Genomic DNA, 56,727 nt, shown 5'->3' with positions numbered 1-56,727 from the left:
GAGGTCGTGCCGCGCACGATGGAGTCGTCGACCAGCAGCACGTTGCGGCCCTTGAACTCCATGCCGATGGCATTGAGCTTCTGGCGCACGCTCTTCTTGCGCACCGCCTGGCCCGGCATGATGAAGGTGCGCCCGACGTAGCGGTTCTTGACGAAGCCCTCGCGGTAGGGCTTGCCCAGCTTCTGCGCCAGCTGCATCGCCGACGGGCGGCTGGATTCGGGAATCGGGATGACCACGTCGATCTCCGACGGCGGCATCGTGCTGATGACCCGCTGGGCCAGCGTCTCGCCCATGTTCAGGCGGGCGTGGTAGACCGAGACGCCGTCGATGACCGAGTCGGGACGGGCCAGGTAGACGTACTCGAACACGCAGGGGTTCAGCGACGGCGCGGTGGCGCACTGCTGGCTGTGCAGTTCGCCGTCCATCGTGATGAACAGCGCCTCGCCCGGAGCGATGTCACGCACGAGCTGGTGGCCCGTGCCCTCGAGGGCCACCGATTCGCTGGCCACCATCCACTCGGGCCCGTTGGCGCCTTCCCCCTTGCCCAGGCAGAGCGGGCGGATGCCATGCGGATCGCGGAAGGCCAGCAGGCCGTAGCCGGCGATCAGCGCCACCACGGCATACGAGCCCTTGACGCGGCGGTGCACGGCGCTGACGGCCTTGAACACCTCCACCGGCGTCAGCGGCAGGTCACGCGCGGCCAGCTCGAGCTCGTGGGCCAGGATGTTGATCAGCGCCTCGGTGTCGCTCTCGGTGTTGAGGTGGCGACGGTCGATGCCGAACAGCTCCTTCTTCAACGCGTGCGCGTTGGTGATGTTGCCGTTGTGCACCAGCACCAGGCCGAAGGGGGCGTTGACGTAGAACGGCTGCGCCTCCTCCTCGCTGTAGGCGTTGCCCGCGGTGGGGTAACGCACCTGGCCCAGGCCGATGTTGCCCGGCAGGGAGCGCATGTTGCGCGTGCGGAAGACGTCACGCACCATGCCGCGGGCCTTGTGCATGAAAAACTTGGTCCCCATGCCCGTGACGATGCCTGCGGCATCCTGCCCACGATGCTGCAGCAGCAGCAGGGCGTCATAGATCAACTGATTGACCGGCGTAGCCGAGATCACACCGACGATGCCACACATCGAAATACTCCAAGACTCCAGGTTCCCGCCGCACGCGACGGACCTGCATTTGCATCAAGAACGGACAGCACCTGGACGGGCCTGACACACACCCCATCCAGGCTCAGGATGATTCACGCGGCCGGAACACCGGCCCCACCACGGACAACAGGCCCTTGGACCAGCCCACCGCGACCGATCGACTCCAGCCCTCGCCACGGGCCAGCGGCGTGGCCTCGAGCACCATCACCGCGGCCAGCACGATCAGCAGCCCCCGCACCAGCCCGAAGGCCGCGCCGAACAGGCGATCCAGGCCGGCCAGCGGCGTGGCATGGATCAGCTGCGACACCAGCCACGTCAGCAGGCGCAGCAGCACCAGGGCCAGCACGAAGACCAGCACGAAACCCATCGAGCGCTGCATCACCGACCCGTCCGCCCCCAGCGACAGGCGCTGCGCCACCGGCAGCGCCCACCACTGGGCAGCGATCCAGGCCAGCACCCAGCTGGCCACCGACAGCAGCTCGAACACCAGGCCACGCATCACGCCCCACACCATCGAGCCCAGCAGGACCAGCAGGATGAACCAGTCCGGCCACAACCAGGCGTCGAGCATCATCGGGCCGGGCTCACAGCGCCAGGATGGCCGCGCTCAGACCGCCGGCCCGCAGCTTGGCCGCCGCCCGCTCCGCCTCGGCCCGGCTCGAATAAGGCCCCAGGCGCACCCGCGTGCGCTTGCCGGAGCTGGTGTTGACGTCCTGCTCGACCGACTGCAGACCGAGCCGGTCGATCTTGCGACGGGCTTCGCGCACGGCGGCGTCTTCCGAATAGGCACCGACCTGGATGATGTAGCGGCGCTCGTTCCTGCGGGCCTCGGCCTCCTGGCGCTCCTTGGCCTCGGCCTTCCTGCGCTCTGCCAGGCGCCGCTCGGCGGCCTGCTTCTCACGATCCTTTTCCTTGTCGGCGGCCCGCTTCTCGGCGGCCAGCTTGTCCGCGGCGGCCTTGCGTTCGGCGGCACGCTTGTCGGCCTGCTGGCGGGCCTGGGCGGCCTCGCGCCGTTCGGCGGCAGCCCGGCGCTCGGCCGCCAGCTTGTCGGCGGCCCGGCGATCGGCGGCGGCCTGCTCGGCCTTGCGGCGGTCCTGCTGCTCGCGCAGCGCCAGGGCGGCCGCCGGAGCGGGGCTCACCACCGTCTCGGAATCCGCCAGGCCGAGCGGCTGCGGTGCGGCACGGGCGGCCACGGAGGCCGCCACCTCGGGCGCATCGGCCCGGGCCCGCGCCAGCTTGCCGGTGGCGGGAGCCGCCGCGTCGACCACGGTGCCCGACACCGCCTGCGGAGCACGGGGCTCCTTCTCGAGCATCATGGGCACGGCCACCACCGCGCCGACCACCAGCACCGACAGGCCGATCAGGCGCCGACGGGTGCGCAGGCGCAGCGCCTCGAGCGTGCCGGGGTCCTGCGGGGGAACCACGCGGGCGGCACGTCGGCCTTCGCCGTCGGTGCGCTTGAAAAATGAAAGGAGACCCATCGATGTCAGACGGCGCAGTGCCAGCTCCGGGAGTTTGTGCGGTTCATGACGGGCTGCTCAGCCCGGGCCCACGCCCCCCGTCAGGACGGAAGGTGAGCGGCGCCGAGCCGCGGCAACCCCTGCCGCAACACACCGCCGACGGTGTAGAAGGATCCGAAGGCCAGGATTCTATCAGCGGGGTCGGCGGCGGCCACGGCAGCGGCCAGCGCCTCGCTCGGGTCGGCGTGACAGGAGATGCGCACCGCCGGCAGCGGCGCGGCGCCGGCCGGCCAGGCCGCCACGGCCGCTTCGATCGCCGCGGCCAGCGCAGCCGCGCTGGCCGCCCTCGGCGTCGGCAGATCACAGCAGTACCAGCACTCCACCAGCGGCAGCAGCGGCGTGATCAGGCCGGCGAGGTCCTTGTCGGCCATCGCGCCGAAGACCGCGTGGGTGCGCGGATAGAACGCCATCTGGTCGAGGTTCTGCGCCAGCACCGCCACGGCATGCGGGTTGTGGCCGACGTCGAGCACCAGCGCCGGCTGACCCGGCACGATCTGGAACCGCCCCGGCAGCTGCACCGCCGCCAGTCCCTGGCGCACGGCCTGGGCCGTCACCGGCAGGCGTGAGCGCATCGCCTCGAGCGCGGCGAACGCCCCCGAGGCATTGAGCAGCTGGTTGGCGCCACGCAGCGCCGGATAGGCCAGCGCGTGGTGACGTCGCCCCCGGCCGGCCCAGCTCCACTGCTGACGGTCGCCGCTGTAGTTGAAGTCGCTGCCCTGCAGCCACAGGTCCGCGCCCAGGGCCTGCGCATGTTCGATGACGCTGCGCGGGGGCATCGGATCGGCCACCACCACCGGACGGCCGGCCCGCATGATGCCGGCCTTCTCGCGGCCGATGGACTCGCGGTCGCTGCCGAGGAAGTCCATGTGGTCGAGGTCGATGCTGGTGATGACCGCGCAGTCGGGGTCGATCACGTTGACCGCGTCCAGGCGCCCGCCCAGCCCGACCTCGAGCACGACGGCGTCGAGCGGCTGCAGCGACAGGCAGCGCAGCAGCGCCAGCGTCGTGAACTCGAAATAGGTCAGCGCCACCCCGTCGCGGGCGGCCTCGACCGCCTCGAAATGCGGCACGAGCAGCTCGGCGGCGACCACCTCGCCCTGCACGCGCAGGCGCTCCTCGAAGTGCACCAGGTGGGGCGAGCCGTAGACGCCGACCCGATAGCCGGCCTGGATCAGCACGCTCTCGATGACCGCGCAGGTCGAGCCCTTGCCGTTGGTGCCCGCCACGGTGAACACCGGCACCTCGAAGCGCAGCCCCAGCCGCTCGCGCACGGCCTCCACACGATCGAGGCCCAGCGCGATCCCGGCGGGATGCAGGCGCTCGCAGTGTTCAAGCCAACCGGACAGGGACATGCTCATGATGGACAGGGGGAAACCAGGCTTCGTCAAAGACAAAGGGCGTCTTCACGACGCCCTTCCAGAGGTGGCGGCGAACCGCCCGATCTCAAGCGACCGCGTCGGCGCTCTGTCGCTGCAGCATCGCCAGCAGGCTGGCGACCGTCGAACGCAGCTCGCGCCGGTCGACGATCATGTCCAGCGCGCCGTGCTCGAGCAGGAACTCCGAGCGCTGGAAGCCCTCGGGCAGCTTCTCGCGCACGGTGTTCTCGATCACGCGCGGGCCGGCAAAACCGATCAGCGCCTTCGGCTCGGCGATCACCACGTCACCGACGAACGCAAAACCGGCGGACACCCCGCCCATGGTCGGGTCGGTCAGCACGCTGATGTAGGGCAGCTTCGCCTTGCCCAGACGGGTCAGCGAGGCATTGGTCTTGGCCATCTGCATCAGCGACAGCAGACCTTCCTGCATGCGGGCACCCCCGGTGGAGGTGAAGCAGAGGAAGGGCACCTTCTGCTCGATGGCCATCTCGACGCCGCGCACGAAGCGCTCGCCGACGACCGAGCCCATCGAGCCGCCCATGAAGTCGAACTCGAAGGCCGCGACGACCAGCGGGATGCTCATCACCGAGCCGCCCATGACCACCAGCGCATCGGTCTCGCCGGTGGCTTCCATCGCCTCCTTGATGCGCTCGGGGTACTTCTTGCTGTCCTTGAACTTCAGCGCGTCGACCGGCACGACCTCCTGGCCGATCTCGTAGCGGCCCTCCGCATCGAGGAATCCGTCCAGGCGGGCCCGGGCGTCGATGCGGTGGTGGTGCGAGCACTTCGGGCAGACGTTGAGGTTTTCCTCGAGATCGCTGTTGTAGAGCACCGTCTCGCAGGAGGGGCATTTCACCCACAGCCCTTCCGGCACCGATCGGCGCTCGCTCGGATCGGTCTGCTGGATCTTCGGGGGCAGCAGCTTGTCTAGCCAACTCATGCGGTAACTCCTTGGAGCGTGTCGAGCGCTGCGCGGATCTCGCGCACAAAGCCGGCAGCCACCGGCACCACCCGCTCACGCGGCTCGTTTTCGATCAGCCCGATGATACGGGAGCCGATCACCACCGCGTCGGACACCCGTGCGACGGCCACGGCCGTCTCGGCATCCCGGATGCCGAAACCCACCCCCACGGGCACGTTCACCTGGGCACGGATGCGCGGCACCATGCGGGCCACGGCATCGGTGTCGAGGTGGCCGGCACCGGTCACGCCCTTGAGCGAGACGTAGTAGACGTAGCCCGTGGCGATGCGCCCGACCTCGGCCATGCGGGCATCGGTCGAGGTCGGCGCGAGCAGGAAGATGGCGTCCATGTCGGCCGCCCGCAGCCGGGCGGCGAAGGCCTCGCACTCCTGCGGCGGGTAGTCGACGATCAGCACGCCATCGACACCGGCGGCCTTGGCATCGTCGACGAAACGGTCCGGCCCGTAACACTCGACCGGGTTGGCATAGCCCATCAGCACGACCGGCGTGCGGCCGTCGGTCTCGCGGAAGCGCCGCACCATGGCCAGCACGTCGGACGTGCCGATGCGCTTGAGCAGCGCCCGCTCGCTGGCCCGCTGGATCACCGGGCCGTCGGCCATCGGGTCGGAGAACGGCACGCCCAGCTCGATCACGTCGGCACCGGCCTCGACCAGACCGTGCATCAGCTCGACGGTGATGTCGGCATACGGATCCCCCGCGGTCACGTAGGGGATCAGCGCCTTGCGGCCCTCGGCGGCCAGGCGGGCGAAGGTGGCTTGCGTGCGGCTCATCGTGCGGCTCCCTGGCTGCCCGACAGGCGCAGCTCGACGGCCTGCTCGCCGCCCTTGACACTCAGGCCCCGACAGGAGGGGCGACAGTAGAACTCGGCGCCGGACAGGTCGGCGACGGTGCCGATGTCCTTGTCGCCACGGCCCGACAGGTTGACCAGGATGTGCTGGTCCGGCCGCATCGTCCTGGCCAGCTTCATCGCGTGGGCCACCGCGTGGCTCGACTCGAGCGCCGGGATGATGCCTTCGGTGCGGCACAGGTAGTGGAAGGCCTCGAGCGCTTCCTGGTCGGTGATGCCGACGTATTCGGCCCGACCGATGTCCTTCAGATAGGCATGCTCGGGGCCGACGCCCGGATAGTCCAGCCCGGCGGAGACCGAATGGGTCTCGGTGATCTGGCCGTCGGCATCCTGCAGCACGTAGGTGCGGTTGCCGTGCAGCACGCCCGGCTTGCCCAGCTGCAGCGAGGCCGAGTGGCGATTCGTGTCCATGCCCTCGCCCGCCGCCTCGACGCCGATCAGCCGGGTCGCCTCGTGCGGGATGTAGGGATGGAAGATGCCCATCGCGTTGCTGCCCCCGCCGACGCAGGCGATCACGGCGTCGGGCTGCCGCCCCGCCAGCTCCGGCATCTGCGTCAGGCATTCGGTGCCGATCACGCTCTGGAAGTCACGCACCATCGCCGGGTACGGGTGCGGGCCCGCCACCGTGCCGATGATGTAGAAGGTGTTCTCGACGTTGGTGACCCAGTCGCGCATCGCCTCGTTGAGGGCGTCCTTGAGCGTCTTGCTGCCGGACTCGACCGGCACCACCTTCGCGCCCAGCAGGTGCATGCGGTAGACGTTCGGGCTCTGGCGCTTGACGTCCTCGGACCCCATGTAGACCACGCACTCCAGGCCGTAGCGGGCGCAGATCGTCGCCGTGGCCACGCCGTGCTGGCCGGCACCGGTCTCGGCGATGACACGCGGCTTGCCCATGCGCTTGGCCAGCAATGCCTGGCCGATGGTGTTGTTGACCTTGTGCGCACCGGTGTGGTTGAGGTCCTCGCGCTTGAGGTAGATCTGCGCGCCGCCCATCTCGCGGCTCATGCGATCGGCGTGGTAGATCGGGCTCGGCCGGCCGACGAAGTGCTTGAGCTCGCGCTTGAACTCGGCAATAAACTCCGGGTCGTGGCGGTAGTGCTCGTAGGCCTGGCGCAGCTCGTCGAGCGCGTGGCTGAGGGTCTCGGCGACGAAGCTGCCGCCGTAGATGCCGAAATGCCCGCGGGCATCGGGTTGGTCGTACTGGAACATGTCTTGGCCTCTTGGCTGCAGGGGGTGCCTGCGGCAGGAAATCAGCAGCCGTTCTGCGCCTCGAGCCGACGGGCATCCGCCTCGCGCACGGCTTCGCAGAACTGCTGCATCAGGGCGGCGTCCTTGATGCCCTTGGACACCTCGACGCCGGAACTCACATCAACGGCCCAGGGCCGCACCTGCAGCACCCCATCGATCACGTTTGCAGGACTCAACCCACCAGACAAAACGACCGGAGCGGGCACGTCGGAGGGAATGAGAGACCAATCGAACACCTTTCCGCCTCCCCCGTAACCCTCGACATGCGTGTCGAGCAGCACGGCCTGGGCGCCTGCAAACTGCTGTGCAAAGTTTAACAAATCAAAACCCGGTGCCATGCGGGCCGCCCGCATCCAGGGGCGTGGCACCCGCGCGCAGTCCTCGGGAGACTCGTCGCCGTGGTACTGCAGCAGCAGGCCGGGAATGGCCGAGCAGGCCTGCTCGATCTGCGCGACCGGCGCGTTGACGAACAGCCCCACCGGCGTCACGAAGGGCGGCAGCAGCCGCACCAGCTCGACCGCACGCTGCAGCGACACGTGGCGCGGGCTGCGCTCGTAGAACACCAGACCGATCGCGTCGGCACCGGCCTGCACGGCGTCGAGCACATCCTGCTCGCGGGTCAGTCCGCAGATCTTGATGCGGGTACGGCTCATTCCTGCACTCCTGTGTCACCGGGCAGCCAGCCGAAGGCCGCGGTGCGCTGCGGCAGGCCCAGGTCGGCATCGTAGATCGGCCCGAGGAAGTAGAGCCCGTCGGGGGAGAAGGTCGGCGCGGCCAGCGAGCGGTTGCGCGAGGCCAGCACCTGCTGCAGCCAGGCCACGTCGCGCACGCCGCTGCCCACCATGAGCAGGCAGCCCATCACGTTGCGCACCATGTGGTGCAGGAAGGCGCTGGCCTCGAAGTCGAAGCGCCAGTAGACGCCGTGGCGGGACACGCCGATGCGGCGCAACTCCTTGACCGGGCTGAGCGCCTGGCAGTGGGAGGAGCGGAACGCGGAGAAGTCGTGCTCGCCGATCAGGCACTGCGCGGCCTCGCGCAGGCGCTGCCCGTCGAGCGGGCGGAAGGTCCATCCGGCAGCGGCCTGCTCGATGGCCGGCCGCACCGGCGCCTCGAGCAGGATGTAGGCATAACGCCGTCCGCGGGCCAGGTTGCGGGCATGGAAACGGTCGGGCACCGGCTGGCACCACTGCACCGCGATGTCCGGGGGCAGGAAGGTGTTGGTGCCGCGCACCCACGAATAGCATTCGCGATGCAGGTCGGTGTCGAGGTGCACCACCTGGTTCAGGCCATGCACGCCCGCGTCGGTGCGGCCCGCGCACACAACGTGAATCGGCGCTGCCGCAAACTGCGAGAGCGCCGATTCGAGCTGGTCCTGAACCGTCTGGCCCCCCGGCTGGCTCTGCCAGCCGCGGTAGCCCGAACCGCGATAGGTGACTCCTAGGGCGAGGCGCAAGGCACCTCGCTCCGCAGCTCACTGCGCGTCTGGACGCCCATCGTCATCCCAGCGTGTCCCGCATGGCCTGGGCACGGATCTTCAGCGCACCCTCGGCGTTCTCGATGACCTCGTTGAGCAGGTCACGGGCGCCTTCGACATCACCGATCTGGTTGAACTCCTCGGCCAGCTCCAGCTTGCGTGCCAGGGGGTCGGCGTCGTCATCGTCCATGTCCAGGCCGTTCAGGCCGTCCTGCGGACCGGTATCCGGACCGGGGACGGACACGCCGAAGCTCGGCGCATCCAGATCGAGCGAGATGTCACCCAGGTCCATGCCCGGCGCGGTGGCCCGCGCATCGGCACGGGCCGGTGCCGGCGCCGGCACGTCGTTGAGCTCGAAGTCCAGACCGCCCAGGCCCGTGTCGGGTGCCGTGCGGGTGCTGTCACCCAGCGGCACGTCGAAGCCGGCCCCCGAATTCAGGAAGCCGCCGCGGGTGGAGGTCGCATCATCCATCTCGCCCGGCACGGAAATGTCGAGATCCACGTCCGCCGAGGCGGCCGAGGCATCGACGTCGGGCAGGCTGTTCTCGTAGCGCGAAGGCGACGGCACGATGGACTGGGGCATCGTGCTGGCCCCCAGCAGCTCACCACCCCGCTCGGGCGACAGGCCGGCGGTCGGCTGGCCGCCCGGCTCGTAGAGCGGATTGTCCGGATCGATGCTGCGACCCAGCTCCTGCGCGCGGGCCCAGTCCTCGCCCTGCCCGCCGGTCAGGCCGTACAGCTCGCCGGCCAGCAGTTCGTAGCCCTTGGTGTCGCGGCGCTTGGCGTAGACCTCCAGCAGCTTGGTGCGGATGGCCAGGCGATCCGGATTGGCTCGCATCGCCTCCTTGAGGATCTCCTCGGCCTGCAGGTCGCGGCCGTAGGCCAGGTAGACGTCGGCCTCGGCGACCGGATCGACGTCCCCGATCGCGTCGATCTGGCTGAGCGAGTAGCTCATCGACGACGGCGCACCGGTCGCGTCACGCGTGTCGATGCGCTGGCCACCGCTAGCACCGAAGAACGAATCGGGCTGGAGGCGGCTCTCGAGGAAGGAGGTCACTCCGGCCTCTTCCTTGCCACGCCCCCGCAGGCGGTACAGGCCCAGACCCGCCAGGGCGGCCAGCGCCAGGCCGGCCACGGGCAGCACCAGCGGATTCTCGGCCAGGCTGGAGAAGAACGACGGTTCGTCGTCACCGGTCGGCTCGGGCGCCTTGGCCACCGGCACCGAAGCCGCCGCGGCCACCGACGCCGGAACCTCGGGCGCGGAAGCCTGCGCCATGACCGGCGCCGAAGCCTCGACGGCCGCAGCGGAAGCGGCAGCCGACGCGGCATCGGCCAGCACCGGGGCGGAGGCCACCACGGCGGGCGCCGAAGCGGCCACGACCGCAGCGGACGCCGCCACTGGCACCGACGCGGCACGCGCCACGGCAGGTGCCGCCGGCGCCGAGGCGACCGCCGCCACCTTGGGCGCGGGCGCGGGCACGCTGGCCGGCACGGACAAGGTCGGGGCAGCGGCCGACGCGGCCTTGCCGGCCGCAGCCGACGGGGTTGCGGTGGCCGAGGCGGCCTGCAGCTTCTTCAGGGCTTCCAGGTTGCGGTTGAGCTCCTGGACCCGGCTGGCCGCTTCCTTCTGCGCACGCTCCTTGGCCACCTTGTCCTCGACCGCGGGTGCGGACGACGAGGCCGCCACGCCCTTGTCGATCTTCAGCCGGTCCGGCGACGGTGCGGCCGCCTGCTTGCGGTCATCGACCTCGGCCTGGACCTTGCCGGCGGACTTGCGGGCCGGCTCTTCGGCCACCGGACGCTCCTGCACGGCCTTGGCCAGGCGCTGGCGATAGGCATTGAAGTCGGCGCTGTGCGCCGTCACCACCTGACGCGCCTCTTTCGTCTCGACACCTTGCAGGTCGTCGGCGGAAGGCACGTTGAGCACGACCCCCGAACGCAGGCGGTTCATGTTCTTGCCCATGAACGCCGCCTCGTTGCCGCGGTAGAGGCCCACGAGCATCTGGTCGAGCGAAACGCCCGAACCCTGCAGGCGCGACGCGATCGACGACAGCGTGTCGCCAGGACGGACCTTGTACTGCTGGCCGTCGGCCGCGGCAGCCGGGGCACGCGCCGCCGGAGCCGCAGCAGCCGGCGCGGGGGCCGGACGCACACGCGGCTGGCTGGCCACGGGCGGTGCCGCCGGAGCCGGTGCGGCCTCGGCGACCGGAGCGGGGGCAGGCGCCGGAGCGGGCCGTGCCACCGGCGCGGGCGGCGCGATCGCCAGCGCGCCCGGCGCGGGCGCCGAAGCGGGTGCGCGCGAGGCCGTGGCCGGGGGATCGAACAGCAGGGTGTATTCACGCAGCAGCCGGCCGGTCGACGAATTCACCTCGAGGATGACGTCGACGAACGGCTCCTGCACCGGACGGTCGCTGCTGATGCGCAGGAAGGCGCTGCCATCGGGGCGGCGCTGCAGCAGCACGCTGGTCGCGGGCAGCACCGGGCTGTAGTCGATGCCCGCCACCCGGTAGGACTCGGGCGGCGCGACACGCGCGCGCAGGTTGGCCGCCTCGTCGGGGGTCAGGCTGGTGATGTCGATCTCGGCGCGCAGTGCCTCGCCCAGCGCGGACTGCACCGTCAGGCGACCCAGCCCCAGGGCCCATGCCGAAGACGGCAGCGCGCACAAGGCGGCGCTCACTGCGGCCACGGCCGCGATCTCGTTCAGAGCCGAACGTCCCGCACGTTTCATCTGAGTTTTCAAGGCGTCTCCCACGCTGCGAGGCAAACACCGTTTGCGCTCACCTCAGTCAGGCCGAGCAAACACTGCTCGGAATAAGCGAAAAGACAATAACATCAAGAGGATACAAAGACAAGCTCATGCAGAAACTGACGTTCTGCCCAGCCCGGCCCCGCGTGCACGATGTCCCGAAGGTCGTTGCCGGGTGGCAACGACCTTCGACCGACGGATCAGTCCGCCAGCAGGATGCGCAGCATGCGGCGCAGCGGCTCGGCCGCACCCCACAGCAGCTGGTCACCGATGGTGAACGCGCCGACATACTGCGGACCCATCGCCAGCTTGCGCACGCGGCCCACCGGTATCGTCATCGTACCCGTGACGGCCACCGGCGTCAGGTCGCGGATCGTGGCTTCACGCGTGTTCGGCACGACCTTCACCCAGTCGTTGTCCGCCGCCATCATCGCCTCGAGGTCGGCCACCGGCACGTCCTTCTTCAGCTTGAAGGTCAGCGCCTGGCTGTGGCAGCGCATCGCGCCCACGCGCACGCAGAAACCATCGACCGGGATGGCGGCCGAGCCGAAGCCCTCGCCCAGGCCGAGGATCTTGTTGGTCTCGGCCATGCCCTTCCACTCTTCCTTGGACTGGCCGTTGCCCAGGTCCTTGTCGATCCAGGGGATCAGCGAGCCGCCCAGCGGCACGCCGAAGTTGGCGGTCTGCTCGGGAGTCAGCGCGCGCTGCGTGGCGATGACCTGGCGGTCGATCTCGAGGATCGCGCTCTTCGGGTCGTCCAGCAGGGACTTGACCGAGGCGTTCAGCGTGCCGTACTGCGTCAGCAGTTCGCGCATGTGCTGGGCACCGCCGCCCGAAGCGGCCTGGTAGGTCTGGGTGCTCATCCACTCGACCAGGCCGGCCTTGTACAGCGCGCCCACGCCCATCAGCATGCAGCTGACGGTGCAGTTGCCACCGACCCAGTTCTTGCCACCCTTGGCCAGCGCGTCCTTGATGACCGGCATGTTGACCGGGTCCAGCACGATCACCGCATCGGATTCCATGCGCAGCGTCGAGGCCGCATCGATCCAGTGGCCGTTCCAGCCCGCCGCACGCAGCTTCGGGAACACCTCGGAGGTGTAGTCACCGCCCTGGGCGGTGAGGATGATGTCGCAGCGCTTGAGGGCATCGATGTCGAACGCATCCTGCAGCACGGTCTCGTTCTTCGCCATCGACGGAGCGCGACCGCCCGAGTTCGAGGTCGAGAAGAACAGCGGTTCGATCAGGTCGAAGTCGCCTTCGGCCACCATGCGGTCCATCAGCACGGAGCCGACCATGCCGCGCCATCCGACCAATCCTACGAGTGCCATTTCCAGATTTCCTTGTGTAGCGTTGTCCCGGACCCCTGCTCCCCGGCTCGTGTCGCCGGGGTCCAGAGTGGGGGCGAAACGAGACCGAGCTTCAGCTCTTGGTAATCGTTTTGCCGGTGATGGCCGCAACCACGGCATCACCCATCTCGCGCGTGCCCACCTTGTGGGTGCCTTCGCTCCAGATGTCCGGCGTGCGGTAGCCGGCCGCCAGCACCGACTTGACGGCCGACTCGATGCGGTCGGCAGCCTCGGGCTGTTGGAGTGAGAAGCGGAGCATCATGGCGGCGGACAGAATTGTAGCCAATGGATTGGCCACCCCCTTGCCGGCGATGTCCGGGGCGCTGCCGTGGCTGGGCTCGTACAGGCCCTGGCCCTTGGCGTTCAGCGAGGCCGAGGGCAGCATGCCGATCGAGCCCGTCAGCATCGAGGCCTCGTCGCTCAGGATGTCGCCGAACATGTTGCCGGTGAACAGCACGTCGAACTTCTTCGGCGCCTTCACCAGCTGCATGGCCGCGTTGTCCACGTACATGTGCTCGAGCTCGATGTCCGGATACTCCTTGTGCACCTCGGTGACCACGTCCTTCCAGAACTGGAAGGTCTCCAGCACATTGGCCTTGTCGACCGAGGTGACCTTCCTGCTGCGCTTGCGGGCGGCCTGGAAGGCCACGTGGGCGATGCGCTCGATCTCCGGGCGCGAGTAGCGCATGGTGTCGAAGGCTTCTTCGGCACCCGGGAAATGCCCGTCGGTGGCGATGCGGCGGCCGCGCGGCTGGCCGAAGTAGATGTCGCCGGTCAGCTCACGGATGATCAGGATGTCCAGGCCCGCGATCAGCTCGGGCTTCAGGCTCGATGCACCCACCAGCTGCTCGTAGCAGATGGCCGGGCGGAAGTTGGCGAACAGGCCCAGGTGCTTGCGCAGGCCCAGGATGGCTTGTTCGGGGCGAAGCGGGCGGTCGAGCTTGTCGTACTTCCAGTCGCCGACGGCGCCAAACAAGATCGCGTCCGAGGCCTGGGCCAGCTTCAGCGTGGCTTCGGGCAGCGGGTGGCCGTGGGCCTCGTAGGCGGCGCCGCCCACCTTGGCCTCTTCCATCTCGAAGCTCAGGTCGAGCACGTTCAGCACGCGCACGGCCTCGGCCACGATCTCGGTGCCGATGCCGTCGCCGGGGAGGACTGCGATTTTCATGATGCGTTCTTCAAAGTTCGGAAACGGGAAGCCCGGGCCGGGCCCGGGCACTGAGGATCAGCAGGTGCTCAGGACACCATCGTGTGGGCGAGCCACGGCTTGGTGGCCAGGCGCTCGGCCTCGTAAGCGGCGATCTTGTCCTTGTGGCGCAGCGTCAGGCCGATGTCGTCCAGGCCGTTGAGCAGGCAGTACTTGCGGAAGGCCTGCACGTCGAACGGGATCTCTTCGCCCTGCGGCTTGACGATCACCTGGCGAGCCAGGTCGATGGTCAGCTGGTAACCCGGGAAGGCCAGCACCTCGTTGAACAACTGGTCGACCACGGCCTCGGGCAGCACGATGGGCAAGAGGCCGTTCTTGAAGCAGTTGTTGAAGAAGATGTCGGCGTAGCTGGGCGCGATGATGGCGCGGAAGCCGTACTGGTCGATCGCCCACGGTGCGTGCTCGCGGCTGGAGCCGCAGCCGAAGTTCTTGCGCGCCAGCAGCACCGAGGCGCCCGCGTAACGCGGCTGGTTGAGCACGAAGTCGGGGTTGGGCTGGCGGCTGGCCGGGTCCTGGCCGGGCTCGCCCTTGTCGAGGTAGCGCCATTCATCGAACAGGTTGGGCCCGAAGCCGGTCTTGCGGATCGACTTCAGGAACTGCTTGGGGATGATCGCGTCGGTGTCGACGTTCTCGCGGTCCATCGGGGCCACCAGGCCTTGGTGCAAGGTGAAGGTTTGCATGGTCGTCGGGTGTTCTGGGCTTCAGGCGAGGGTACGGACGTCCACGAAGTGGCCGTGCACGGCGGCGGCAGCGGCCATGGCCGGCGACACCAGGTGGGTGCGGCCGCCGTTGCCCTGGCGGCCTTCGAAGTTGCGGTTGCTGGTGGAGGCGCAGCGCTCGCCCGGCTCCAGCCGGTCGGCGTTCATGGCCAGGCACATCGAGCAGCCCGGCTCACGCCACTCGAAGCCCGCGGCCTTGAAGATCTCGTGCAGACCCTCGGCCTCGGCCTGCGCCTTGACCAGACCCGAACCCGGCACCACCAGCGCCAGCTTGATGTTCTTGGCCACCTTCTGGCCCAGCTGCTTCACCACGGCCGCGGCTTCGCGCATGTCCTCGATGCGGCTGTTGGTGCAGGAGCCGATGAACACCTTGTCGACGAAGATGTCGTTGAGCGCCTTGCCCGGCTGCAGGTCCATGTAGGTCAGCGCGCGCTCGATGGCGCCGCGCTTGTTGGGGTCTTTTTCCTTCTCGGGGTCCGGCACGCGGGCGTCCACGCCCAGCACCATCTCGGGCGAGGTGCCCCAGGTCACCTGCGGCACGATCTGCGTGGCATCCAGCTCGACCACGGTGTCGAAGTGCGCACCGGCATCGCTGTGCAGCGTCTGCCAGTAGGCCACGGCCTGGTCCCACTCGACGCCGGTGGGCGACAGCGGGCGGCCCTTGACGTAGGCGATGGTCTTTTCGTCCACGGCCACCAGGCCGGCGCGCGCGCCACCTTCAATGGCCATGTTGCAGACCGTCATGCGGCCTTCCATGCTCAGGCTGCGGATGGCCGAGCCGCCGAACTCGATGGTGTAGCCCGTGCCGCCGGCCGTGCCGATCTTGCCGATGATGGCCAGCACCACGTCCTTGGCGGTGACACCCGGGGCCAGCGCGCCCTCGACGCGGATCAGCATGTTCCTGGCCTTCTTGGCCAGCAGCGTCTGCGTGGCCATCACGTGCTCGACCTCGCTGGTGCCGATGCCGTGCGCCAGCGCACCGAAGGCGCCGTGCGTGGAGGTGTGCGAGTCGCCGCAGACCACGGTCATGCCGGGCAGCGTGGCGCCGTTTTCCGGGCCGATCACGTGCACGATGCCCTGGCGCTTGGACATGAACGGGAAGAACGCTGCCGAGCCGAACTCCAAGATGTTGCTGTCCAGCGTGGTGATCTGCTCCTTGCTGATCGGGTCGGTGATGCCGTCGTAGCCCAGCTCCCAGCCGGTGGTGGGCGTGTTGTGGTCGGCCGTGGCCACGATGGAGCTGACGCGCCAGACCTTGCGGCCGGCCTGGCGCAGGCCCTCGAAGGCCTGCGGGCTGGTCACCTCGTGCACCAGGTGGCGGTCGATGTAGAGCACCGAGGTGCCGTCTTCTTCGGTGTGGACGACGTGTTCGTCCCAGAGCTTGTCGTACAGGGTACGTGCGGTCATGGCTGAGCCTCTCGAGGTCGATCGGTGCCGCCCGCGACGGGCGGCTGAACGGAAAATTCGCCGGGCACGTTCGCCTCGGCGGAACACAGGAATTCGACAAAACGGCGCACGACCCCGGGCAGCACGTCCTGCCCGCGCACGGCCAGCAGGTAGCGACGCCGGGCCCAGGGTTCGTCGAGCCTCAGGCGATGCAGCGCGAACACCCGCGAAAGCCGCTCGGCCACCGCCGAGGGCATGATCGCGATGCCCAGGCCGGCCTCGACCAGCTGGGCGATGGCATCGAAGCCCCGCACCTGGACACGGGTGCGCAAGGCCCGGCCCTGCTCGGTGGCCTGGGCCAGGATCTGCTGCTGGACCGCCGCGCCACTGTGCAGGCCGACGAAGTCGAAGTCGAGCAGCGCCTCGAAGCGCACGGCATCGAGCACCGACAGCGCATGGTCACGCGGGGTGATCACCGCCAGCGTGCCCTCGCGGTAAGGCCAGGTGGTCAGGCGCGGCTCGATCTGCGGCGGCACGAAGATGCCGACGTCGGCCAGACCCTCGGCCACGGAGCGCTGCACCTCGGCGCTGGTCTGGTCCTCGAGGCTGATGCGGATCTCGCGGTGAGCGCCCGAGAAGGCCGCCAGGTCGGGCGGCAGGCATTCGGAGATGGCCGACGAGTTGGCCACCACGCGCAGATGACCACGCACGCCCCGGCTGTATTCGGCCACCTCGTTCTCGAGGCCGTTCAGGCAGGCATGCAGCGAACGGATGTGGCGCACCATCGCCCGCCCCGCCTCGGTGGTCTCGACTCCCCGGGCGCGGCGCTCGAACAGCTGCACGCCCAGGCGCGACTCCAGGTCGCTCAGGCGCTTGCTGGCCGCCGCGAGCGCGAGGTGCTCACGCTCCGCGCCCGCGGTGATGCTGCGCGATTCAGCGATCGCGAGCACCAGATTGAGTGTGACCAGATCAAAGCGCATGGTGGGTGGCAGCCGGCAGGCCGCCATCTTCAGGGCAAGTCACGCCGCCAGGAATCGGCGTTTGTGCAGCCAGCCTTCGCCACGGAAGAAGGCTACGCCAGAAGAACCCCAGAAACCAGAAAAGCCCCTGAAGCTTTTCAGCTTCAGGGGCTTCAGTCTGGAGGAGACGAAGGGATTCGAACCCTTGATGCGGCTCATCACCACATACTCCCTTAGCAGGGGAGCACCTTCGGCCACTCGGTCACGTCTCCGGAGAAGCGAAATTATATTCGCTTTTTCAAGGCGGTGTCAACTCATTGATCGAGCTCGAACGCGCGGTGCAGCGCACGCACGGCCAGCTCCATGTACTTCTCGTCGATCACGACCGAGGTCTTGATCTCGCTGGTGGTGATCATCTGGATGTTGATGCCCTCTTCGCTCAGGCAGCGGAACATCGTGCTGGCCACGCCGGCGTGCGAGCGCATGCCGATGCCCACGATCGACACCTTGCAGATGCGGGTGTCGCCGATCACGGCGGCAGCGCCCAGCGCCGGCACCACATCGGACTTCAGCAGGTCGACCGTGCGCTGGTAGTCGTTGCGGTGCACGGTGAACGAGAAGTCCGTCTTGCCCTCGTTGGACACGTTCTGGATGATCACGTCCACATCGATGTTCGCCTCGGCGACCTTGCCCAGGATGCCATAGGCGATGCCCGGCTTGTCCGGCACGCCCAGGACAGTGATCTTGGCCTCGTCGCGATTGAACGCGATGCCCGACACAACGGCTTGTTCCATCTTCTCGTCTTCCTCGAAAGTGATCAGCGTGCCCGACTTGGCCTCTTCCTCGATGGGGATGTCCCACGAGGTGAAGCTCGAGAGCACGCGCATCGGCACCCGGTACTTGCCGGCGAATTCCACCGAACGGATCTGCAGCACCTTGGAGCCCAGGCTGGCCATCTCCAGCATCTCCTCGAAGGAGATGGTGTGCAGACGCCGGGCCTCGGGCACCACGCGCGGGTCGGTGGTGTAGACCCCGTCGACGTCGGTGTAGATCAGGCACTCGTCGGCCTTCATCGCCGCGGCCACCGCCACGGCGGAGGTGTCCGAGCCGCCCCGGCCGAGCGTGGTGATGTTGTTGCCCTCGTCCACCCCCTGGAAGCCGGTGATCACCACCACCTTGCCAGCGGCCAGATCGGCCCGCACGCGGGCATCGTCGATGCTCTCGATGCGCGCCTTGGTGTAGGACGAGTCGGTCTTGATGGGCACCTGCCAGCCGGAGTAGCTGACGGCCTCCAGGCCTTCGGCCTGGATGGCCAGCGCCAGCAGGCCCACGGAGACCTGCTCGCCCGTGCAGGCGATCATGTCGAGCTCGCGGGCGACCGCCGGCGAGTGCACCGCCGGCGACACGTCCTTGGCCAGGCCGAGCAGGCGGTTGGTCTCGCCGCTCATGGCCGAAGGAACCACCACCATCTGGTGTCCGGCGCGGGCCCACTTGGCCACGCGCTTGGCCACGTTGCGGATGCGCTCGGTCGAGCCCATCGATGTGCCGCCGTATTTGTGAACGATCAGAGCCATGGGTGAGACATTGGCAGATTGAAATGCTGGCGCGTTGCGCCGGACCCGCGGCACAGGAACCGCAGCGGAAAAACCCGGTATTTTACCCGTTCGTGACGGAGTGCCAAGCCAGCGTCACCACAGAAGCGGCGCCGGGTGGTGCGTGGCAGCGTGCATCCAGGCCCAGGCCGGGCACCCACAGCAGCTGTGCACCCCGCCAGACCAGCGGCCCGCCGCGCGCCCAGACGGGCACGGCCAGGAACTGGAACTGCTTCTTCAGCGCGCGCGGCGGTGTCTGCGGCGCCCGCTGGAACTGCTCCCCGCCAGCCCGGGGCTTGAGCGTCAGCACCTCGCCAGGGCACAGCACCAGGCCCGGCTCACCCTCGGCCACCGGACACACCGACAGCACGCCCGCCCATGCCGGCACGGCATGTTCACCCAAGCCGGTGATCTGCAGCGCCAGCGCCTCCGGCCGATCCTCCGCCCCCCCCGTGCCGGCCGGGACCGGATCGACCGGGCCGGGTCGCCATGCCAGCACCCCGCGGTGGTGGTGCAGCCAGCCGGCCTCCCCCACGGACCAACGCCCCTCGGGCGCATGGGCCAGCTCCTCGGCCAGACGCTGCAGCAGCCGGGTCGACACCGCCACCCCCAGCTCGTCGCGCAGCCAGTGCAGCAAGGCGTTGCGCGCCCGGGACGGGCCGAGCACCAGCAGCGCCGGTGTGGCCAGGCCCGCGTCGACCCGGACCCGATCCAGGTCGATGCCGGCCAGCGCCTCGAGGCAGACCCGGGCATCCTGGAGGCGCGAGACCGTCTCGCCAAGCACGGCCGGCGCCTGCGCGAAGGCCTCGCGCAGCACCGGCATCACCTGCAGGCGCAGGCGGTTGCGAGCCAGGCGAAGGTCGGTGTTGCTGTCATCGTCGACGGGGCACAGGTGATGCCGGCCCACGTAGGCCTCGATCGCCGCCCGCGGCCGGGCCAGCCAGGGCCGCAGCCAGCGCAGGCCACCCCGATGCGCCGAAGCGGGCATCGCCGCCAGCCCGGCCACGCCCGCGCCCCGCAGCGCCTGGAGCAGGAAGGTCTCGGCCTGATCGTCCCGGTGGTGGGCCAGCAGCACGGTCGAGCAGGCACTCTCGAGCGCCATCCGCGTCAGCGCCTGGTAACGGGCGCTGCGGGCCATCGCCTCGACGCTCTCGCCACGGGCCGGCCGCAGGGCCAGGCGCCGCACGTGGTGGACCACCACGGCACCCGCGGCACGCAGGTCGGCGCAGCAGGCGGCCACCACCTCGGCCCATTCGTCGGCATGCGGACTCAGACCGTGGTGCACATGCAGGGCATGGACCTCGATGCCGCGTGGCCGCGCCCAGCACGTGGCTGCGTGCAGCAGCGCCATGGAGTCGCGCCCCCCGCTGCAGGCCACCGCCAGCCGGCCGCACGCATCGCCCTCGCCCTCGCCCAGGGCAAGGTCCAGCGCATGCGGCAGCACGGACCAGGCGTCGTCGGGATCGGTCATCGGCATCAAGAACGACGACGCCTGCCACGGGGCAGGCGTCGCACCGGGGGCAAGGCGGAGATCAGCCGCCCTTGGTGTCGCTGAAGCGACCGTAGCTGCGCAGGCGGTCGTAGCGCTGGTTCAGCAGGTCCTTGACCGACAGGTCGACCACCTGGCGCAGGCTGTCGTTGAGCGCACGCTTGAGGTAGACCGCCATCTGCTTGCGGTCGCGGTGGGCGCCACCGACGGGCTCGCTGATGATCTTGTCGATCAGGCCCAGCGCCTTCAGGCGGTGGGCGGTGATGCCCAGCGCCTCGGCGGCGTCGCTGGCACGCTCGGACGTCTTCCACAGGATGGATGCACAGCCTTCGGGCGAGATGACCGAATAGACCGAGTACTGCAGCATCAGCACCTGGTCGGCCACGCTGATGGCCAGCGCGCCGCCGGAGCCGCCTTCGCCGATGATGGTCGTGACGATCGGCACCTCGAGCTGCGCCATCTCGAAGATGTTGCGGCCGATGGCCTCGGACTGGCCACGCTCCTCGGCGCCGATGCCCGGATAGGCACCGGGCGTGTCGACGAAGGTGAACACCGGCAGGCCGAACTTCTCGGCCAGCTTCATCAGGCGCAGCGCCTTGCGGTAACCCTCGGGGCGCGACATGCCGAAGTTGCGGGCCGCACGCTCCTTGGTGTCACGGCCCTTCTGGTGGCCCAGCACCATGCAGGCGCGGCCATTGAAGCGCGCCAGCCCGCCCACGATCGACTGGTCGTCGGCGAACGCACGGTCGCCGTGCAGCTCCTGGTAGTCGGTGAAGATCTCGCTGACGTAGTCCAGCGTGTAGGGACGCTGCGGATGGCGGGCGATCAGCGTGACCTGCCAGGGACTCAGCGTCGAATAGATGTCCTTGGCGAGCTGCAGGCTCTTCTTGGACAGTCGGTCGATCTCCTCGGAGATGTCGACCGAGGACTCGTTCTGCACGTAGCGCAGTTCCTCGATCTTGGTTTCGAGCTCGGCAATGGGCTGCTCGAATTCGAGGAAATGTCGTTTGCTCATCTGTAAAACTCCTCAACTGGAGCCGTGTGACGGCGACCAGTTTAGTCTAGCGGTCGGCCGGCAGCGGGTCGAGACTGCGCCACAGGTACCACGTGGCCACGGTCCGGTACGGCGCCCAGGCGTCGCCGACCTCGCGGGCCTCGGCCCGCGACACCGGCTCGCCACTGAAATAGTTCAGGCTGATGCCCTTGATCAGGCCGACATCGTCGAGCGGCAGCACGTTCGGGCGCATCAGGTGGAAGATCAGGAACATCTCGGCCGTCCAGCGGCCGATGCCACGGATCGCCACCAGCTCGTCGATGATGGCCTCGTCGTCCATGTCGGCCCAGCTGGTCTCGTGCACCGCCCCGTCGACGAAATGCTGGGCCAGGTCGCGCAGGTAATCGACCTTGCGCAGCGACAGGCCGGCCGTGCGCATGGTGTCGATGGTCAGCGCCAGCACGGCCGGCGGGGTCACCACCGGATCGGCACCGGGCTGCAGCAGCGCGACGAAGCGGCCCCAGACCGACTGGGCCGACTTGACCGAGATCTGCTGGCCGATGATCGAGCGGGCCAGCGTCGTGAAGGCGTCGCCGCGGGTCTGCAGCCGCGCCTCGCCGAAACGCGGGATGAGCTTCTTCATCACCCGGTCGCGGCGGACCAGGTGCTTGCAGGCCTCATCCCAGTAGTCGGGCATGACCAGCGAGGTCGAAGGGCTGGGAATCATCACGGCGGACTCAGGCACGAACCCAGGTGGTGCCCTGCGGGCCGTCCTTGAGCTCGACGCCCTGCCCGGCCAGCTCCGCGCGGATGCCGTCGGCCTGCTTGAAGTCACGCGCCTTCTTGGCCTGCGCACGCGCCTCGATGCGCTCGAGGATCCAGGCCTCGTCCACCGCGGCGGCGCCCTGCCCGCCCTGCAGGTGCTCCAGCGGCGGCTGTTGCAGCAGGCCCAGCACCTCGCCCAGGCGCCTCAGCAGTCCGGCCGAGCGGGTCGAGCCGGTGCGGTTGACGTCCGAGGCCAGCTCGAAGAGCACGGCCACGGCCAGCGGCGTGTTGAAATCCTCGTCCATCGCCTGGCGGAAACGTGCGGCGACCGGATCGGCCCAGTCGAGCTCGACCTCGTCGGGCGTGACGCTGGCCAGGGCGGTGTAGAGGCGGCGCAGCGCGTTGCGCGCGTCGTCCAGCCCGGCATCGCTGAAGTTGAACGGGCTGCGGTAGTGCACGCGCAGCATGAAGAAGCGCACCGTCTCGCCGTCGTAGCTCCTGAGCACGTCGCGGATGGTGAAGAAGTTGCCCAGGGACTTGGACATCTTCTCGTTGTCGACGTTCAGGAAGCCGTTGTGGATCCAGTAACGGGCGAAGGGCTGGCCATTGGCGCCCTCGCTCTGCGCGATCTCGTTCTCATGGTGCGGGAACTGCAGGTCCAGACCACCGCCATGGATGTCGAAGGTCTCGCCCAGCAGCGCGCAGCTCATGGCCGAGCACTCGATGTGCCAGCCGGGCCGCCCGGCACCGAACTCGGAGTCGTACTTCGCGTCCACCGGCTCCTCGGGCTTGGCCGCCTTCCAGAGCACGAAGTCGAGCGGGTCGTCCTTGCCATCGGCCACGGCCACGCGCTCGCCGGCACGCAGCTGGTCCAGCGACTTGCCCGACAGGCGGCCGTAGCCGGGGAAACGGCGCACGGCGTAGTTCACGTCGCCACCGGCAGCCCGATAGGCCAGGCCCCGGGACTCCAGGCGCGAGATCATCGACAGCATCTGCGGCACGTACTCGGTGGCCCGCGGCTCGTGGGTCGGCCGCTCGATGCCCAGCGCGCCGATGTCCTGGTGCATCGCCGCGGTCATCTCGTCGGTCAGCTGGCGGATCGTGATGCCACGCTCGAGCGCACGACGGATGATCTTGTCGTCGATGTCGGTGATGTTGCGCACGTAGGTCACCTGCCAGCCGCTGGCCCGCAGCCAGCGGTAGACCACGTCGAAGGCCATCATCATGCGTGCATGGCCGACGTGACACAGGTCATAGATCGTCATGCCGCAGACGTACATGCGGGCGTGGCCAGGCTCGATCGATTGAAACGGCTCCAGCGCTCGGGTCAGGCTGTTGTGGATTCGTAGAGTCATGAGGAAAAGCGGAAGACCGACCGTCGGCCAGGACGATCGGGGGCACTGCAGCAGGGACGTCGGCGAACGGTTCACCCGGCCACAGGCATCGGACCCCGCCAGGTGGCCGGTCGTGGCCAGGCCGCGGGACCCGGCGAGGTGAGGCCCCCGCAGGGGCGTCCGCCAGTATAGCGGGCGGCTCGCTGCGGCTTACATCTGAAACAGCGGCGCACGCCCGGGCGCCGGCACCGCCACAATGGCGGCCTGTCGCAGCTTTCCCATCCGTCCCATGCAAAGAACCAAACGACACGCCCTGATCCTGGCCGCCACGCTGGGCCTGAGCCTGAGCCTGAGTGCGCCGCTCCAGGCTCAGACCCCGGAGAGCCGGGTCCGCCTGAGCACCACCGCCGGCGACATCGTCATCGATCTGGATCCGGCCAAGGCCCCGGGCACCGTCGCCAACTTCATCGAGTACGTGAAGGCCGGCCACTACGACGGCACCGTCTTCCACCGCGTCATCCCGAACTTCATGGTCCAGGGCGGCGGCATGGACGCCCAGCTGCGCGAAAAGCCCACGCGTGCCCCGATCAAGCTCGAGAGCCGCAGCGGACTGCTCAACAAGCGCGGCACAATCGCGATGGCGCGCACTGGTTTTCCGCACTCGGCCACCTCGCAGTTCTTCATCAACGTGAAGGACAACGCATTCCTCGATGCTGCCAACTCGTCCGACGGCAACGGCTACGCGGTCTTCGGCCAGGTGGTCAGCGGCATGGAGACGGTGGACCGGATCACCACCGTGCGCACGGGCGCGCAGGGCCAACACCGCGACGTCCCGACCGAACCCATCCTCATCAAAAAAGCCAGCCTGGAGAAGTGACATGGCCAATCCTCAAGTCGACCTCAACACCAACCACGGCGTGATCCGCATCGAGCTGGATCAAGCCAACGCGCCGATCTCCACCGAGAACTTCCTGGCCTACGTCAAGAGCGGGCATTACGCCGGCACGATCTTCCACCGCGTCATCAAGGGCTTCATGGTCCAAGGCGGCGGCTTCGAGGTCGGCATGGGCCAGAAGCCCACGCTGGCGCAGATCCAGAACGAGGCCAACAACGGCCTGAAGAACAACAAGTACACCCTGGCGATGGCACGCACCAACGTGCCGCACTCGGCCACGGCGCAGTTCTTCATCAACACGGTCGACAACGACTTCCTGAACTTCCGCTCCGAGACGCCGCAGGGCTGGGGCTACGCGGTGTTCGGCAAGGTCATCGCCGGCACGGACGTGGTCGACAAGATCGAGAAGGTCCGCACCGCCACGAAGGGCTTCCACGAGAACGTGCCGGTCGAGGACGTGGTCATCACCAGCGCCAGCGTCGTCGAGTGAGCCTGGCCCCGCTCCCGGTCGAGGCCGAAGCGGGCTGGCTCAGCCGGATCGATGCCGCCCCGCACTGGGGCTGCATCGATCTCCTCAGCGATCTGCACCTGAGTCCGGACACCCCCCGGACCACCCGCGCCCTGCTCGACCACCTGAGTCGCACCCCGGCCTCGGCCGTGCTGCTGCTGGGTGACATCTTCGAGGCCTGGGTCGGTGACGATGTGCTGGACACCCCGTCACGGGCGGGTTTCGAGCTCGACACCCTGACCGCGTTGCGGGCCGCCGGCCAGCAGCGCTGGCTGGGTTTCATGCAGGGCAACCGCGACTTCCTGTTCGGCAACGACGCGCTGGCCGCGGGCGGCCTGCACGGGCTGCACGACCCCTGCGTGCTGCAGGCCTTCGGGCGGCGCCTCGTGCTCAGCCACGGGGATGCACTCTGCCTCGATGACCAGGACTACCAGCGCTTTCGCCGGCAGGTGCGCCACGCCGACTGGCAGCGGGCCGTGCTGGCCCGTCCGCTGGCCGAGCGCCGGGCGCTGGCCAGCCAGCTGCGCCAGGCCAGCGACCAGCGCCGCGATGCCGCAGGCGCCACCGACTACGGCGACCTCGACGCCCAGGCGGTGAGCCAGCTGCTGCAGGCCCGCGACAGCGAGATCCTGGTGCACGGCCACACCCACCGCCCGACCGTCCATGCGCACGCAGGGGGATGCAGCCGCTGGGTCCTGTCCGACTGGGACCTCGACCACCCGGATGCCGGTCACCCCGCACGCGCCGAGGTCCTGCGCCTGAGCCCCCAGGGCCTGGTTCGCATCGACCTGTGCGCACCGCCGCCGTGAACTGGGCGCAGCGCCTGCTGGGTCGCCTGCGGCGGCCCGCACCGGAGATCCCCGACACGCTCTGGCTGCAGGCGCTGCACGACTGTCCGATGCTGTCGCGCCGGCCGCTGGCCGACGTCTGGCGGCTGCGCCAGCTCAGCGCCCGGTTCCTGCAGGACAAGGAATTCAGCGTGGCCGGCGACCTGGAGCTGGACGACCGCATGGCACTGGCCATCGCCGCCCAGGCCTGCGTGCCGGTGATCCACCTCGACCTGTCGCTCTACGACGGCTTCGTGGGCATCGTCATCCAGCCGGGCGAGGTGGACGTGCAGCGCACCTGGTCCGACGAGATCGGGCTGGTGCACAGCCGCCGCGACACGCTCAGCGGCGAGATCGTGCCGGGCGGGCCGGTGATGCTGTCCTGGCCCGACGTGCAGCAGGGCCGGCATGCGATGGAGACCGGCTACAACGTGGTGATCCACGAGTTCGCCCACGTCATCGACGCGGCCGACGGCCATGTCGACGGCCTGCCGCCGATGCCCGACCGGGCCACGCAGGAGCGCTGGCTGCGGGTGCGTGACGCCGCCTTCGAACGGCTGGTGCAGCAGGCCGACGAGGATCGCCCCGGCGTGCTGGACCCCTACGGCGCCGAAAGCCTGGAGGAGTTCTTCCCCGTGGCCTGCGAGAGCTACTTCTCGCAGGGACGACGCCTGCGCCGCGCCGAGCCCGAGCTCTACCAGCTGCTGAGCGACTACTTCCGGCAGGACAGCGCCGCCTTCCTCTGACACGGCCATGAACGCGGCCATGAAAAAGGGGCTCCGCGGAGCCCCTCTGGTGGTCGGACGTGCGGGCCTCAGGAGGCCGCGGCCGCCGGTTCGGCCTTCGACTTGTCGTTCTTGCGCGGCTCGATGTCGAGCTTGACCTGACCGTCGGCATCGATGTCCACCGTGAGGCGGCCACCGTCGCTGAGGCGACCGAACAGCAGCTCGTCGGCCAGCGCACGCCGGATCGTGTCCTGGATCAGGCGCTGCATCGGACGTGCGCCCATCAGCGGATCGAAGCCACGCTTGCCCAGGTGCTTGCGCAGCGCATCGGTGAAGGTGACCTCGACCTTCTTCTCCGACAGCTGGCCTTCGAGCTGCAGCAGGAACTTGTCGACCACCCGCAGGATGATCTCCTCGTCGAGCGGACGGAAGCTGACGATCGCGTCCAGCCGGTTGCGGAACTCCGGCGTGAACATGCGCTTGATGTCGCCCATCTCGTCGCCGCTCTCGCGGGCTGTCGTGAAGCCGATCGTCGCCTTGTTCATCGTCTCGGCCCCCGCATTGGTCGTCATCACGATGATGACGTTGCGGAAGTCGGACTTGCGGCCGTTGTTGTCGGTCAGCGTGCCGTGGTCCATCACCTGCAGCAGCACGTTGAAGACGTCCGGGTGCGCCTTCTCGATCTCGTCGAGCAGCAGCACGCAGTGCGGCTTCTTCGTCACGGCCTCGGTCAGCAGGCCACCCTGGTCGAAGCCGACATAACCCGGAGGCGCACCGATCAGGCGGCTGACGGCGTGGCGTTCCATGTACTCCGACATGTCGAAGCGGATCAGGTCGATGCCCAGGATGTAGGCCAGCTGCTTGGCGACCTCGGTCTTGCCCACGCCGGTCGGGCCGCTGAACAGGAAGGAGCCGATCGGCTTGTCCGGCTTGCCCAGGCCCGAGCGCGCCATCTTGATCGCGCCGGTCAGCGCCTCGATGGCGGCATCCTGTCCGAACACGACGCTCTTGAGGTCACGATCCAGGCTCTTGAGCTTGCCGCGGTCGTCGGTGGACACGTTCGCGGGCGGGATGCGCGCGATCTTGGCCACGATCTCCTCGACCTCAGTGCGGGTGATCTTCTTCTTCTGCTTGCTCTTGGGCAGCACACGCTGGGCCGCACCGGCCTCGTCGATCACGTCGATCGCCTTGTCCGGCAGGTGACGGTCGTTGATGTACTTGGCCGACAGCTCTGCAGCAGCCTGCAGCGCACCGACGTCGTACTTGACGCTGTGGTGCTCCTCGAAGCGCGACTTCAGGCCCTTCAGGATCTCGACGGTCTGCTCGACCGACGGCTCGACCACGTCGACCTTCTGGAAACGGCGCGACAGGGCCGCGTCCTTCTCGAAGATGCCGCGGTACTCGGTGAAGGTGGTCGCCCCGATGCACTTGATCTGGCCCGAGCTCAACGCCGGCTTGAGCAGGTTGCTCGCGTCCAGCGTGCCGCCGCTGGCCGCACCGGCGCCGATCAGCGTGTGGATCTCGTCGATGAACAGCACCGCGTGGGCGTGTTCCTTCAGTTGCTTGAGCACGCCCTTGAGGCGCTGCTCGAAGTCGCCGCGGTACTTCGTGCCGGCCAGCAGCGCGCCCATGTCGAGCGAGTACACCGTGGCCTCGGCCAGCACGTCGGGCACGTCGCCCTGCACGATGCGCCAAGCCAGGCCCTCGGCGATCGCGGTCTTGCCCACGCCGGCCTCGCCCACGAGCAGCGGGTTGTTCTTGCGGCGCCGGCACAGGATCTGGATCACCCGCTCGACCTCGTGCTCGCGCCCGATCAGCGGATCGATGCGCCCGTCACGGGCGGCCTGGTTCAGGTTCTGCGTGTACTGGTCCAGCGGCGTGCCCTTGGCCTCGCCCTCTTCCTTGTCCACCTCGGCCGGGCTCGGCTCGCTGGACTTGCTGGGCTCGGGCGGGTCGGACTTCTTGATGCCGTGGGCGATGTAGTTCACCACGTCCAGGCGGGTCACGCCCTGCTGGTGCAGGTAGTAGACGGCGTGCGAGTCCTTCTCGCCGAAGATCGCCACCAGCACGTTGGCACCGGTGACTTCCTTCTTGCCGTTGCCGGTGGACTGCACATGCATGATGGCGCGCTGGATCACGCGCTGGAAACCCAGCGTCGGCTGGGTATCCACCTCGTCGGTGCCCCCGACGGTGGGCGTGTTTTCCTTGATGAACTGCGCCAGGTTCTTGCGCAGGTCATCGATATTGGCAGCGCATGCTTTGAGGACTTCAGAGGCCGACGGGTTGTCCAGCAAGGCCAGGAGCAGGTGCTCGACCGTGATGAACTCGTGCCGCTGCTGGCGCGCCTCGACAAACGCCATGTGCAGACTGACTTCCAACTCTTGCGCGATCATGCGACCTCCATAATGCACTGGAGCGGGTGACCCGCCCTCCGTGCGGCTGCCAGAACCATCTCGACCTTGGTGGCCGCTACGTCCTTGATGTAGACACCACAAACAGCGTGCCCATCATGGTGAATCTTCAACATGATGTGGGTAGCCGCCTCGATGTCGTGATGGAAATGCTGCTGCAGCACCATCACGACAAACTCCATGGGCGTGTAGTCGTCGTTGAGCAGCACGACCTGATAGACGGGTGGAGGCTCCACCCGCTGCTCCTGCCGCTCGGCGACGACATCGCCCTGCCCGTCGTCAGGCTTCACGGGCTGGATGGGCGACTGCGGATTATTGCTGGCCATGAATACCATTCTATAGAGCGTCACGCCGACCTGCAGGACGGCACGGGCTTGGGCGTGGCAGACATCGGGCTTCCTTTCCTGCTGCGCGTTGATTGTTGCACCGCGCCACAAAGCCCGAACGGCCGAGTTGCAGATTCTTGACACGCTTGCTTGGCCTACCGAAAATGAAAGTTACAAATTCAAAATCAAGGAGAAAACAATGGCCCATGCCCATGGCACGGTCAAATGGTTCAATGACGTCAAGGGTTTCGGCTTCATCGAGCCAGAGGAAGGCGGCGAGGACATCTTCGCGCACTTCTCGGCCATCCAGATGGAAGGCTTCCGCACCCTCAAGCAGGGGTCGCGGGTGCGGTTCGAGGTCGTCGACGGCCCGAAGGGCAAGCTCGCCCAGAACATCCTGGCCCCCGAATCCGGTGACGCCCCCGCCTGAGGCGGTGGCTCAGCAGGCGTCGCAACGGGTGGCCGACGCCCCCTCGCAGGCGCTGCCCTGGCAGCAGTGCGCCGTCAGATAGGCCAGCAGCGCATTCATGTGGCCGATGGCCGGCCGGTAGATCAGGTGGCGCCCGTCACGCTCCTGGGTCACCAGGTCGGCGTGGGTCAGCTCCTTCAGGTGGAAGGACAGCGTCGAGGCCGGCACATCCAGCGTCGCCGACAGGGCTCCGGGCGTCATGCCCTGCGGACCGGCACCGACCAGCGCACGGAATATGCGCAGGCGCATGCCCTGAGCCAGCGCGGCCAGCGCGCTGACGGCGTCCTTCTCTTCCATCGAGCAATCTCCAGCGGATGATCAAACCGGACACCAGCCCCTGCCGGCGTCCACCGTTCCATTCTGCTGGAATCATGCGCCCGAAGCCAGCGCATGGCGTGCACGGACGCCATGCGCATGCGTCACATGTGATCGATCATCACCTGCCCGAAGCCCGAGCACGACACCTGCACCGCCCCTTCCATCAGGCGGGCGAAGTCGTAGGTGACCTTCTTGGAGGCGATCGCACGCTCCATCGACGCCAGGATCAGGTCGGCCGCCTCGGTCCAGCCCATGTGGCGCAGCATCATCTCGGCCGACAGGATCTCGGAGCCCGGGTTGACGTAGTCCTTGCCGGCGTACTTCGGCGCGGTGCCATGGGTGGCCTCGAAGCAGGCCACGGAGTCGCTCAGGTTGGCCCCCGGGGCGATGCCGATGCCACCGACCTGGGCGGCCAGCGCATCGGAGATGTAGTCGCCGTTGAGGTTGAGCGTCGCGATCACCGAGTATTCGGCCGGGCGCAGCAGGATCTGCTGCAGGAAGGCATCGGCGATCGAGTCCTTGATCGTGATGGTCCGGCCGGTCTTCGGATTCGTGAAGCCGCACCACGGGCCGCCATCGATCAGCTGGGCACCGAACTCACGCTGCGCCAGTGCGTAGGCCCAGTCACGGAAGCCACCTTCGGTGAACTTCATGATGTTGCCCTTGTGCACGATGGTCACGCTGGGACGGTCGTTGTCGATCGCGTACTGGATCGCCTTGCGCATCAGGCGCTCGGTGCCTTCGACCGAGACCGGCTTGATGCCCAGGCCCGAGGTCTCGGGGAAGCGGATCTTCCTGACGCCCATCTCTTCCTGCAGGAACCGGATGAGCTTCCTGGCCTTCTCGCTGCCGGCCTCGTATTCGATGCCGGCGTAGATGTCCTCCGAGTTCTCGCGGAAGATCACCATGTCGATCTTGTGGGGCTCCTTCACGGGCGAAGGCACGCCCTTGAAGTACTGCACCGGACGCAGGCAGACATACAGGTCCAGCTCCTGGCGCAGCGCCACGTTCAGCGAACGGATGCCACCGCCGACCGGCGTCGTCAGCGGGCCCTTGATCGAGACCACGTACTCGCGCAGCACGTCGAGCGTCTCGGCCGGCAGCCACACGTCGGGGCCGTAGATCCGGGTCGACTTCTCGCCAGCGTAGATCTCCATCCAGTGGATCTTGCGGTCGCCGCCATAGGCCTTGGCCACCGCGGCGTCCACGACCTTGATCATCACCGGGGTGATGTCCAGGCCGATGCCGTCACCCTCGATGAACGGGATGATCGGCTGATTCGGGACATTCAGGGAAAAGTCCGCGTTGACGGTGATCTTCTCGCCTCCGGCGGGCACCTGGATGTGCTGGTACATGTAGCTGGCTCCGTTCTGCAGATGGGGAATCGATGGGCGATGTCCCGAACCGGGAATCTTAAGGGAAGCGCATGGGCCCGCGCGGGTGACGGCACCGCGCTGGCGCAGCGTGACGGCCGGCCGGAAGTCGGGCCCGCCCGGGCCTCACAGGCACCAGGCGGCCTGCTCGGTCAGGCCCATGCCATGCAGCAGGGTCCAGCCGGCGGTGATGGCCAGCATCACGCCGCTGAGCCGCAGGCCCAGCGCGCCACCGTCATCGGCGGGGCCGCGCCCCAGCGCACGCGGCACCCAGCGCGTCCAGATCAACGGGCCCAGCAGCAGGCCGGCGGTGCTGGTCAGAGCGAAGACCAGCATCACCAGCGCGCCCTCCAGCGGGCTCGAGGCCAGTGCGGCCAGCAGCAAGGCGGCATGCAGCAGCCCGCAGGGCAGCAGCGGCCAGAGCATGCCCAGCCCGACACCACGGGCTTCGGCGGGCATGCGGATGCGGGCCCAGCCCCCGGGCGCGGGGCGCACCGGCGGGCGCCCCAGCATCCGCTCGGCCCAGGCTTCGATGGATGCCGGCAGGCGACCCCGCAGCAGCAGCCACAGACCCAGGCCGAGGGTGAAGAACTGCAACAGGTTCCAGAGCGGCCGCAGCCAGTCGGTGCCCAGGGACAGCCACCGGACCGCACCGACCACCGAGGCGGCGAGCGCACCGGCCAGCACATAGGCGATCACGCGGCCGGCCAGCACCGCCGCCACGCCGCGGGCGGTGGAGCGGGCACCGCAGGCCCGTCCGGCCGCCGCGCAGCCCGAGCCGCACATGCCCGCACAGTGGGGCAGGCCCGCCAGGCCCATCAGCAGGGCGGAGAGAAGCAGCGCGCCGGTCATCGTGTCCCGTCAGATCACCTTGGAAAAACGCTCCCTCGCCTGATCGGTCGTGGCGTAACGGTCGAAGACCATCGCCACCGCACGGACAAAGTACCAGCCAAGCGCAGTGAGCTCGAACCCGTCATTGTCCCGGATCAGCAGGCCGTCGGCCTCGAGGCCCGCCAAGGCCTCGAGCTCGTGCCTGAAATACGTGTGCACGTCGATCAGGTGCGCCAGGCTGACGGACTCGTAGCTCAGGCGGCCATGGCACATGATCGACATGATCACCGCGCGCCGCACCAGATCGTCACGCGACAGCACCAGGCCGCGCACCACCGGCAGCAGGCCGCGCCGCAGGCCGTCGTAGTACTCGTCGAGCGTCTTGGCGTTCTGGCTGTAGGTCACGCCGATGCGGCTGATGGCCGACACGCCGAGCGCCACCAGGTCGCAGTCGGGCTGGGTGCTGTAGCCCTGGAAGTTGCGGTGCAGCCGACCCTGGCGCTTGGCCTGAGCCAGCGGGTCGTCCGGCAGCGCGAAGTGGTCCATGCCGATGTACTGGTAGCCGTGGCTGATGAAGCCGCTGATCGCCTGGGACAGCATGCCGATGCGCTGACCGCCGCTGGGCAGCTGCTCGTTGACGATGCGGCGCTGCGGCTTGAAGCGCTGCGGCAGGTGGGCATAGCCGTACAGCGCGATGCGGTCCGGCCGCAGGCCGGCCACCTGGCGCACCGTGCGGGAAAAGCTCTCGGTCGTCTGCAGCGGCAGGCCGTAGATCAGGTCGACGTTGATCGAGTCGAAGCCGAGCTCGCGGGCATCGGACATCAGCGCCTGCACCTGCTCGAAAGGCTGCAGGCGATGCACCGCACGCTGCACCGCCTCGTCGAAGTCCTGGACACCGAAGGACACGCGGTTGAAGCCCAGCTCGCGCAGGTGCTGCAGGCGATCGCGCGTCACGGTGCGGGGGTCGATCTCGATGGAGTATTCACCCCGCTCGGCGAACTTCAGCCGTGCCCGCAGGCCCTGCATCAGGCGATCGAGCTCGGCATCGCTGAGGAAGGTCGGCGTGCCGCCGCCGAAATGCAGCTGCGTGGTGTGCACGCCGCGCCCCATGACGTCGCAGACCAGATCGAGCTCGTGCAGCACCGCATCGATGTACGGCGCCGAGCGGTCATGGTCACGCGTGACCACCTTGTTGCAGGCGCAGTAGTAGCAGACCGACTCACAGAACGGCAGGTGCACATAGACCGACAACGGACCGCCCGCCCCGCCGACCGCCCCCAGCTGACGCTGCGACAGCGCCTGCTGCAGGTCGCGTTCGGTGAAGGCCTCGACAAAACGGTCGGCCGTCGGATAAGACGTGTAGCGCGGACCCGACCGGTCCATGCGCGACAGCAGGTCGTCACTCAGCGTGGGCGTGGGCGTGGGCATGTCGATCAGCATTCGTTCCATGGCAGCGACTGTGCCGCCTGCCCCGCCTCCCTCACCTTGACATGGCTCAAGCAACATTCAGCGTCGGCCTTCAAGAATGCGATCCGTTGACGTCGTCACCCCTTCCGGAGCCCGGCTCGGAGGACGAAAATCGACTCGGCCCCACCCTGGCACCTTCATAATCGATGCCCATGACGAACGCGACCCTCCCCACTCCCCGACTCGATGCCCTGAAGGTGGCCTGCTCCGCCTGCAACCTGCGGGAGCTGTGCCTGCCGGTGGGTCTGTCCGACGACGAGATGCAATCGCTCGACGACATGGTCAGCACCCGACGCATCGTCAAGCGCGGTGACAGCCTGTTCCACGCCGGCGAGCCGTTCGCGGCGCTGTACGCGGTGCGCACCGGCTTCTTCAAGACGGTGATCTCCGCCTCCGACGGACGGGAGCAGGTCACCGGCTTCCAGATGGCCGGCGAGCTGATCGGCCTGGACGGCATCAGCACCGACAAGCATTCCTGCGATGCCATCGCGCTCGAGGATTCGCAGGTCTGCCTGATCCCCTACAGCCAGCTCGAGTCGCTGTCGCGCGAGTTCACGCTGCTGCAGCACCAGTTCCACAAGATCATGAGCCGCGAGATCGTGCGCGATCATGGCGTGATGCTGCTGCTGGGCAGCATGCGCGCCGAGGAGCGGCTGGCCGCTTTCCTGCTGAACCTGACGCAGCGCCTGCAGGCGCGCGGCTTCTCCGCCTCGGCGCTGGTGCTGCGCATGACCCGCGAGGAGATCGGCAGCTACCTGGGCCTGAAGCTCGAGACGGTCAGCCGCACGTTCTCGAAGTTCCAGGAAGAAGGCATCCTGGAGGTCAAGCAGCGCGACATCCGCATCCTCGACCAGGATGCGCTGCAGCGGGTCGTCAACGGCGCCCACTGCTGAAGCCGGCACCACCCGGCTTCCCGGATGACAAAGGGCCCCGCGGGGCCCTTTGTCATGTGCGCTTCAGCGGTGCAGCACCTCGAGGTGAGGGTCCTGGCTGAGCAGCTGGGTCACCCCGCCGGCCAGCGAGATGATCCACCAGAACAGCAGGAAGGCCAGCGTGTAGACGGCACTGCTGCCGATCGCCAGCTCGGATCCGCCCAGCCAGCGCAGGTCGGCAGGATCGACGAAGGCAAACACCAGCATCTCCAGGACCCCGGCCATCAGGAACGAGGGCCAGAGCACTGCGGCAGCGCGCTGCCAGAACGGATTGAGCGTGACCAGATCCGGGTCGGGTGGATAGTTGCCTTCGACGTTGCCCATGGCTATTTGCCTCCTGTGGCTGCGTGGTTGCGTCCCTGGATGGCCGGCAGGTGGGCCGCGTCCTTCGCCGACGACTGGGTCGACGACACCGTGGATCCACCGGCCTGCGTCGGCTCGAGCACCGGGTCGGGATGGGTGATGGCCAGGCCCAGGGTGATGAAGGACGCCACCACCACCACCAGGGGACCGGCGATGACCAGCCACACCGTGCCGACACGCCACCAGGGCTCGGCGGCAGGCGATGGGCTGGAGAGGCTGTTCACGGCTTGATTCATCAGTTTTCCAATCGATGGCTTGGTGTATGGGATCCGCGCTCGCTCGGCGAGTTCAGCGCGGAATCATGAACGTGGATTTCTCTCGCACCAGGGCGGGCAACGAGCCATCACCCTGCACCTGCTGCACGTCGAAGAAGATCGGATGCACCCCGGCACCGGCCTGCTGCGCCCGCTCGAACGGGATCTGCACGCTGACGGTGATCCAGCGGGCCTCGGCCGGGCCGAGCACCACGTCGGAGAACTCGGGCACGGAGGCATCGGCCAGTCCTTCGACGGCCACGCGGTAGGTCTGGCTGGCTTCGGTCGCATTCATGATCTGCAGGCGGTAGACGTTCTCGATGCGACCGTCCTCGACCTGGCGCGCCAGCGAGGCCCGGTCTCGCACGATGTCCACCTTGAACGGTGAGCGTTGCCAGATGCTCAGGCCCACGGCGCCGACGATCAACAGGAGTATCCCGGTGTAGACCAGCACGCGCGGGCGCAGCGCACGGCGCATCATCTGCGCGCGGGTCCAGCCGTTGGCCAGTCCGTTCTGGGTGGCGTAGCGGATCAGGCCCTTCTCGTAGCCCATCTTGTCCATCACGCCATCGCAGACGTCGATGCACGCGGCGCAGCCGATGCACTCGTACTGCAGCCCCTGGCGGATGTCGATGCCGGTCGGGCAGACCTGCACGCACAGACCGCAGTCGACGCACGAACCCAGGCCGACCTTGGCCGGATCGGCCTTGCGGCTGCGGGAACCGCGCGGCTCGCCGCGGGCGGTGTCGTAGCTGATGACCAGCGTGTCCTTGTCGAACATCACGCTCTGGAAGCGGGCGTACGGACACATGTACTTGCAGACCTGCTCACGCATGTGACCGGCATTGCCATAGGTCGCGAAGGCGTAGAACAGCACCCAGAACCACTCCCAGGGCCCGAAGCCCAGGCTCATCGCCTCGGCGACCAGCGTGTGGATGGGCGTGAAGTAGCCGACGAAGGTGAAGCCAGTCCAGAGCGAGAACAGCGTCCAGGCCAGCTGCTTGCCGCCCTTGCGGGCCCACTTCTCGGCCGTCCACGGACCTTCGTCCAGCTTCATGCGCTTGATGCGGTTGCCTTCGATCTTCTCCTCGATCCACAGGAAGATCTCGGTGTAGACCGTCTGGGGGCAGGCATAGCCGCACCAGACCCGACCGGCCACCGCCGTGAAGAGGAACAGCAGATAGGCGCTGATGATCAGCAGCCCCGTCAGGTAGATGAAGTCCTGCGGGTGCAGCACCAGGCCGAAGATGTAGAAACGCCGCGTGCCCAGGTCGAACAGCACCGCCTGGCGGTCGTTCCAGAGCAGCCACGGCGTCGCGTAGTAGACGATCTGCGTCAACCAGACGAACACCCAGCGCCAGGACGCGAACCACCCGGTCACGGATCGAGGGTAGATCTTCTTGGTCTTGGCGTAGAGAGAGACGACCTCGACGGAGTCATCCGTCGAAGCCGATCGAGCTGGCGTGCTGCTGTTGTCCATGACCTACTTTGCAAATAAAAAACACGGCGTTCGACTGCTCGGACGCCGTGTCGTGCAGAGGCGCAAGCCTTACTGCGCGGTCGTCACCATCGCGGTCTTCGCGCCCGGCTTGTTGGACAAGCTCCAGACGTAGGCTGCCAGCACGCGGATCTGCTCCGGCGACAGGCGGCTGGCGTGCTGCGGCATCATGTTGGTCTTGCCGTTCGTGACCATGGACACGATCGCCGACTCACCCCAGCCGTGCAGCCAGACCTTGTCGGTCAGGTTCGGAGCGCCAAGGGCTTGGTTGCCCTTGCCATCCGGACCGTGACAAGCCGCGCACACACCGAACTTCGACTTGCCCAGCTGGGCAGCGATGCTGTTGTGGGCGCTGCCGGACAGGCTCAGCACGTAGTTGGCAACGTTGCGCACATCTTCGGGGCTTCCCACCGCGGGCGCCATGACGGGCATCATGCCCTGCCGGCCCTTGGTGATGGTCTCGATGATGGTTTCGTGGGCACCACCATACAGCCAGTCCTTGTCGGTCAGGTTCGGAAAGCCCTTGCTGCCGCGGGCATCCGAGCCGTGGCAACCGGCGCAGTTGTTGGCGAACAGGCGCTCGCCGATGCCCATGGCCTGCGCGTCACCCGCGAGGGCTTCCACCGGCATGTTGTCGAAACGGGCATAGACCGGCTTCAGGGCTTCCAGCGCCTTTTCCTTCTCGGCGACGTACTGGCCCTTGCTGCTCCACTTGAGCTGACCGCTGACATTGCCGAAGCCCGGATAGAGCGTCAGGTAGAGCACCGCGAAGACGATGGTGATCACGAACAGGCCCATCCACCAGCGCGGCAGCGGGTTGTTCAGTTCCTGAAGGTTCTCGTCCCAGACGTGGCCTGTCGTGTTGTCATTGGCCATGACCTTGCGCTTGCTGGCCACGGCCAGCACGAACACGCAGAACAGCAGGCCGCCACCGACGACGGCCATGATGAAGAGAGACCATCCGTTGTTGAAGAAGTCACTCACGAGCGCCTCCGATCGTTGCGGACGCGGTGTCGTCGGCCTGGAAAGGCAGCGCCGCCGCGTCGTCAAAGTCCTGACGGTTCTTCTTCGAATAGGCCCAGGCGATGATGCCCAGGAATGCGGCGAAGAAGCCGACCGTCACCATGCTGCGCAGGAAATTCACATCCATGTCAGCCTCACTTGTTGTTGGCCGTGCCGAGCACCTGCAGGTAGGCGATCACCGCCTCCATTTCGGTCTTGCCCTTGACGTCTTCGGCCGCCTTGGCGATCTCGTCGTCGGTGTAGGGCACGCCGACCTTGCGCAGCGCCGCCATCTTCGGGCCCACGTCGGCAGGCACGATCATCCCGGTGTTCAGCCAGGAGTAGGCGGGCATGTTCGACTCGGGCACCAGATCACGCGGGTTGTTCAGGTGGATGCGATGCCATTCGTCGCTGTACTTGCCGCCCACGCGATGCAGGTCGGGACCGGTGCGCTTGGAGCCCCACTGGAAGGGGTGGTCGTAGACGAACTCACCGGCCAGCGAGATGTTGCCGTAGCGCAGCGTCTCGGCACGGAAGGGACGGATCATCTGCGAGTGGCAGTTGTAGCAGCCCTCGCGCAGGTAGACGTCACGACCGGCCAGCTGCAGCGCGGTGTAGGGCTTGAGGCCTTCGACCGCTTCGGTGGTGGAGCGCTGGAAAAACAGCGGAACGATTTCGGTGATGCCGCCCCAGATGACCGTCAGCAGCGTGAGCACGATCATCAGGAAGTTGGAGGTCTCGATGCGCTCGTGACCGCCGACGGCGTGGTTCTTGTCAGCCATGTTGTTTTCTCCAGGTCCGTTCAGGCGTGGGCGACAGCCAGGGGGATGGGCGTCGATTCAACCTTGCCCGAGCGCACCGTCATGACCGAGTTCCAGGCCATCAGCAGCATGCCCGTGAGGTACAGGACACCACCGGCGACGCGGATCACGTAGAACGGATAGGTGGCCTTGACGCTCTCGACGAAGCTGTAGACCAGCGTGCCGTCCGGGTTGACCGCACGCCACATCAGGCCCTGCATGACGCCGGCGATCCACATCGCGGCGATGTAGAGCACGATGCCGATGGTGGCGACCCAGAAGTGCAGCTCGACCGCACGCATGCTGTACATCGTCTTGCGACCGAACATGCGCGGGATCAGGTAGTACAGCGAGCCGATCGACACCATGCCCACCCAGCCCAGGGCGCCGGAGTGCACGTGGCCGACGGTCCAGTCGGTGTAGTGCGACAGCGCGTTGACGGTCTTGATGGACATCATCGGACCTTCGAAGGTCGACATGCCGTAGAACGACAGCGAGACGATCAGGAACTTCAGGATCGGGTCGTCACGCAGCTTGTGCCACGCACCCGACAGGGTCATGATGCCGTTGATCATGCCGCCCCAGGAGGGAGCCAGCAGCACCAGCGAGAAGATCATGCCCACCGACTGCGTCCAGTCCGGCAGCGCCGTGTAGTGCAGATGGTGCGGGCCCGCCCACATGTAGGTGAAGATCAGCGCCCAGAAGTGCACGATCGACAGGCGATAGGAGTACACCGGACGCTCGGCCTGCTTGGGGATGTAGTAGTACATCATGCCCAGGAAGCCGGCGGTCAGGAAGAAGCCGACCGCATTGTGGCCGTACCACCATTGCACCATCGCGTCCTGCACGCCGGCGTAGACCGAGTAGCTCTTGGTCAGCGACACCGGGATCACGGCGCTGTTGACGATGTGCAGCAGGGCCACGGCGATGATGAAGGCACCGAAGAACCAGTTCGCCACGTAGATGTGACGGACCTTGCGGATGCCCACCGTGCCGAAGAACACGACGGCGTAGGAGACCCACACCACGGCGATCAGGATGTCGATCGGCCATTCGAGTTCAGCGTATTCCTTGCCCTGGGTGTAGCCCAGCGGCAGGGAGATGGCCGCCAGCACGATGACCAGCTGCCAGCCCCAGAAGGTGAACTGGGCCAGTCCGGGCATGAACAGGCGGGTCTGGCAGGTGCGTTGCACCACGTGATAGCTGGTGGCGAACAGCGCGCAGCCACCGAACGCGAAGATCACCGCGTTGGTGTGCAACGGCCGCAAGCGACCGTAGCTGAGCCACGGAATACCGAAGTTGAGTTCAGGCCATGCCAGCTGGGAGGCGATGATCACCCCCACCAGCATGCCCACCACGCCCCACAGCACCGAAGCCAGGGCAAATAGCCTGACGGTCGAGTCCGTGTATACCGGGCGAGCCGTTTGTGAAGTTATAGACATTGGTTGTGCTCCTTGGAGTCTGCTCCGTCCTTGCGAATGAGATTTTTTGTCACGGGTTGCTCAGGGTGCTTGACCGCGATCAACCTGTCGGCCATCGGTCTTCAAGATCCGCTGCCCCTCGCTTTCGATGTCGTCGAATTGCCCACTCTTCAAGGCCCAGGCGAACAGGACCATGATCAGCAGCACGAGCACGATCGACACGGGGATCAGCAGAAAGAGGATGTCCATGCGGGGGCCTGTCGGATTCAAGCGGTTCGGGGTGAGGCGGGCAGGACCTCGAGGTCCGCGGGGCGCTCGTTGCCGCGCATCAGCCTCAGGGCGTTGAGCACCACCAGCAGCGAGCTGGCCGCCATCCCGATGCCGGCCAGCCAGGGCGGCAGCCAGCCCACCAGCGCCAGCGGCAGGCTGACGACGTTGTACCCCAGCGCCCATACGAGGTTCTGACGCACGATGCGCACGGTGCGGCGCGCCATGCGCTGCAGCATCAGCAGGTCGTCGAGCCGGTCGGACAGCACGATCACGTCGGCCCGGGCCTGCGTCAGCGCGGCCGCGCTGCCCAGCGCGATGGACACGTCGGCACGGGCCAGCACCGGGGCGTCGTTGATGCCGTCACCGACCATGGTCACCACCGCGGCGCGGGCCTGCAGGTCGGCCACGACCGCCAGCTTGTCGTCGGGCGCACATTGCGCATGCACATGGGCGATGCCCAGGCGCTGCGACATCGCCTCGACGCTGGCCGCACGGTCCCCCGACAGCAGGTGCACCTGCAGGCCACCGGCACACAGGGTCTGCACGGCTTGGCGCGCGTGCGGGCGCAGCAGTTCGTCGAGCTCGAAGCGCAGCAGCGGCGTCCAGCGCCCGCCATCGAGCACGGCCAGGCTCACGACCGGACGCTGCACCGACTGACCCTCGGCGTCGCCACACCAGGCCGGCGCACCCAGGCGGCACGACCAGGCCACGCCGCCCAGGTCGATCCGGGCCTCGACGCCGCGGCCGGACCACTCGTTCACCTCGTCGACGCCACCCGCCCAGGGCGCATCGGCCTGCGCCTGCCGCGCCACGGCACGGGCCAGCGGATGGGCCGACCGGGCCGCCAGCGCAGCGGCCACGCCACGCCAGTCGGCCGAGCGGGCCGCGGCAGGCGCGGCGGCCAGCGGCACGACCTCGGCGACCACCAGCCGGTCCTGGGTCAGCGTTCCGGTCTTGTCGAACACCCAGTCGGTGCTGCGGGTCAGGCCCTCGAGCACGTCGAGGCGCTGCACCAGGATGCCGCGCCGGGCGAGTTCGCCGGCCGCGGCCAGCATCGCCACCGGCGCCCCCAGCGACAGCGCGCAGGGACAGGTCACGACCAGCACCGCCACCGCCACCCAGACGGCCCGGGACGGATCGATCTGCCACCACACCAGGAAGGCCACCAGGGCCAGCAGCAGCACGCCCCACAGGAACGGTCCGGCGATGCGGTCGGCGCTCAGCAGCAGCGCGGGGCGCTCGGTCAGCGCGCGCTCGACCAGCGCGACGATGCGCTGGTAGCGCGTCTGCGCGCCCAGCCGGAGCACCTCGACCACCACCGGCGCGCCCAGGTTGATGCAGCCGGCGGCCACCTCCTCGCCGACGTCGCGGTCGACCGGGCGGGACTCGCCCGTCAGCATGGCCTCGTCGACCTGCGTGCGCCCTTCGGTGACCCGGCCATCGGCCGCGAAGGCCTGCCCGACCTGGACCCGCAGCCGGTCGCCCACCCGCAGCTCGCCGGGCACGACCAGCTCGACCCCCCCGTCCGCGCGCAGGCGCTCGACCGCGTCGGGCAGGCGCCGCATCACGCTGTCGAGCGACTGCGCCGCCAGGCGCCGCGCGCGCATCTCCAGCATGCGAGCGCCCAGCAGGAAGGCGGCGAACATCGTCATCGAATCGAAATAGACCTCGTTGGCGAACACGCCGCGGGCATCGAAGGTCGCCACGGAGCTGGCCACGAAGGTCACGGCGATGCCCAGCGCCACCGGCACGTCCATGCCGATGCGGCGCTCCCTGAGCGCCGACCAGGCCCCCCGGAAGAACGGCCCGGCCGCGAACACCAGCACCGGGATGCTGAGCACCCAGGAGGCCAGGCGCATCAGCTGAGCCATGTCGGCGGTGATCTGGCCCGGGCCGGCGATGTAGGACGGCGTCGCATACATCATCACCTGCATCATGCAGAAACCGGCCACGAACAGGCGCCACATCGCCTGGCGGGACTCGCGGGCCGCCAGGTCGACGGCCTGGGTGCCGGTGTCGGGGAAAGCGCCATAACCCGCACCCTGCACCGACTCGATCAGCGCCGAGACCCGGGTGACGGACGGATCCCACAGCACCACCGCCCGCTGGGCGGCCGCGCTGACCTCGGCGCTCAGCACGCCCGGGCGGCGCAACAGCGCGTCCTCGATCAGGCCGGAGCAGGCGGCGCAGTACATGCCGCTGAGCAACAATCGGGACTGCCCCAGCGTCCTGCCCTGCTCGTCCTCGGTCCAGCGGGTGTAGGCCTCCACGGAGGCCGGCGCGTCGATGGCCGCCACCTGGGTCGCCGTCAGCGGTGCCGTCGATGGCCGTGCAACGGCCACGGACGACGGGTCCTCTGGGATCGGCTGGGGGGAAGTCATGGGCAAGCGCGCAGGGCTGAAGAGCGCGGAACTACGTCGTCCGCGCACCATTCTGGGAAGTCATCGGGCAGGGGATCATGATCCTAATCAAGTCAGACACGTTGCATTCATTTCATCGCACTCGCCATGGGTACTCGGTGTTTACCCAACGTTTCAAAAAAACAACATTGCAGTGGGTGATGCCGGCGCTGCTGCTCCTGTGTGGAGCGGCAAGCGCACAGGAGGCCCGCCCGCAGCGCCTGGCCACCGTCACGCTGACCGCCGGCATGCACCTGATCAGCGCCGAGGTGGCCGCCAGCCCGCGCGAGCGCGAGATCGGCCTGATGCACCGCCCGAACATGCCCGCCAACGCCGGCATGCTCTTCGTCTTCGAGGAGAAGAGCGTGCAGTGCTTCTGGATGAAGAACACCCTGCTGCCGCTGTCGATCGCCTTCCTGGGCGACGACGGCCGCATCGTCAACATCGCCGACATGCAGCCGATGACGGAGACCTCGCACTGCTCGAAGTCGCCGGTGCGCTACACCCTGGAGATGAACCAGGGCTGGTTCGCCAAGCGGGGCCTGGCCACCGGCAGCCGCATCGGCGGCGCGCCATTCTCCCCGCCCTGAGCGCGGCTGGCGAGCGCGCGATCAGCGTGTCTTCGCGGCGATGCGGGCCTTGATGTCGGCCACCATCGCCTGGGCGATCTCGCGGCCCGCGGCGATGGCCCGCTTGCGGGCCGTGAAATCCGCGCTCGACACCCCGACCAGCCGGGGCCGCAGCACGATGTCCGCATCCCGCAGCTCCAGCGTGTTGATGCTGCGCCCCATGATCGAGAAGGTCTGCAGCAGCATGCGCATCGCGTCCCCGGTGGCCGCGCCATCGGGCGGCGACGAGATGTCGACGGCGATGATCAGCTCGGCGCCCATCTGGCGCGCGAACCGCACCGGCACCGGCGACACCAGGCCACCGTCCACGTACTCACGCTCGCCGATCTTCACCGGCTGGAACACCGCGGGCACCGAGCTCGACGCCCGCACCGCGGTGCCGGTGTCGCCGCGCCGGAACAGGATCGGGTCGCCGTTGGCCAGGTCGGTCGCGACGATGCCCAGCGGCAGCTTCATCTGCTCGATCGGCCGGTTGCCGGTGTTCTGGCGCACGTAACGCGCCAGCGCCTCGCCGCGGATCACGCCGCGCAGCGGGAACGACCAGTCGGTGATCGCCGACTCGTCCATCGTCTCGGCCAGCCGCCCCATCGCCTTGCCATCGAGCCCGCTGGCGTAGAGCGCCGCCACCAGGCTGCCGGCGGAGGTGCCGACCACCAGGTCGGGCTGGATGCCGTTTTCCTCGAGCACCTCGATGATGCCGATGTGGGCGAACCCGCGCGCCGCGCCGCCGCCCAGCGCCAGGCCGATCCGCGGCGGGCGGGGCGCCGGCTTCACGGCCGCCGGCGTCGCGGGCGCAACCGCCCCACCACCCGGCACGGCCGCACACCCCCCCAGCAAGGCCAGCACCATCAGCGTGCACAGCCCCCACCAGCCACCGCCTCGCGGCATCGGGCGCCGACCCGCGCAGCCCGCTTCAGTCATGGAACAGAACTTCATCGGGCCCGATTGTAGGAGGCCGGTCCCGCGGCGATCCACCCCGTGGCGGCGCCTTCATATGCCTTGTGACCTATAAGCTTCATTCGAATATGTAGTTTCCTTATAAGGGAGCCCTCCTTACAGTGCGTGTTTTCCGCAGCTTGCCTGCCGGACCCTGGACGCTTCTCGAATCGATCGACACTTCATCATGCTGGGCATACATCTGGATTGGCTGGCCATCGCCAGCGGCTTCGGCATCGGGCTGATCGTCGGCATCACCGGCGTCGGCGGCGGCTCGCTGATGACCCCGCTGCTGATCTCCGTCTTCCACCTGGACAAGGCGGTCGCCATCGGCACCGACCTGTGGTTTGCCGGCCTGACCAAGGTGTCGGGCTCGATCGCCCACCACCGCCACGGCCACGTCGACTACCGCATCACCACGCTGCTGCTGGCCGGCAGCATCCCGGCCACCATCGGCACCACCGCCTGGATGCATCTGGTCGGCCTGACCAAGCAGGCCGACAGCATGCTGAGCTTCGCGCTGGGCATCGCCCTGGTGCTGACGGCCATCACGATCATGCTGCGCCCGGTCTGGCACCGGGTGGGCCTCTACCTCGAGCGCTGGATCACGCCGTCGCGCCAGCCCTGGCTGACCGTGCTGTGCGGCCTGATCCTGGGGGTGCTGGTGTCGCTGAGCTCGATCGGCGCGGGCGCCCTGGGGGCCACGCTGATCCTGCTGCTCTATCCGCGCCTGTCGACCGCCCGCCTGGTGGGCACCGACATCGCCCATGCTGTGCCGCTGACCCTGGTGGCCGGCATCGGCCACGCCACGCTGGGCAACGTGCACTGGATGCTGCTGATCGAGCTGCTGATCGGCTCGGTTCCGGCCATCTGGCTGGGCGCGCGGCTCACCAAGCTGCTGCCCGACATGTGGACCCGCCTGGCGCTGTGCGCCTCGCTGCTGCTCGCCGCCCGCAAGATCCTGATGATCGCCTGAGCGATCCTGCGCCCCACGTCTGTATTAGAGTTCGGGCCCTCGCCCGCCTGCTGCCAGCCATGTATCAATACTCCGAATTCGACCGCCAGTTCGTCCGTGCCCGTGCGGCCCAGTTCCGCGACCAGCTCGACCGCCACCTCGCGGGCGTGCTGCCGGAAGACGACTTCCGCGCGCTGCGCCTGCAGAACGGCTGGTACGTCCAGCGCCACGCGCCGATGCTGCGGGTGGCCGTGCCCTACGGCGAGATCAACAGCCGCCAGGTGCGTGCGCTGGCCGAGATCGCCCGCACCAACGACCGCGGCTACGTGCACTTCACCACGCGCCAGAACGTCCAGTACAACTGGATCCCGCTGACGCAGGCGGCCGACGTGATGGACAAGCTGGCCGCCGTGGACATGCACGGCATCCAGACCAGCGGCAACTGCATCCGCAACATCACGGCCGACGGCCTGGCCGGCGTGGCCGCCGACGAGCAGATCGACCCGCGCCCCTACTGCGAGGTGATGCGCCAGTGGAGCACGCTGCACCCCGAGTTCGCCTTCCTGCCGCGCAAGTTCAAGATCGCCGTCTCCGGCGCGACCGAAGACCGCGCCGCGATCGGCTGGCACGACGTGGGCCTGCAGCTGCTGCGCAACGAGGCCGGCGAGGTGGGCTTCCGCGTCCAGGTCGGCGGCGGCATGGGCCGCACGCCCATCGTCGGCACGGTGATCAACGCCTTCGTACCCTGGCAGCAGATCCTCGTCTACCTCGAGGCGATCGTGCGGGTCTACAACCGCTACGGCCGCCGCGACAACGCCTACAAGGCGCGCATCAAGATCCTGGTCAAGGCCGAGGGCCAGAAGTACTTCGACGCGGTCAACGCCGAGTTCCGCAACATCCTCGAGCGTGACGTCGACGGTGGCGCCCACCTGATCCCGCAGGCCGAGTTCGACCGCGTGGCCGCCGGCTTCGCGCGCCCGGCCACGGTGGCTCCGGCGGCCGAGGCCGCGCCGGTGACCGAGGACACGCCGCAGGCCTATCGCCGCTGGCTCGAGCGCAACGTGCACGCCCACCAGGTGGCGGGCTGGCGCGGCGTGACGCTGTCGGTCAAGCGGGCCGGCCAGGCGCCGGGCGACGCGACCGACGCCCAGCTGGAGGCCGCGGCCGACCTGGCCGACCGCTTCAGCTGCGGCGAGCTGCGCGTGACGCACGACCAGAACCTGCTGCTGCCCTGGGTGAAGGCCGCCGAACTGCCGCAGCTGTACGAAGCGGCCCGTGAGGCCGGCTACGCCACGCCCAACATCGGCCTGCTGACCGACATGATCGCCTGCCCGGGCGGTGACTTCTGCGCGCTGGCCAACGCCCGCTCGCTGCCGCTGGCCGCCGAGCTGACCGAGCGTTACGCCGACCTCGACGAGGTCTTCGACCTGGGCGACATCGACCTGCACATCAGCGGCTGCATCAACAGCTGCGGCCACCACCACACCGGCCACATCGGCGTGCTGGGCGTCGACAAGGACGGCACCGAGTGGTATCAGGTCACGCTGGGCGGCTCGGACGGCTCCAGCCACGCGCCCACGGCCGTGCCCGGCAAGGTGATCGGCCCGTCGTTCGCCGCCGGTGAAGTCGCCGACGCGATCGAGGCCATCCTCGACACCTACCTCGAACAGCGCAGCGCCGGCGAGAAGTTCATCGACGCGGTCAAGCGCCTGGGGCTGGAGCCGTTCAAGGCGGCCGCCAACGCGCGCCGCACCTCGACCGCCCGCGACACCAGCGCCGCCTGAGCCCCGACGTGGAGAAGACCATGAAGTTCATCGATACCCATCACGACCTGTGGCACACCGTCGGCGGCGAGGACGGCCCGTCCCCGCACCCGATCGCCCGCGACCACCAGCTGCTGACGCTGGAACAGTGGCACGCCGTGCGCGACACCTGGCCCGCGGGCCTGGCCACCGGCCTGCTGCTGAGCAACACCGCCGACGTCGAGCTGCTCGAGGCCGATCTGCCGCGCCTGGCGCTGATCGTGCTGCACTTCCCGAAGTGGGTCGACGGCCGGGCCTACAGCCAGGCCCACCTGCTGCGCTCGCGCTACCGCTTCCAGGGCGAGGTGCGCGCCACCGGCGACGTGCTGGTCGACATGCTGCCGCTGCTCAAGCGCACTGGCTTCGATGCGGTGGCCATGCGCCACGACCAGAACCGGGAAGCCGCCGAACGTGCGCTGGGCTTCTTCGGCGGCCACTACCAGGGCGACGTGGCGGTGTCCAAGCCGCTGTTCGCCCGTCCGGCCACCGAAGCCTGGGTCGACCAGGGCGCGCTCAGCCAGGGAGCCGCGATATGAGCGACGACCTCGCCAGCGGCACGGTGTCGGCCCTCGGCGGCGTCAGCATGCTGGGCGGCGCGCCGGAGGCCCGGGCCTCGGCCATCGAGCTCTATGCCCGCCACACGGCCGGCCACGAAGAGCGCCTGGCCGCCACGCTGCAGATCCTGCGCGAGGCCGCCGCCGCCCATCCCGGCACCATCATCCAGGCCACCAGCCTGGGCGCCGAGGACATGGTGGTCAGCGACCTGATCGCCCGCCACCAGCTGCCGATCGCCATCGGCACGCTCGAGACCGGCGTGCTGCACGCCGAGACCGTCGCGCTGATCGGCCAGCTCGAAGCACGCTACGGCCTGCAGGTCGACGTCTACCGCCCGGTGCAGGAAGCGGTGATCGAGTTCGTGCGGAAGAACGGCGAGCGGGCGATGTACGAGAGCATCGCGCTGCGCAAGGGCTGCTGCGGCATCCGCAAGCTCGAGCCGCTGTCGCGCATGCTCGCCGGGCGCAGCGCCTGGGTGACCGGGCTGCGCCGCGAGCAGTCCAACGCCCGGGGCGAAGCCCGTGCCGTCGAGGCCGACGACCAGGGCCGCGCCAAGATCAACCCGCTGGTGGACTGGAGCTGGAACGACGTGTGGCACTACATCGCCACCCACGACGTGCCCTTCAATCCGCTGCACGACCAGTTCATGCCCAGCATCGGCTGCGCGCCCTGCACCCGCGCCATCGCGGTGGGCGAGGACTTCCGCGCCGGGCGCTGGTGGTGGGAAGACGAGAAGGCCAAGGAATGCGGCCTGCACGTCTCCCAGGCCAAGGCCTGAACCCTCTGAACACAACGTCCCCAAGACCATGACCCACACGCTCCCCGACGTGGACCACCGCCACCTCGATGCGCTGGAAGAAGAAGCGATCTTCATCCTGCGCGAAGTCGCCGGCGCCTTCGAGCGCCCCGGCCTGCTGTTCTCCAGCGGCAAGGATTCCTGCGTCGTCCTGCACCTGGCCGAAAAGGCCTTCAAGCAGAAGCTGTCCCAGCCCGGCGAGCGCCCGGTGTTCGCCGGCAAGCTGCCCTTCCCGCTGGTGCACGTGGACACCGGCCACAACTTCCCCGAAGTCATCGAGTTCCGTGACGCGCGCGTGGCCGAGATGGGCGAGCGCCTGATCGTCGGGCACCTCGAGGACTCGATGAAGCGCGGCACGATCCGCCTGGCCCACCCGCTGGAGTCGCGCAACGGCCACCAGACGGTGACGCTGCTGGAGACCATCGAGGAGCACCGCTTCGACTGCATGATCGGTGGCGCCCGCCGCGACGAGGAGAAGGCGCGCGCCAAGGAGCGCATCTTCAGTCACCGCGACAGCTTCGGCCAGTGGCAGCCCAAGGAGCAGCGCCCCGAGCTGTGGAACCTGTTCAACACCCGCATCAAGCCGGGCGAGCACTTCCGCGCCTTCCCGATCAGCAACTGGACCGAACTCGACGTGTGGCTCTACATCGCCCGCGAGAACATCCCGCTGCCGAGCATCTACTACACCCACCAGCGCGAGATCTACCGCCGCAAGGGCCTGCTGGTGCCGGTGACCGACGTGACGCCGCCGGACGCCGACGACGTGGTCGAGACGGTGGACGTGCGCTTCCGCACCGTGGGCGACATGACCTGCACCTGCCCGGTCGAGTCCGATGCCCGCACCACCGCCGACATCGTCGCCGAGACGCTGCAGGTGACCGTCTCCGAGCGGGGCGCGACCCGCATGGACGACCGCACCTCCGAAGCCTCCATGGAACGCCGTAAAAAAGAGGGGTACTTCTGATGACCGCCCAACACATTGACGCTGGCGAAGAACTCGCCCACAAGGCCCTGCGCTTCCTGACCGCCGGCAGCGTGGACGACGGCAAGAGCACGCTGATCGGCCGCCTGCTGTTCGACAGCCGCGGCATCCTGGCCGACAAGCTCGACGCGCTGGAAAAGCGTGCCGCCGGCGCCCCGATCGACCTGTCGCTGCTGACCGACGGCCTGGAAGCCGAGCGCGAGCAAGGCATCACCATCGACGTGGCATACCAGTACTTCGCGACCAGGACGCGCAAGTTCATCATCGCCGACGCCCCCGGCCACGAGCAGTACACCCGCAACATGGTGACGGCCGCCGCCGGCTCCGACGCCGCGGTCGTGCTGGTGGACATCACCAAGCTCGACACCTCGGTGGACGACGTCGTGCTGCTGCCGCAGACGCGCCGCCACAGCCTGCTGGCCCGCCTGCTGCGCGTCCCCAGCATCGTGTTCGCGATCAACAAGCTCGACGCCATCGAAGTCGGCACGCAAGCCGCCTTTGACGCCGTGTCGAAGGCGCTGACCAAGTTCGCCGAAGAAGCCGGCATCACCGTGCGTGGCATCGTGCCGGTCTCCGCGCTGCGCGGCGACAACGTGGCCACGCCGTCGGCGAACTGGGACTGGTACACCGGCCCGACGCTGCTGCAGCTGCTCGAGACCCTGCCGGTCGCCGACGAGGCGCACGACGGCAACCTGCTCGTGCCGGTCCAGTACGTCGCCCGCGACGAAGGCCAGGGCACCGGCCACCAGCACCGCGTCATGTGGGGCCGCATCGCCCACGGCTCGGTGAAGGCCGGCGACACCGTGCAGATCTTCCCGAGCGGCGAGACCGCCATCGTCGCGTCGGTGCGCCACGCCGGCAGCGTGGTGGACGCCTGCACCGCCGGTCAATCGGCCGGCATCGTGCTGGACCGCCAGGTCGACGTCTCGCGCGGCGACTGGGTCTTCACGCCCGGCAGCGCCCCGACGCAGCAGGCCTTCAGCGGCACGCTCGCCTGGCTGGACACCGAACCCGCCGTGCTCGGCCGCAAGTACTGGGTGCGCCACGGCAACCGCTGGGTGCAGGCGCGCATCACCGCGATCGATCACCGCCTGGACATCAACACGCTGGAACAGGTGGATGCGCACGAACTGGGCGTCAACGAGATCGGCCGCGTGCAGATCCAGACCCAGCAGGCGCTGCCGGTCGAGGCCTATGCCGACAACCGCGTCGGCGGGGCGCTGATCGTGGTCGACCCGACCACCAACCGCACCAGCGGCGCGCTGCTGGTCCAGGCCTGACGTGTCCATGCCGAGCGACGCCCCCAGCCCCCGGCCCGGCCGGGTGGTCTTCATCGGTGCCGGCCCTGGCGTGGCCGACCTGATCACCGTGCGGGGCGCCGCCCGGCTGCGCGAGGCCGATGTCGTGCTCTACGACGCACTGACGGATCCGGCCCTGCGTGAACTGGCGCCCGACGCCCAATGGATCGACGTGGGCAAGCGCGGCTTCGACCACGCCGTCAGCCAGGGCCAGATCAACCAGCTGCTGCTCGAGCAGGCTGGCAGGCATGCGCTGGTCGTGCGGCTCAAGGGCGGCGATCCGAGCCTGTTCGGCCGGCTCGAGGAAGAGCTCGTCACGCTGCAGGCCGCAGGCATCGCCTGCGAGGTGGTGCCGGGCGTGACGTCGGCGGTGGCCGCCGCCGCCAGCGCGCAGCGGCCGCTGACGCGGCGCGGCACCGGCCGCAGCGTCAGCTTCGCCACCGCGATGACCCGCACGCTCGATCCGCACGCCTGCCGCAGCGCCGACACCGAAGTGTTCTACATGGCCGGTCGCCAGCTCGGCAGCCTGGGCGCGCAGCTGATGGCCGCGGGCTGGGGGGCCGACGACCCGGTGCTGGTGGTCTCGCAGGCCGGCTGGCCCGACCAGCTGCAGACCAGCCACACCATCACCACGCTGGCCGACGCCGCCGCGACCCATGAAGGCCGCCCCACGGTGGTCATCGTGGGCGCCGGTGCCGCCGAGATCCAGCCCCTGCCCTGATCCCCGGATACGGCCTAAAATCAGCCGATTCTGTCCCTGATGTTTCAACTACCCGAGTCCGAGTCATGACCCACGTCGTCACCGAAGCCTGCATCCGCTGCAAGTACACCGACTGTGTGGACGTTTGTCCCGTCGATTGCTTCCGCGAAGGCCCCAATTTCCTGGTGATCGACCCCGATGAGTGCATCGACTGCGCGGTCTGCATTCCGGAGTGCCCGGTCAACGCCATCCTCCCCGAAGAAGACGTGCCCGGCGACCAGCAGCACTACATCGCCCTGAACGCCGAGCTGTCGCCCAAGTGGCCCAGCATCACCAAGCGCAAGGATCCGCTGCCTGACGCCAACGACTGGAAGGACCGCAAGGACAAGCTGGGCGAGCTGATCCGCTGAGTCCGCGGCTGGCGGCCGGTCATGACGGACCTCTCCCCCCAGGACCGCTCCGGCTCGCTCCCCGGCACGATCGTCACCGACGTGGTCATCGTCGGTGCCGGTCCGGCCGGGCTTTACCAGGTCTTCCAGCTCGGCCTGCTCGAGCTGCGCGCCGAACTGGTCGATGCACTGCCCGGCCCGGGCGGGCAGGTCCGCGAGCTCTACGCGGACAAGCCGATCTACGACATCCCCGCCCTGCCCCTGTGCACCGGCCACGGCCTGGTCGAGGCGCTGGTGCGCCAGATGCAGCCGTTCCGGCCCGGGCAGCACTGGAACCAGCAGGTCACCGAGGTGCAGCCGCTCGACGAGGGCGGCTTCCTCGTGCTCACGTCGGCCGGCACCCGGCTGCAGGCCCGCGCGGTGGTCATCGCCGCCGGGGTCGGCGCCTTCCTGCCCCGCCGCCTGGCGGTGGCCGCGCTGATGCCCCATGAGCACACCCAGGTCTTCCACCTCGAGCTGCCCGACGGTCTGACGCTCGCCGGGCGCCACCTCGTCATCGCCGGCGGCGACGAGATGGCGCTGCAGCAGGCGCTGCAGCTCAGCCGCAGCGACGCGGCCAGCGTCACGCTGCTGCACCGCCGCAGCGTCTACACCGCCAGCGACACGCAGGTCGCCCAGGTGCAGGCCGCGGCCGCCGCCGGTCGCCTGCGCCTGCTCGCGGGCCAGATCACCGGGGTGCGCACCAGCGGCGAATCGGACGGCAGCACCTCGGAGGTGGGCACGCTGACGGCCGTCAGCGTGCTCGATGCGCAGGGCGAGGACGTGCACCTGCCGCTCGACCTGCTGCTGGTCTGCCAGGGCCTGCACGCCCGGCTCGGCCCGCTGGCCGACTGGGGCCTGGCCCTGGAGCGCAAGCACCTGCCGGTCGACCCCGCCACGATGGCCACCAACGTGCCCGGCATCCATGCCATCGGCGACGTGGTCAGCTATCCGGGCAAGAAGAAGCTGATCCTCTGCGGTTTCCACGAGGCCACGATGGCCGCCTTCGCCATCGCCACGCACTGCCGCGGCGGGCAGGCACCGCTGCTGCAGTACACCTCGAGCAGCTCGCGCCTGCAGCAGCTGCTGGGCGTTACCCCGACGGCCTGAACACTGTCGCGGAACCGCGACAAGTCAGAACGTTCGTGAGGTCAAGTCACAACAATCCACACGGCCGACACGCTCGGACATAATGCCGACCGGGCTGCAGACGCGGCCCGACACGCTGGGGGTGTTGCAACGTCACGACTGACGCTGCGACTGAGACAGTCCCTTTGAACCTGATCTGAGGTAATCCTCGCGCAGGGAAGCAGGCTTGGCAGGGTGCGGACCATCGAGGATCGATCGCCGCCGCCGTCCGGCCGGTGCCTCGTGCGCAGGATCCACCTGACACCGACCGCTGCACCAGGCCATGCCCGATTTCCTGCCCTCCTCCTTGCCGACGGCGTCCGCGCGCCGCCACCTCGTCGCCCAGGCGACCGCGCTCTGCTGCGCCACCGGGGCCCTCGGCCTCGTGCTGCCCGCCCGGGCCCAGTCCGACACCCGCACGCTCGAGCCAGTCGTGGTCAGCGGCAGCGGCAGCACCGCCGCGTCGGTGTCGGGCTTCGGCCTGGCGCCGGCCGCCCGCACGCCGATCCAGACCACCACCGTCACCCAGGCCCAGCTGCAGGACCAGGGCAGCACCAGCCTGAACGGCCTGACGCGCGCCGATGCAGCCGTCAGCGACGCCTACAACGCCGCCGGCTACTGGAGCATCCTGAAGGTGCGCGGCTACACGCTGGACAACCGCAGCAACTACCGCCGCGATGGCCTGCCGATCAACGCCGAGACCACGCTGGGCCTGGACAACAAGGCCGCCGTCGAGATCCTCAAGGGCACCAGCGGCATCCAGGCCGGTGCCAGCGCACCGGGCGGCCTGGTCAACCTGTTGGTCAAGCGCCCGCAGGCCAGCCAACGCACCGCCACGCTGAGCTGGGAAGAGCGGGGCACGGTCGGCGCCAGCGTCGACCTCGCCGAACGTTTCGGCACCGATGCGCGCCACGGCCTGCGCGTCAACGCCGCCTGGCAGGAACTGGCGCCCAAGACCGCCTCAGCCCGCGGCCGCTACCAGCTGCTGTCGGTCGCCGGCGACTGGCGCATCAGCCCCGACCACCTGCTCGAGGCCGAGATCGAGACCAGCCACCGCTCGCAGGCCAGCGCCCCCGGCTTCAGCCTGCTCGGCAACCGGCTGCCCGACGCCGCCAGCATCGACCCGAACACCAACCTGAACAACCAGACCTGGTCGCTGCCGGTGGTCACCGACGGCACCACCGCCTCGCTGCGCTGGCTGTCGCAGCTGGGCGGCGGCTGGAGCTTCCAGGCTCACGGCATGAGCCAGCAGCTGATCAGCCAGGACCGCCTGGCCTACGCCTACGGCTGCTCGGCCGAAGGCAACTGGGACCGCTACTGCAGCGACGGCAGCTTCGACCTCTACGACTTCCGCAGCGAGAACGAACGTCGCGACACCGCCGCGCTCGACCTGTCGGTGCGGGGCGGCGCCCGCACCGGCGCCATCGGCCACCAGCTCGAGCTGGGCGTGCTGAGCACGCGCACCAGCGTGCGCCTGCAGGGCCAGGCCTACAACTACGTCGGCACCGGCACCATCGACGCCAGCAGCCGCACCGCCGCCGACCCGACGCTGAGCTACAACAACACCGACCGCACCGAGCGCAGCACCGAGTTCTACGCCCGCGACACGATGGACCTGGGTGCCGACTGGCGCCTGTGGGCCGGCCTGCGCCACACCCGCCTGCAGCGCGAGAGCGTACAGACCGACGGCAGCGAGGCCACCGCCTACCGGCAGGGTGTCACCACGCCGTGGCTGGCCCTGTCGCGGCAGCTCACGCCGCAGACCCTGGCCTACGTCAGCTGGGGCCAGGGCATCGAGTCCGAGGTGGTCGCCAACCGGCCGCACTACAGCAACGCCGGCACCGCCCTGCCCGCGCTGCGCAGCCGCCAGACCGAGATCGGCCTGAAGTACGCCCGCACCGGGCTGACCGGCTCGCTGTCGCTGTTCGACATCCGCCGCCCCCGCGCCGCCGACAGCGGCATCTGCGACTCCAGCATCGACGACAGCTGCACCCGCGTCATCGACGGCCGCCAGCGCCACCTCGGCATCGAGGCCAGCGGCGCCGTCACCCGGGGCGCCTGGACGCTGCAGGCCAGCGCGATGGCGCTGCGCGCCCGCATCGAGGACAGCCAGGAGGCCACGCTCGACGACAGCCGCCCGGACGACGTGCCCTCGCGCACCCTGAAGATGCAGCTGTCCTGGCGCGTGCCCCAGGTCGCCGGCCTGACGCTGCACGGCACGGTGGCACACGAATCCGAGCGGGTCGTGCTGCCGCAGGACAACAGCGTGCGCATCCCCGGCTGGACCACGCTGGGCCTGGGCACCCGCTGGAACCTGGCCACCGCCGCCGGCCAGCTCACCTGGCGCGTCGGCGTCGACAACCTCACCAACCGCCGCGCCTGGCGCGAATCGCCCTACCAGTACGGCCACGCCTACCTCTTCCCGCTGGCCGAGCGCACCTGGCGCACCAGCGTGCAGATGGACTTCTGAGTCCGGCGATGCAGAAACCGCTTGCGCATCACCAAAAGCACGGCATATAATTTCGCTCTCGGCAAATAGCTGATCCCTGATAGCTCAGTTGGTAGAGCGACGGACTGTTAATCCGCAGGTCCCTGGTTCGAGTCCAGGTCGGGGAGCCAAACAAAGCCAGAAAGGGCACCGCATGCGGTGCCCTTTTTCATTTCCGACGGCGCCTGGGCAGGATGCGTGCATGGCGGGCACGCAGCGTGGCCGCAGACCGCCCCCACGGCATCCCGGCCCCCGAACCTGAGCGACAGGAAGCTCCGGGGCGACTCGCCCGTGACGCTGCCATCCGGTCGACTCCGGAAACCGAAGCGGCCGCAGCACGCTGAATCAACGCCGCGCCCTTCCCCACCCCTGAAAGCATGAATCCGCCGCTGCGTGAGGTGCTGCGGGACAGCGACTCGAGCCTCGGCCACGCCCTCGGGTCACACGGCCCACGCTGTTCTACGACGCGAAGGGGCGACTGGTGGATGCGCACTTCGGCGTGCTCAACGCCCCTGCGCTGGAGATCAAGTTGCGGGCCCTGCGTGCCGTGAACTGACCCGGTCCACCGGTCCTCCAGATCCTCGGGTGCACGGCACCCATTGAAATTCACCCGCGCTCACACCACGCAGAAGCCTCGACCGCACGCATCCCGGCCCAGGCCCTGCACAGCCTCCGAGGACCAGCACCCGCATGCCACGCCGGTCGGGGAGAGAAGAATCCTCAAGTCATTCCAACATCAGGCGCATTCCCTGTCCAGATCGTGTGCGTGCCGCCTGGGCAGACGCGAATCGTGAGGTCGATCGCCTTTGATCACCGACGGCTGAGCAACCCGATCAGCGGGTGATTCAAACCCCATCTCCTTCGCCCGCCAAACTCGGTTTGAATCGTCGGATTCATTCAATCCCAACCAACCACCATGGGTTTCCACGGTCGACAGGGCAAATCCCATGGCCGGCCCAATGCATCAAGGCCCGACCTGGATCGCAGAAAAACCCGGCACCCGACTCGGTCGGGTCAATCATGCGACCAGATACCCGGATCAATGCCGCTCCCAGCCACCAATGCGTCACGTCTTGTCGCACCCATGCGCACACTGGAGTCTTCAGGGATCGTGATGACGGCCAGTACCAGCCGAGCCGTGCACAACACCCCCAAAAAATTCGTCCGGGAATGCATTTCCCCATCAATGAAAGTCTTGGGGTGCCGATAGAACCCGAAGAGCGAAAAAGACATCGGAGAGGAAAACAGCAATGAAGATGTTCCGCCTGGATCGCACCGACGCACACCTCGGCAACCCCTGCCAGCACCGCGACACCCGTCGTGCGCCGAGCAATGTGCCCTACCTCGTCGACAACCTGTGGGAATGGTGCCGCCCCATGCCGATGCCAAGCAGGCGCCACAGCGTCTTTGCCTGCCCGACCCCGGAGCTGGCCCGGGAGGCGGGCAATGCCACCGCAGGCTCAGTGTTTTCGGTGGAAACCACCGAAGCACGCGTCGTGCAGATCGCCGTGAAAGATGCGAAGTTCCATCCCGAAGCCGATCCGGCCAACAGGAACAATCTGAGTCGCGTCGTCGCACGGATGTTTGATCAGAAGTGGTTTGACCTGCCGATCGCGGAGCGTGGGCAGGAAGCGCTGCTGTGGAGCCCTTGCCTGGAGCGGGGCGAGATCGACCGGATCATCGGCCTGTCCAGACACCTCAGGCCCAGGCGTGAAGAACTCAGGAATGCCGTCCGTTTCTGGCAGGACGCCACCCTCGTCAAGAAACGGACGGTCTGGCCGCATGCCGAGGGCGAGATCTTCTTCACGGCCC

General features: G+C 68.4%; 55 protein-coding genes and 2 tRNA genes (1 of these 57 only partly in view). 19 read left to right on the top strand and 38 right to left on the bottom strand.

The window, feature by feature from the left end:
• The 22 genes from purF to cysS all read right to left on the bottom strand — a co-directional run.
• Positions 1-1,127, bottom strand: the 5' portion of a protein-coding gene (purF, locus tag C7444_RS03255) for an amidophosphoribosyltransferase (protein WP_110399389.1). The gene continues 397 nt to the left of window position 1, outside the view; 1,127 of the gene's 1,524 nt are visible here — the first part of the coding sequence; the start codon lies at positions 1,125-1,127; its stop codon lies beyond the left edge, outside the window.
• Between the two features lie 103 nt (positions 1,128-1,230).
• Complete coding sequence (locus C7444_RS03250) at positions 1,231-1,722, bottom strand: CvpA family protein (RefSeq protein ID WP_110399388.1); 492 nt, start codon at positions 1,720-1,722, stop codon at positions 1,231-1,233.
• 10 nt (positions 1,723-1,732) lie between these two features.
• A complete protein-coding gene (locus C7444_RS03245) occupies positions 1,733-2,629 on the bottom strand; it encodes an SPOR domain-containing protein (RefSeq protein ID WP_110399387.1) in 897 nt (298 codons plus the stop codon).
• Between the two features lie 80 nt (positions 2,630-2,709).
• Positions 2,710-4,026, bottom strand: a complete 1,317-nt coding sequence (gene folC, locus C7444_RS03240; protein WP_110399386.1) for a bifunctional tetrahydrofolate synthase/dihydrofolate synthase — start codon at positions 4,024-4,026, stop codon at positions 2,710-2,712.
• 85 nt (positions 4,027-4,111) lie between these two features.
• Entirely contained in the window at positions 4,112-4,984 is an 873-nt protein-coding gene (gene accD, locus C7444_RS03235; protein WP_110399385.1) for an acetyl-CoA carboxylase, carboxyltransferase subunit beta, read from the bottom strand.
• Positions 4,981-5,796, bottom strand: a complete 816-nt coding sequence (gene trpA, locus C7444_RS03230) for a tryptophan synthase subunit alpha (protein WP_110399384.1) — start codon at positions 5,794-5,796, stop codon at positions 4,981-4,983. The genes accD and trpA overlap by 4 nt, the downstream gene beginning before the upstream one ends.
• Entirely contained in the window at positions 5,793-7,082 is a 1,290-nt protein-coding gene (gene trpB / locus C7444_RS03225) for a tryptophan synthase subunit beta (protein ID WP_110399383.1), read from the bottom strand. Before trpB ends, trpA begins: the two co-directional genes overlap by 4 nt.
• A gap of 41 nt (positions 7,083-7,123) precedes the next feature.
• A complete protein-coding gene (locus tag C7444_RS03220) occupies positions 7,124-7,774 on the bottom strand; it encodes a phosphoribosylanthranilate isomerase (RefSeq protein ID WP_110399382.1) in 651 nt (216 codons plus the stop codon).
• Positions 7,771-8,574, bottom strand: a complete 804-nt coding sequence (truA, locus tag C7444_RS03215) for a tRNA pseudouridine(38-40) synthase TruA (RefSeq protein ID WP_110399381.1) — start codon at positions 8,572-8,574, stop codon at positions 7,771-7,773. The genes C7444_RS03220 and truA overlap by 4 nt, the downstream gene beginning before the upstream one ends.
• Positions 8,575-8,617: 43 nt before the next feature.
• Entirely contained in the window at positions 8,618-11,281 is a 2,664-nt protein-coding gene (locus tag C7444_RS03210) for a FimV/HubP family polar landmark protein (protein WP_245909387.1), read from the bottom strand.
• Between the two features lie 260 nt (positions 11,282-11,541).
• Positions 11,542-12,669 carry an aspartate-semialdehyde dehydrogenase gene (gene asd, locus C7444_RS03205; protein ID WP_110399379.1) on the bottom strand — a complete coding sequence of 376 codons (1,128 nt, stop codon included), beginning with the start codon at positions 12,667-12,669 and terminating at the stop codon, positions 11,542-11,544.
• A 91-nt stretch (positions 12,670-12,760) separates the two neighbouring features.
• Positions 12,761-13,852 (bottom strand): 3-isopropylmalate dehydrogenase, encoded by a 1,092-nt coding sequence (gene leuB / locus C7444_RS03200; RefSeq protein ID WP_110399378.1) that lies wholly within the window; start codon positions 13,850-13,852, stop codon positions 12,761-12,763.
• Between the two features lie 68 nt (positions 13,853-13,920).
• The gene (leuD, locus tag C7444_RS03195) at positions 13,921-14,571 is read right to left on the bottom strand and encodes a 3-isopropylmalate dehydratase small subunit (protein ID WP_110399377.1); all 651 of its coding nucleotides are present in this window, start codon (positions 14,569-14,571) and stop codon (positions 13,921-13,923) included.
• Between the two features lie 21 nt (positions 14,572-14,592).
• Entirely contained in the window at positions 14,593-16,017 is a 1,425-nt protein-coding gene (gene leuC, locus C7444_RS03190; protein ID WP_110399376.1) for a 3-isopropylmalate dehydratase large subunit, read from the bottom strand.
• Positions 16,014-16,946 (bottom strand): LysR family transcriptional regulator, encoded by a 933-nt coding sequence (locus C7444_RS03185; protein WP_245909386.1) that lies wholly within the window; start codon positions 16,944-16,946, stop codon positions 16,014-16,016. Before C7444_RS03185 ends, leuC begins: the two co-directional genes overlap by 4 nt.
• A 69-nt stretch (positions 16,947-17,015) precedes the next feature.
• A complete protein-coding gene (locus tag C7444_RS20170; protein WP_170130609.1) occupies positions 17,016-17,174 on the bottom strand; it encodes a hypothetical protein in 159 nt (52 codons plus the stop codon).
• A tRNA-Ser gene (locus C7444_RS03180) sits at positions 17,135-17,227 on the bottom strand. The genes C7444_RS20170 and C7444_RS03180 overlap by 40 nt, the downstream gene beginning before the upstream one ends.
• A gap of 42 nt (positions 17,228-17,269) precedes the next feature.
• Positions 17,270-18,529, bottom strand: coding sequence for an aspartate kinase (locus tag C7444_RS03175; protein ID WP_110399375.1), 1,260 nt, complete (start codon positions 18,527-18,529; stop codon positions 17,270-17,272).
• An 82-nt stretch (positions 18,530-18,611) separates the two neighbouring features.
• Positions 18,612-20,018, bottom strand: a complete 1,407-nt coding sequence (gene tilS, locus C7444_RS03170) for a tRNA lysidine(34) synthetase TilS (RefSeq protein ID WP_110399374.1) — start codon at positions 20,016-20,018, stop codon at positions 18,612-18,614.
• Between the two features lie 61 nt (positions 20,019-20,079).
• Positions 20,080-21,051, bottom strand: coding sequence for an acetyl-CoA carboxylase carboxyltransferase subunit alpha (locus C7444_RS03165; protein ID WP_110399373.1), 972 nt, complete (start codon positions 21,049-21,051; stop codon positions 20,080-20,082).
• Positions 21,052-21,097: 46 nt separating this feature from the next.
• Positions 21,098-21,865 (bottom strand): DNA-3-methyladenine glycosylase family protein, encoded by a 768-nt coding sequence (locus tag C7444_RS03160; protein ID WP_375136899.1) that lies wholly within the window; start codon positions 21,863-21,865, stop codon positions 21,098-21,100.
• On the bottom strand, positions 21,768-23,150 hold the full coding sequence (gene cysS, locus C7444_RS03155) for a cysteine--tRNA ligase (RefSeq protein ID WP_110399371.1): 1,383 nt from the start codon (positions 23,148-23,150) through the stop codon (positions 21,768-21,770). Before cysS ends, C7444_RS03160 begins: the two co-directional genes overlap by 98 nt.
• Positions 23,151-23,418: 268 nt before the next feature.
• Between cysS and C7444_RS03150 the strand changes: the two genes are divergently transcribed.
• The 4 genes from C7444_RS03150 to C7444_RS03135 are packed head-to-tail and all read left to right on the top strand — an operon-like array spanning position 23,419 to position 26,105.
• Positions 23,419-24,006, top strand: a complete 588-nt coding sequence (locus C7444_RS03150; RefSeq protein WP_110399483.1) for a peptidylprolyl isomerase — start codon at positions 23,419-23,421, stop codon at positions 24,004-24,006.
• 1 nt (position 24,007) lies between these two features.
• Complete coding sequence (locus C7444_RS03145; RefSeq protein WP_110399370.1) at positions 24,008-24,514, top strand: peptidylprolyl isomerase; 507 nt, start codon at positions 24,008-24,010, stop codon at positions 24,512-24,514.
• On the top strand, positions 24,511-25,341 hold the full coding sequence (locus tag C7444_RS03140; protein WP_310732619.1) for a UDP-2,3-diacylglucosamine diphosphatase: 831 nt from the start codon (positions 24,511-24,513) through the stop codon (positions 25,339-25,341). The genes C7444_RS03145 and C7444_RS03140 overlap by 4 nt, the downstream gene beginning before the upstream one ends.
• Complete coding sequence (locus C7444_RS03135) at positions 25,323-26,105, top strand: M90 family metallopeptidase (RefSeq protein ID WP_170130597.1); 783 nt, start codon at positions 25,323-25,325, stop codon at positions 26,103-26,105. The genes C7444_RS03140 and C7444_RS03135 overlap by 19 nt, the downstream gene beginning before the upstream one ends.
• Positions 26,106-26,173: 68 nt before the next feature.
• Here the strand turns inward: C7444_RS03135 and clpA are convergent, their stop codons facing one another.
• Together clpA and clpS are read right to left on the bottom strand one after the other, a co-directional pair.
• Positions 26,174-28,477 carry an ATP-dependent Clp protease ATP-binding subunit ClpA gene (gene clpA / locus C7444_RS03130; RefSeq protein ID WP_110399369.1) on the bottom strand — a complete coding sequence of 768 codons (2,304 nt, stop codon included), beginning with the start codon at positions 28,475-28,477 and terminating at the stop codon, positions 26,174-26,176.
• Complete coding sequence (gene clpS, locus C7444_RS03125; protein WP_375136898.1) at positions 28,474-28,821, bottom strand: ATP-dependent Clp protease adapter ClpS; 348 nt, start codon at positions 28,819-28,821, stop codon at positions 28,474-28,476. The genes clpA and clpS overlap by 4 nt, the downstream gene beginning before the upstream one ends.
• Positions 28,822-29,020: 199 nt before the next feature.
• On the opposite strand from clpS, the gene C7444_RS03120 reads away from it, so the two are divergent.
• Entirely contained in the window at positions 29,021-29,251 is a 231-nt protein-coding gene (locus C7444_RS03120) for a cold-shock protein (protein WP_110399368.1), read from the top strand.
• 9 nt (positions 29,252-29,260) lie between these two features.
• Here the strand turns inward: C7444_RS03120 and C7444_RS03115 are convergent, their stop codons facing one another.
• The 4 genes from C7444_RS03115 to hemN form a co-directional block, all read right to left on the bottom strand.
• On the bottom strand, positions 29,261-29,587 hold the full coding sequence (locus C7444_RS03115; RefSeq protein ID WP_110399367.1) for an ArsR/SmtB family transcription factor: 327 nt from the start codon (positions 29,585-29,587) through the stop codon (positions 29,261-29,263).
• Positions 29,588-29,709: 122 nt separating this feature from the next.
• Positions 29,710-30,963, bottom strand: a complete 1,254-nt coding sequence (icd, locus tag C7444_RS03110) for an NADP-dependent isocitrate dehydrogenase (protein WP_110399366.1) — start codon at positions 30,961-30,963, stop codon at positions 29,710-29,712.
• 144 nt (positions 30,964-31,107) lie between these two features.
• A complete protein-coding gene (locus C7444_RS03105) occupies positions 31,108-31,833 on the bottom strand; it encodes a sulfite exporter TauE/SafE family protein (RefSeq protein ID WP_110399365.1) in 726 nt (241 codons plus the stop codon).
• A gap of 9 nt (positions 31,834-31,842) precedes the next feature.
• On the bottom strand, positions 31,843-33,261 hold the full coding sequence (gene hemN / locus C7444_RS03100) for an oxygen-independent coproporphyrinogen III oxidase (protein WP_110399364.1): 1,419 nt from the start codon (positions 33,259-33,261) through the stop codon (positions 31,843-31,845).
• 170 nt (positions 33,262-33,431) lie between these two features.
• On the opposite strand from hemN, the gene fnr reads away from it, so the two are divergent.
• Positions 33,432-34,172 (top strand): fumarate/nitrate reduction transcriptional regulator Fnr, encoded by a 741-nt coding sequence (gene fnr, locus C7444_RS03095; protein ID WP_110399363.1) that lies wholly within the window; start codon positions 33,432-33,434, stop codon positions 34,170-34,172.
• Positions 34,173-34,235: 63 nt separating this feature from the next.
• Here the strand turns inward: fnr and C7444_RS03090 are convergent, their stop codons facing one another.
• From C7444_RS03090 to C7444_RS03050, 9 genes are all read right to left on the bottom strand, one after another.
• Positions 34,236-34,535 (bottom strand): hypothetical protein, encoded by a 300-nt coding sequence (locus tag C7444_RS03090; protein WP_245909385.1) that lies wholly within the window; start codon positions 34,533-34,535, stop codon positions 34,236-34,238.
• A gap of 2 nt (positions 34,536-34,537) precedes the next feature.
• Positions 34,538-34,798 (bottom strand): hypothetical protein, encoded by a 261-nt coding sequence (locus C7444_RS03085; RefSeq protein WP_310732618.1) that lies wholly within the window; start codon positions 34,796-34,798, stop codon positions 34,538-34,540.
• A 64-nt stretch (positions 34,799-34,862) separates the two neighbouring features.
• The gene (gene ccoG, locus C7444_RS03080) at positions 34,863-36,308 is read right to left on the bottom strand and encodes a cytochrome c oxidase accessory protein CcoG (protein ID WP_110399361.1); all 1,446 of its coding nucleotides are present in this window, start codon (positions 36,306-36,308) and stop codon (positions 34,863-34,865) included.
• Positions 36,309-36,377: 69 nt separating this feature from the next.
• Entirely contained in the window at positions 36,378-37,310 is a 933-nt protein-coding gene (gene ccoP / locus C7444_RS03075; protein WP_110399360.1) for a cytochrome-c oxidase, cbb3-type subunit III, read from the bottom strand.
• Positions 37,303-37,476 carry a cbb3-type cytochrome oxidase subunit 3 gene (locus tag C7444_RS03070; RefSeq protein ID WP_110399359.1) on the bottom strand — a complete coding sequence of 58 codons (174 nt, stop codon included), beginning with the start codon at positions 37,474-37,476 and terminating at the stop codon, positions 37,303-37,305. The genes ccoP and C7444_RS03070 overlap by 8 nt, the downstream gene beginning before the upstream one ends.
• Positions 37,477-37,483: 7 nt before the next feature.
• Positions 37,484-38,110, bottom strand: a complete 627-nt coding sequence (ccoO, locus tag C7444_RS03065) for a cytochrome-c oxidase, cbb3-type subunit II (RefSeq protein WP_110399358.1) — start codon at positions 38,108-38,110, stop codon at positions 37,484-37,486.
• Between the two features lie 20 nt (positions 38,111-38,130).
• Positions 38,131-39,570, bottom strand: coding sequence for a cytochrome-c oxidase, cbb3-type subunit I (gene ccoN / locus C7444_RS03060; protein ID WP_110399357.1), 1,440 nt, complete (start codon positions 39,568-39,570; stop codon positions 38,131-38,133).
• Between the two features lie 60 nt (positions 39,571-39,630).
• Complete coding sequence (gene ccoS, locus C7444_RS03055) at positions 39,631-39,798, bottom strand: cbb3-type cytochrome oxidase assembly protein CcoS (protein WP_110399356.1); 168 nt, start codon at positions 39,796-39,798, stop codon at positions 39,631-39,633.
• A 17-nt stretch (positions 39,799-39,815) separates the two neighbouring features.
• Positions 39,816-42,161, bottom strand: coding sequence for a heavy metal translocating P-type ATPase (locus tag C7444_RS03050; protein ID WP_245909384.1), 2,346 nt, complete (start codon positions 42,159-42,161; stop codon positions 39,816-39,818).
• Between the two features lie 218 nt (positions 42,162-42,379).
• Between C7444_RS03050 and C7444_RS03045 the strand changes: the two genes are divergently transcribed.
• Positions 42,380-42,808, top strand: a complete 429-nt coding sequence (locus tag C7444_RS03045; RefSeq protein WP_110399354.1) for a DUF192 domain-containing protein — start codon at positions 42,380-42,382, stop codon at positions 42,806-42,808.
• A 21-nt stretch (positions 42,809-42,829) separates the two neighbouring features.
• On the opposite strand, the gene C7444_RS03040 is transcribed toward C7444_RS03045, so the two are convergent.
• The gene (locus C7444_RS03040) at positions 42,830-43,696 is read right to left on the bottom strand and encodes a patatin-like phospholipase family protein (protein WP_110399478.1); all 867 of its coding nucleotides are present in this window, start codon (positions 43,694-43,696) and stop codon (positions 42,830-42,832) included.
• A 274-nt stretch (positions 43,697-43,970) separates the two neighbouring features.
• On the opposite strand from C7444_RS03040, the gene C7444_RS03035 reads away from it, so the two are divergent.
• From C7444_RS03035 to C7444_RS02975, 12 genes are all read left to right on the top strand, one after another.
• The gene (locus C7444_RS03035) at positions 43,971-44,759 is read left to right on the top strand and encodes a sulfite exporter TauE/SafE family protein (RefSeq protein ID WP_110399353.1); all 789 of its coding nucleotides are present in this window, start codon (positions 43,971-43,973) and stop codon (positions 44,757-44,759) included.
• Between the two features lie 59 nt (positions 44,760-44,818).
• On the top strand, positions 44,819-46,522 hold the full coding sequence (locus C7444_RS03030; RefSeq protein ID WP_110399352.1) for a nitrite/sulfite reductase: 1,704 nt from the start codon (positions 44,819-44,821) through the stop codon (positions 46,520-46,522).
• A 20-nt stretch (positions 46,523-46,542) separates the two neighbouring features.
• A complete protein-coding gene (locus C7444_RS03025; RefSeq protein WP_110399477.1) occupies positions 46,543-47,076 on the top strand; it encodes a DUF934 domain-containing protein in 534 nt (177 codons plus the stop codon).
• Positions 47,077-47,123: 47 nt separating this feature from the next.
• Positions 47,124-47,873 carry a phosphoadenylyl-sulfate reductase gene (locus C7444_RS03020; RefSeq protein WP_110399476.1) on the top strand — a complete coding sequence of 250 codons (750 nt, stop codon included), beginning with the start codon at positions 47,124-47,126 and terminating at the stop codon, positions 47,871-47,873.
• A 28-nt stretch (positions 47,874-47,901) separates the two neighbouring features.
• The gene (gene cysD, locus C7444_RS03015) at positions 47,902-48,855 is read left to right on the top strand and encodes a sulfate adenylyltransferase subunit CysD (RefSeq protein ID WP_110399351.1); all 954 of its coding nucleotides are present in this window, start codon (positions 47,902-47,904) and stop codon (positions 48,853-48,855) included.
• Positions 48,855-50,153 (top strand): sulfate adenylyltransferase subunit 1, encoded by a 1,299-nt coding sequence (locus C7444_RS03010; RefSeq protein ID WP_110399350.1) that lies wholly within the window; start codon positions 48,855-48,857, stop codon positions 50,151-50,153. The genes cysD and C7444_RS03010 overlap by 1 nt, the downstream gene beginning before the upstream one ends.
• Before the next feature lie 7 nt (positions 50,154-50,160).
• On the top strand, positions 50,161-50,892 hold the full coding sequence (gene cobA / locus C7444_RS03005) for a uroporphyrinogen-III C-methyltransferase (protein WP_110399349.1): 732 nt from the start codon (positions 50,161-50,163) through the stop codon (positions 50,890-50,892).
• A gap of 65 nt (positions 50,893-50,957) precedes the next feature.
• A complete protein-coding gene (gene fdxA, locus C7444_RS03000) occupies positions 50,958-51,281 on the top strand; it encodes a ferredoxin FdxA (RefSeq protein ID WP_110399348.1) in 324 nt (107 codons plus the stop codon).
• A 21-nt stretch (positions 51,282-51,302) separates the two neighbouring features.
• The gene (locus C7444_RS02995; RefSeq protein ID WP_110399347.1) at positions 51,303-52,409 is read left to right on the top strand and encodes an NAD(P)/FAD-dependent oxidoreductase; all 1,107 of its coding nucleotides are present in this window, start codon (positions 51,303-51,305) and stop codon (positions 52,407-52,409) included.
• 301 nt (positions 52,410-52,710) lie between these two features.
• The gene (locus C7444_RS02990; protein WP_110399346.1) at positions 52,711-54,897 is read left to right on the top strand and encodes a TonB-dependent siderophore receptor; all 2,187 of its coding nucleotides are present in this window, start codon (positions 52,711-52,713) and stop codon (positions 54,895-54,897) included.
• 73 nt (positions 54,898-54,970) lie between these two features.
• Positions 54,971-55,046, top strand: a tRNA-Asn gene (locus C7444_RS02985).
• Between the two features lie 1,119 nt (positions 55,047-56,165).
• Positions 56,166-56,727, top strand: a 562-nt coding sequence (locus C7444_RS02975) for a hypothetical protein (RefSeq protein ID WP_110399345.1), incomplete at its 3' end; no start/stop codon positions are given.

The organism is Sphaerotilus hippei, assembly GCF_003201595.1.
Classification (GTDB): Bacteria; Pseudomonadota; Gammaproteobacteria; order Burkholderiales; family Burkholderiaceae_C; genus Sphaerotilus; species Sphaerotilus hippei.
The sequence above is the reverse complement of the archived record's forward strand: the minus strand, read 5'-3'. Positions and strand labels throughout refer to the sequence as shown.

Coding starts and splice junctions, on each gene's coding strand:
- cobA (WP_110399349.1), top strand. CDS start 50,161: ATGCCGAGCGACGCCCCCAGCCCCCGGCCCGGCCGGGTGGTCTTCATC.
- leuC (WP_110399376.1), bottom strand. CDS start 16,017: ATGACCGCACGTACCCTGTACGACAAGCTCTGGGACGAACACGTCGTC.
- fdxA (WP_110399348.1), top strand. CDS start 50,958: ATGACCCACGTCGTCACCGAAGCCTGCATCCGCTGCAAGTACACCGAC.
- C7444_RS03090 (WP_245909385.1), bottom strand. CDS start 34,535: ATGGGCAACGTCGAAGGCAACTATCCACCCGACCCGGATCTGGTCACG.
- C7444_RS03165 (WP_110399373.1), bottom strand. CDS start 21,051: ATGAGCAAACGACATTTCCTCGAATTCGAGCAGCCCATTGCCGAGCTC.
- ccoG (WP_110399361.1), bottom strand. CDS start 36,308: ATGGACAACAGCAGCACGCCAGCTCGATCGGCTTCGACGGATGACTCC.
- cysD (WP_110399351.1), top strand. CDS start 47,902: ATGACCCACACGCTCCCCGACGTGGACCACCGCCACCTCGATGCGCTG.
- C7444_RS02990 (WP_110399346.1), top strand. CDS start 52,711: ATGCCCGATTTCCTGCCCTCCTCCTTGCCGACGGCGTCCGCGCGCCGC.
- trpA (WP_110399384.1), bottom strand. CDS start 5,796: ATGAGCCGCACGCAAGCCACCTTCGCCCGCCTGGCCGCCGAGGGCCGC.
- C7444_RS03115 (WP_110399367.1), bottom strand. CDS start 29,587: ATGGAAGAGAAGGACGCCGTCAGCGCGCTGGCCGCGCTGGCTCAGGGC.
- tilS (WP_110399374.1), bottom strand. CDS start 20,018: ATGACCGATCCCGACGACGCCTGGTCCGTGCTGCCGCATGCGCTGGAC.
- C7444_RS03020 (WP_110399476.1), top strand. CDS start 47,124: ATGCTGGGCGGCGCGCCGGAGGCCCGGGCCTCGGCCATCGAGCTCTAT.
- C7444_RS03045 (WP_110399354.1), top strand. CDS start 42,380: ATGCCGGCGCTGCTGCTCCTGTGTGGAGCGGCAAGCGCACAGGAGGCC.
- C7444_RS03220 (WP_110399382.1), bottom strand. CDS start 7,774: ATGAGCCGTACCCGCATCAAGATCTGCGGACTGACCCGCGAGCAGGAT.
- ccoO (WP_110399358.1), bottom strand. CDS start 38,110: ATGGCTGACAAGAACCACGCCGTCGGCGGTCACGAGCGCATCGAGACC.
- clpS (WP_375136898.1), bottom strand. CDS start 28,821: ATGGCCAGCAATAATCCGCAGTCGCCCATCCAGCCCGTGAAGCCTGAC.
- C7444_RS03030 (WP_110399352.1), top strand. CDS start 44,819: ATGTATCAATACTCCGAATTCGACCGCCAGTTCGTCCGTGCCCGTGCG.
- accD (WP_110399385.1), bottom strand. CDS start 4,984: ATGAGTTGGCTAGACAAGCTGCTGCCCCCGAAGATCCAGCAGACCGAT.
- cysS (WP_110399371.1), bottom strand. CDS start 23,150: ATGACTCTACGAATCCACAACAGCCTGACCCGAGCGCTGGAGCCGTTT.
- folC (WP_110399386.1), bottom strand. CDS start 4,026: ATGAGCATGTCCCTGTCCGGTTGGCTTGAACACTGCGAGCGCCTGCAT.
- C7444_RS03250 (WP_110399388.1), bottom strand. CDS start 1,722: ATGATGCTCGACGCCTGGTTGTGGCCGGACTGGTTCATCCTGCTGGTC.
- C7444_RS03175 (WP_110399375.1), bottom strand. CDS start 18,529: ATGGCTCTGATCGTTCACAAATACGGCGGCACATCGATGGGCTCGACC.
- C7444_RS03035 (WP_110399353.1), top strand. CDS start 43,971: ATGCTGGGCATACATCTGGATTGGCTGGCCATCGCCAGCGGCTTCGGC.
- C7444_RS03070 (WP_110399359.1), bottom strand. CDS start 37,476: ATGGATGTGAATTTCCTGCGCAGCATGGTGACGGTCGGCTTCTTCGCC.
- C7444_RS20170 (WP_170130609.1), bottom strand. CDS start 17,174: ATGAGCCGCATCAAGGGTTCGAATCCCTTCGTCTCCTCCAGACTGAAG.
- trpB (WP_110399383.1), bottom strand. CDS start 7,082: ATGTTCCAGTACGACCAACCCGATGCCCGCGGGCATTTCGGCATCTAC.
- fnr (WP_110399363.1), top strand. CDS start 33,432: ATGACGAACGCGACCCTCCCCACTCCCCGACTCGATGCCCTGAAGGTG.
- C7444_RS03150 (WP_110399483.1), top strand. CDS start 23,419: ATGCAAAGAACCAAACGACACGCCCTGATCCTGGCCGCCACGCTGGGC.
- leuD (WP_110399377.1), bottom strand. CDS start 14,571: ATGCAAACCTTCACCTTGCACCAAGGCCTGGTGGCCCCGATGGACCGC.
- leuB (WP_110399378.1), bottom strand. CDS start 13,852: ATGAAAATCGCAGTCCTCCCCGGCGACGGCATCGGCACCGAGATCGTG.
- asd (WP_110399379.1), bottom strand. CDS start 12,669: ATGGCACTCGTAGGATTGGTCGGATGGCGCGGCATGGTCGGCTCCGTG.
- C7444_RS03245 (WP_110399387.1), bottom strand. CDS start 2,629: ATGGGTCTCCTTTCATTTTTCAAGCGCACCGACGGCGAAGGCCGACGT.
- C7444_RS02995 (WP_110399347.1), top strand. CDS start 51,303: ATGACGGACCTCTCCCCCCAGGACCGCTCCGGCTCGCTCCCCGGCACG.
- clpA (WP_110399369.1), bottom strand. CDS start 28,477: ATGATCGCGCAAGAGTTGGAAGTCAGTCTGCACATGGCGTTTGTCGAG.
- C7444_RS03025 (WP_110399477.1), top strand. CDS start 46,543: ATGAAGTTCATCGATACCCATCACGACCTGTGGCACACCGTCGGCGGC.
- C7444_RS03040 (WP_110399478.1), bottom strand. CDS start 43,696: ATGGTGCTGGCCTTGCTGGGGGGGTGTGCGGCCGTGCCGGGTGGTGGG.
- ccoS (WP_110399356.1), bottom strand. CDS start 39,798: ATGGACATCCTCTTTCTGCTGATCCCCGTGTCGATCGTGCTCGTGCTG.
- C7444_RS03120 (WP_110399368.1), top strand. CDS start 29,021: ATGGCCCATGCCCATGGCACGGTCAAATGGTTCAATGACGTCAAGGGT.
- C7444_RS03010 (WP_110399350.1), top strand. CDS start 48,855: ATGACCGCCCAACACATTGACGCTGGCGAAGAACTCGCCCACAAGGCC.
- hemN (WP_110399364.1), bottom strand. CDS start 33,261: ATGGAACGAATGCTGATCGACATGCCCACGCCCACGCCCACGCTGAGT.
- C7444_RS03145 (WP_110399370.1), top strand. CDS start 24,008: ATGGCCAATCCTCAAGTCGACCTCAACACCAACCACGGCGTGATCCGC.
- ccoN (WP_110399357.1), bottom strand. CDS start 39,570: ATGTCTATAACTTCACAAACGGCTCGCCCGGTATACACGGACTCGACC.
- C7444_RS03105 (WP_110399365.1), bottom strand. CDS start 31,833: ATGACCGGCGCGCTGCTTCTCTCCGCCCTGCTGATGGGCCTGGCGGGC.
- icd (WP_110399366.1), bottom strand. CDS start 30,963: ATGTACCAGCACATCCAGGTGCCCGCCGGAGGCGAGAAGATCACCGTC.